43 protein-coding genes, 1 pseudogene and 1 riboswitch (1 of these 45 running past the window's edge) are annotated in these 52,820 nt (G+C 64.3%); of the genes and pseudogenes, 25 read left to right on the forward strand and 19 right to left on the reverse strand.

Annotation, left to right across the window (positions count from 1 at the left end; translation table 11 throughout):
* Both ACVOMB_RS05460 and ACVOMB_RS05465 read left to right on the forward strand, forming a co-directional pair.
* On the forward strand, positions 1-490 hold the final stretch of the coding sequence (locus tag ACVOMB_RS05460; RefSeq protein WP_481530248.1) for a glycosyltransferase family 2 protein. It extends 533 nt beyond the left edge of the window; 490 of the gene's 1,023 nt are visible here — the last part of the coding sequence; the start codon falls outside the window, past its left edge; it ends in the stop codon at positions 488-490.
* Positions 450-881: a CBS domain-containing protein gene (locus ACVOMB_RS05465; protein ID WP_481530249.1), complete on the forward strand. Its 432-nt coding sequence runs from the start codon at positions 450-452 to the stop codon at positions 879-881. The genes ACVOMB_RS05460 and ACVOMB_RS05465 overlap by 41 nt, the downstream gene beginning before the upstream one ends.
* Positions 882-1,046: 165 nt before the next feature.
* Here the strand turns inward: ACVOMB_RS05465 and trhA are convergent, their stop codons facing one another.
* From trhA to ACVOMB_RS05480, 3 genes are all read right to left on the reverse strand, one after another.
* Entirely contained in the window at positions 1,047-1,682 is a 636-nt protein-coding gene (gene trhA / locus ACVOMB_RS05470; RefSeq protein WP_481511036.1) for a PAQR family membrane homeostasis protein TrhA, read from the reverse strand.
* 84 nt (positions 1,683-1,766) lie between these two features.
* A complete protein-coding gene (locus tag ACVOMB_RS05475) occupies positions 1,767-3,371 on the reverse strand; it encodes a peptide chain release factor 3 (protein WP_481530250.1) in 1,605 nt (534 codons plus the stop codon).
* Between the two features lie 219 nt (positions 3,372-3,590).
* Complete coding sequence (locus tag ACVOMB_RS05480; protein WP_481530251.1) at positions 3,591-4,400, reverse strand: M23 family metallopeptidase; 810 nt, start codon at positions 4,398-4,400, stop codon at positions 3,591-3,593.
* A 117-nt stretch (positions 4,401-4,517) separates the two neighbouring features.
* A riboswitch (SAM riboswitch) is annotated at positions 4,518-4,638 on the forward strand.
* Between the two features lie 70 nt (positions 4,639-4,708).
* On the opposite strand from ACVOMB_RS05480, the gene metX reads away from it, so the two are divergent.
* The 4 genes from metX to rarD all read left to right on the forward strand — a co-directional run bounded on the left by metX (position 4,709) and on the right by rarD (position 9,180).
* Positions 4,709-5,737 (forward strand): homoserine O-succinyltransferase MetX, encoded by a 1,029-nt coding sequence (gene metX, locus ACVOMB_RS05485; RefSeq protein ID WP_481530252.1) that lies wholly within the window; start codon positions 4,709-4,711, stop codon positions 5,735-5,737.
* Positions 5,734-6,984 carry an O-succinylhomoserine (thiol)-lyase gene (locus ACVOMB_RS05490; RefSeq protein ID WP_481530253.1) on the forward strand — a complete coding sequence of 417 codons (1,251 nt, stop codon included), beginning with the start codon at positions 5,734-5,736 and terminating at the stop codon, positions 6,982-6,984. Before metX ends, ACVOMB_RS05490 begins: the two co-directional genes overlap by 4 nt.
* Positions 6,981-8,048 carry a homoserine dehydrogenase family protein gene (locus ACVOMB_RS05495; RefSeq protein WP_481530254.1) on the forward strand — a complete coding sequence of 356 codons (1,068 nt, stop codon included), beginning with the start codon at positions 6,981-6,983 and terminating at the stop codon, positions 8,046-8,048. The genes ACVOMB_RS05490 and ACVOMB_RS05495 overlap by 4 nt, the downstream gene beginning before the upstream one ends.
* A 250-nt stretch (positions 8,049-8,298) precedes the next feature.
* Positions 8,299-9,180 carry an EamA family transporter RarD gene (gene rarD, locus ACVOMB_RS05500; protein ID WP_481530255.1) on the forward strand — a complete coding sequence of 294 codons (882 nt, stop codon included), beginning with the start codon at positions 8,299-8,301 and terminating at the stop codon, positions 9,178-9,180.
* A gap of 4 nt (positions 9,181-9,184) precedes the next feature.
* Here the strand turns inward: rarD and ACVOMB_RS05505 are convergent, their stop codons facing one another.
* The 3 genes from ACVOMB_RS05505 to ACVOMB_RS05515 form a co-directional block, all read right to left on the reverse strand.
* Positions 9,185-10,063, reverse strand: a complete 879-nt coding sequence (locus ACVOMB_RS05505; RefSeq protein WP_481530256.1) for a hypothetical protein — start codon at positions 10,061-10,063, stop codon at positions 9,185-9,187.
* A gap of 76 nt (positions 10,064-10,139) precedes the next feature.
* Positions 10,140-10,763, reverse strand: a complete 624-nt coding sequence (locus tag ACVOMB_RS05510) for a hypothetical protein (RefSeq protein WP_481530257.1) — start codon at positions 10,761-10,763, stop codon at positions 10,140-10,142.
* 55 nt (positions 10,764-10,818) lie between these two features.
* Positions 10,819-12,201, reverse strand: coding sequence for an L-serine ammonia-lyase (locus tag ACVOMB_RS05515; RefSeq protein ID WP_481530258.1), 1,383 nt, complete (start codon positions 12,199-12,201; stop codon positions 10,819-10,821).
* 95 nt (positions 12,202-12,296) lie between these two features.
* Between ACVOMB_RS05515 and ACVOMB_RS05520 the strand changes: the two genes are divergently transcribed.
* A complete protein-coding gene (locus ACVOMB_RS05520) occupies positions 12,297-12,527 on the forward strand; it encodes a glutaredoxin family protein (protein ID WP_481530259.1) in 231 nt (76 codons plus the stop codon).
* A gap of 190 nt (positions 12,528-12,717) precedes the next feature.
* On the opposite strand, the gene ACVOMB_RS05525 is transcribed toward ACVOMB_RS05520, so the two are convergent.
* From ACVOMB_RS05525 to ACVOMB_RS05535, 3 genes are read right to left on the reverse strand one after another with little or no spacing between them, the layout of a single operon-like run.
* Positions 12,718-13,290, reverse strand: a complete 573-nt coding sequence (locus ACVOMB_RS05525) for a YceI family protein (protein WP_481530260.1) — start codon at positions 13,288-13,290, stop codon at positions 12,718-12,720.
* Positions 13,287-13,865, reverse strand: a complete 579-nt coding sequence (locus ACVOMB_RS05530; RefSeq protein WP_481530261.1) for a cytochrome b — start codon at positions 13,863-13,865, stop codon at positions 13,287-13,289. Before ACVOMB_RS05530 ends, ACVOMB_RS05525 begins: the two co-directional genes overlap by 4 nt.
* Complete coding sequence (locus tag ACVOMB_RS05535) at positions 13,862-14,548, reverse strand: YceI family protein (protein ID WP_481530262.1); 687 nt, start codon at positions 14,546-14,548, stop codon at positions 13,862-13,864. Before ACVOMB_RS05535 ends, ACVOMB_RS05530 begins: the two co-directional genes overlap by 4 nt.
* A gap of 183 nt (positions 14,549-14,731) precedes the next feature.
* Here ACVOMB_RS05535 and ACVOMB_RS05540 point away from each other — a divergent pair, with 183 nt between their 5' ends.
* Together ACVOMB_RS05540 and ACVOMB_RS05545 are read left to right on the forward strand one after the other, a co-directional pair.
* Positions 14,732-18,262: a hybrid sensor histidine kinase/response regulator gene (locus ACVOMB_RS05540; protein WP_481530263.1), complete on the forward strand. Its 3,531-nt coding sequence runs from the start codon at positions 14,732-14,734 to the stop codon at positions 18,260-18,262.
* A 46-nt stretch (positions 18,263-18,308) separates the two neighbouring features.
* Complete coding sequence (locus ACVOMB_RS05545) at positions 18,309-21,866, forward strand: hybrid sensor histidine kinase/response regulator (RefSeq protein WP_481530264.1); 3,558 nt, start codon at positions 18,309-18,311, stop codon at positions 21,864-21,866.
* Between the two features lie 9 nt (positions 21,867-21,875).
* Here ACVOMB_RS05545 and mdtD read toward each other — a convergent pair whose 3' ends face one another.
* From mdtD to ACVOMB_RS05570, 5 genes and pseudogenes are all read right to left on the reverse strand, one after another.
* Positions 21,876-23,297, reverse strand: coding sequence for a multidrug transporter subunit MdtD (gene mdtD / locus ACVOMB_RS05550; protein ID WP_481530265.1), 1,422 nt, complete (start codon positions 23,295-23,297; stop codon positions 21,876-21,878).
* Positions 23,298-23,615: 318 nt separating this feature from the next.
* Complete coding sequence (gene hemE, locus ACVOMB_RS05555; RefSeq protein ID WP_481530266.1) at positions 23,616-24,689, reverse strand: uroporphyrinogen decarboxylase; 1,074 nt, start codon at positions 24,687-24,689, stop codon at positions 23,616-23,618.
* Positions 24,690-24,751: 62 nt separating this feature from the next.
* Positions 24,752-25,003: a WGR domain-containing protein gene (locus ACVOMB_RS05560; protein WP_481530267.1), complete on the reverse strand. Its 252-nt coding sequence runs from the start codon at positions 25,001-25,003 to the stop codon at positions 24,752-24,754.
* A 222-nt stretch (positions 25,004-25,225) separates the two neighbouring features.
* Positions 25,226-26,335, reverse strand: coding sequence for a 3-dehydroquinate synthase (gene aroB / locus ACVOMB_RS05565; protein WP_481530288.1), 1,110 nt, complete (start codon positions 26,333-26,335; stop codon positions 25,226-25,228).
* A 15-nt stretch (positions 26,336-26,350) separates the two neighbouring features.
* Positions 26,351-26,875, reverse strand: a pseudogene (locus tag ACVOMB_RS05570) (shikimate kinase); the annotation flags it as partial.
* Positions 26,876-26,974: 99 nt separating this feature from the next.
* On the opposite strand from ACVOMB_RS05570, the gene ACVOMB_RS05575 reads away from it, so the two are divergent.
* Positions 26,975-27,178, forward strand: a complete 204-nt coding sequence (locus ACVOMB_RS05575; protein WP_481517051.1) for a dodecin family protein — start codon at positions 26,975-26,977, stop codon at positions 27,176-27,178.
* A gap of 128 nt (positions 27,179-27,306) precedes the next feature.
* Here the strand turns inward: ACVOMB_RS05575 and ACVOMB_RS05580 are convergent, their stop codons facing one another.
* Positions 27,307-28,140 carry a kinase gene (locus ACVOMB_RS05580; protein ID WP_481530268.1) on the reverse strand — a complete coding sequence of 278 codons (834 nt, stop codon included), beginning with the start codon at positions 28,138-28,140 and terminating at the stop codon, positions 27,307-27,309.
* A gap of 42 nt (positions 28,141-28,182) precedes the next feature.
* On the opposite strand from ACVOMB_RS05580, the gene pdxH reads away from it, so the two are divergent.
* The 4 genes from pdxH to ACVOMB_RS05600 are packed head-to-tail and all read left to right on the forward strand — an operon-like array spanning position 28,183 to position 30,384.
* A complete protein-coding gene (gene pdxH, locus ACVOMB_RS05585) occupies positions 28,183-28,782 on the forward strand; it encodes a pyridoxamine 5'-phosphate oxidase (RefSeq protein ID WP_481530269.1) in 600 nt (199 codons plus the stop codon).
* Entirely contained in the window at positions 28,779-29,240 is a 462-nt protein-coding gene (gene aac(6'), locus ACVOMB_RS05590) for an aminoglycoside 6'-N-acetyltransferase (RefSeq protein ID WP_481530270.1), read from the forward strand. Before pdxH ends, aac(6') begins: the two co-directional genes overlap by 4 nt.
* Entirely contained in the window at positions 29,240-29,584 is a 345-nt protein-coding gene (locus ACVOMB_RS05595) for a YqfO family protein (RefSeq protein WP_481530271.1), read from the forward strand. Before aac(6') ends, ACVOMB_RS05595 begins: the two co-directional genes overlap by 1 nt.
* Positions 29,584-30,384, forward strand: a complete 801-nt coding sequence (locus tag ACVOMB_RS05600) for an ABC transporter substrate-binding protein (protein ID WP_481530289.1) — start codon at positions 29,584-29,586, stop codon at positions 30,382-30,384. Before ACVOMB_RS05595 ends, ACVOMB_RS05600 begins: the two co-directional genes overlap by 1 nt.
* A 180-nt stretch (positions 30,385-30,564) precedes the next feature.
* On the opposite strand, the gene ACVOMB_RS05605 is transcribed toward ACVOMB_RS05600, so the two are convergent.
* Positions 30,565-31,788 carry a citrate/2-methylcitrate synthase gene (locus ACVOMB_RS05605; protein ID WP_481530272.1) on the reverse strand — a complete coding sequence of 408 codons (1,224 nt, stop codon included), beginning with the start codon at positions 31,786-31,788 and terminating at the stop codon, positions 30,565-30,567.
* 121 nt (positions 31,789-31,909) lie between these two features.
* On the opposite strand from ACVOMB_RS05605, the gene prpB reads away from it, so the two are divergent.
* The 7 genes from prpB (at position 31,910) to pbpC (ending at position 46,515) form a co-directional block, all read left to right on the forward strand.
* Positions 31,910-32,797: a methylisocitrate lyase gene (prpB, locus tag ACVOMB_RS05610; RefSeq protein WP_481530273.1), complete on the forward strand. Its 888-nt coding sequence runs from the start codon at positions 31,910-31,912 to the stop codon at positions 32,795-32,797.
* Between the two features lie 30 nt (positions 32,798-32,827).
* The gene (locus ACVOMB_RS05615) at positions 32,828-33,418 is read left to right on the forward strand and encodes a DUF1003 domain-containing protein (RefSeq protein WP_481530274.1); all 591 of its coding nucleotides are present in this window, start codon (positions 32,828-32,830) and stop codon (positions 33,416-33,418) included.
* 30 nt (positions 33,419-33,448) lie between these two features.
* A complete protein-coding gene (gene prpC / locus ACVOMB_RS05620) occupies positions 33,449-34,609 on the forward strand; it encodes a bifunctional 2-methylcitrate synthase/citrate synthase (RefSeq protein ID WP_481530275.1) in 1,161 nt (386 codons plus the stop codon).
* Between the two features lie 359 nt (positions 34,610-34,968).
* Entirely contained in the window at positions 34,969-37,584 is a 2,616-nt protein-coding gene (gene acnD / locus ACVOMB_RS05625; RefSeq protein WP_481530276.1) for a Fe/S-dependent 2-methylisocitrate dehydratase AcnD, read from the forward strand.
* Positions 37,585-37,692: 108 nt separating this feature from the next.
* Entirely contained in the window at positions 37,693-38,886 is a 1,194-nt protein-coding gene (prpF, locus tag ACVOMB_RS05630; RefSeq protein ID WP_481530277.1) for a 2-methylaconitate cis-trans isomerase PrpF, read from the forward strand.
* A gap of 206 nt (positions 38,887-39,092) precedes the next feature.
* Positions 39,093-44,012 carry an alpha-2-macroglobulin family protein gene (locus ACVOMB_RS05635; RefSeq protein WP_481530278.1) on the forward strand — a complete coding sequence of 1,640 codons (4,920 nt, stop codon included), beginning with the start codon at positions 39,093-39,095 and terminating at the stop codon, positions 44,010-44,012.
* Between the two features lie 160 nt (positions 44,013-44,172).
* On the forward strand, positions 44,173-46,515 hold the full coding sequence (gene pbpC, locus ACVOMB_RS05640; protein ID WP_481530290.1) for a penicillin-binding protein 1C: 2,343 nt from the start codon (positions 44,173-44,175) through the stop codon (positions 46,513-46,515).
* A 76-nt stretch (positions 46,516-46,591) separates the two neighbouring features.
* Here pbpC and ACVOMB_RS05645 read toward each other — a convergent pair whose 3' ends face one another.
* Positions 46,592-47,074, reverse strand: a complete 483-nt coding sequence (locus ACVOMB_RS05645) for a redoxin family protein (protein ID WP_481530279.1) — start codon at positions 47,072-47,074, stop codon at positions 46,592-46,594.
* Positions 47,075-47,226: 152 nt separating this feature from the next.
* Here ACVOMB_RS05645 and ACVOMB_RS05650 point away from each other — a divergent pair, with 152 nt between their 5' ends.
* Complete coding sequence (locus ACVOMB_RS05650; RefSeq protein ID WP_481530280.1) at positions 47,227-47,664, forward strand: Hsp20/alpha crystallin family protein; 438 nt, start codon at positions 47,227-47,229, stop codon at positions 47,662-47,664.
* Positions 47,665-47,790: 126 nt separating this feature from the next.
* A complete protein-coding gene (locus ACVOMB_RS05655) occupies positions 47,791-48,690 on the forward strand; it encodes a DnaJ C-terminal domain-containing protein (RefSeq protein ID WP_481530281.1) in 900 nt (299 codons plus the stop codon).
* A 294-nt stretch (positions 48,691-48,984) separates the two neighbouring features.
* Here ACVOMB_RS05655 and pilH read toward each other — a convergent pair whose 3' ends face one another.
* Entirely contained in the window at positions 48,985-49,368 is a 384-nt protein-coding gene (gene pilH, locus ACVOMB_RS05660; RefSeq protein WP_481511073.1) for a twitching motility response regulator PilH, read from the reverse strand.
* 90 nt (positions 49,369-49,458) lie between these two features.
* The gene (locus ACVOMB_RS05665; RefSeq protein WP_481530282.1) at positions 49,459-50,454 is read right to left on the reverse strand and encodes an oxidoreductase; all 996 of its coding nucleotides are present in this window, start codon (positions 50,452-50,454) and stop codon (positions 49,459-49,461) included.
* Positions 50,455-50,751: 297 nt separating this feature from the next.
* On the opposite strand from ACVOMB_RS05665, the gene hflK reads away from it, so the two are divergent.
* Both hflK and hflC read left to right on the forward strand, forming a co-directional pair.
* Positions 50,752-51,858, forward strand: a complete 1,107-nt coding sequence (gene hflK / locus ACVOMB_RS05670; RefSeq protein WP_481530283.1) for an FtsH protease activity modulator HflK — start codon at positions 50,752-50,754, stop codon at positions 51,856-51,858.
* On the forward strand, positions 51,855-52,718 hold the full coding sequence (hflC, locus tag ACVOMB_RS05675; protein ID WP_481530284.1) for a protease modulator HflC: 864 nt from the start codon (positions 51,855-51,857) through the stop codon (positions 52,716-52,718). The genes hflK and hflC overlap by 4 nt, the downstream gene beginning before the upstream one ends.
* Positions 52,719-52,820: the final 102 nt, after the last annotated feature.

Below are 52,820 nucleotides of genomic sequence, written 5' to 3' on the forward strand. Positions count from 1 at the left end.
GCGCCATCGTTTCATGAAAGGTCTGTTTGGCTGGGTTGGCTATAACCGGGCCGCACTGCCTTATCGACGTGAGCCGCGTTTGGCCGGCAACAGCAAGTTCGGCTTCTGGAAGCTGTGGAACTTCGCGTTGGAGGGCATCACCAGCTTCTCGACTGCGCCATTGCGGGTGGCGACTTATATGGGTCTGTTCACCGCCGCTGGCGCTTTTGGGTTTGCGATATGGGTGATCGGCAAGGCCGCGCTGTATGGCGACCGGGTCGCAGGCTGGCCGACGATGATGGCGGTGATCCTGTTCCTGGGCGGGGTGCAGCTGATCGCGCTGGGCCTGATCGGCGAATACCTGGGGCGGATGTACATGGAAGCCAAGCAGCGGCCTTTGTATCTGATCGATACCTGGCAGCCGGCGAACGTGGCAGTATCTGCCCAATTCGCCAGCGCAGGAGAACGCCATGCAGACCGTTCGACAGTTGCTAGGGGCCAAGTCCCCTGAGATCCACGCGGTGCCGCCGGATGTGGCGGTGGTGCAGGCGATCCGGCTGATGGCCGAGAAAGGCATCGGCGCGGTACTGGTGATGGACGGCCGCAGGCTTGTCGGCATCCTTTCCGAGCGCGACTACGCACGCAAGATCGTGCTGATGGACCGATCTTCGGCAACCACGCCGGTGCGCGAGATCATGACCGCCGAGCTGGTGACCGTGGCGCCCACGGTGACGGTGGAACAGTGCCTGGAGCTGGTGACCAATCGCCGCATCCGCCATTTGCCGGTGGTGGAGGGTGATGAGGTGGTGGGCGTGATCTCGATTGGCGACCTGGTCAAATCGGTGATCGAGGCGCAGCGCCGCGAGCTGGGCCAGCTGCAGCAGTACATCACCGGCACGTAAGGTCGTTGGCGCTGGCGGGCGTGGCGCTCGCCACGCTCTGTATCCTGCCGCGGCTGGGTTCCCGCACTGCTGCGGGTAGCGTGCAAGGATAAGTTGGCACCCGGTTCAAGTATCCGTGCGCTGTGACAGCTTTGCGATGTGCGGCTGCCGCCGCACTCGCCGTTGCTACAAAATCTGCGCTGTGACCGAAACGAAGTGACAGACACTGCCAGCAATGACGAACAGGTGCCAGATCGCATGTGAATAGGGCAGTTGCTCGCGGTGATAGAACACCGTGCCCAGCGTGTAGAAGATGCCGCCGGCAAACAGCCAACCCAGCGTCCAGCCGTCCAATGAGTTCCACATCGGCTTGATCGCGACCACCACCAGCCAGCCCATCGCGATGTAGATGGCGGTGGAGAGTTTCTTGAAGCGGCCGGTGTAGAACAGCTTGAACACCACGCCAAACAGGGCCAGTGCCCAGATCGCGGTGAACATTCCCCAGCCCCAGGGGCCACGCAGGCCGATCAGGGTGAATGGGGTATAGGTGCCGGCGATCAGTACGTAGATCGCGCAGTGGTCGAAGATCTTCAGCCGGCCCTTGGCCACCGGGTGCTGGATGGCGTGGTACAGGGTGGAGGCGGTGTACAGCAGCAATAGCGCTACGCCAAAAACAATGGCGCTGGCCAGTTGCCAGCCATCGCCGTAGATCGCAGCGAGGGTGATGAGTACGGCGCCGCCAGCCAGTGCACTGACTGCGCCCAGACCATGGGTGAGGGCGCTGGCGACTTCTTCGCGGATCGATGCAACGGTTGCGGTCATGGGCAATGAGGGCGCGGGCTGGGGGGAGGCCCGGTGCCCGCTATCATCACCCCGAACGGCGGCGTATGCACGCCGCCATCAGACTCAGGAAACCGAAACTGTGTGCGCGGCTTCGCGCGTGGCAGAGAAACGCACGTCCGGCGCGCGTTCCTGGGCCAGCTGCAGGTTGACCCGGGTCGGGGCCAGATAGACCAGATGACCAGCCGCATCGATGCTGAGATTGCTGGCGTTCTTCTCGCGGAACTCTTCCAGCTTCTTGGCATTGCTGCAGCTTACCCAGCGCGCGGTGATTACCGAGACCGGCTCGAACACCGCTTCCACGCCGTACTCGTCCTTCAGCCGGTAAGCGGCCACGTCGAACTGCAGCACGCCAACCGCGCCGAGGATGAGGTCGTTGCTCATCAGCGGGCGGAAGAACTGGGTAGCGCCTTCCTCAGACAGCTGGGCCAGGCCCTTCTGCAGCTGCTTGAGCTTGAGCGGGTCCTTGAGGCGGGCGCGGCGGAACAGTTCCGGGGCGAAGTTGGGGATACCGGTGAAGGTGATCGCTTCGCCTTCGGTGAAGGTGTCACCGATGGAGATGGTGCCGTGGTTATGGATGCCGATCACATCGCCCGGCCATGCCTCGGCGGCGATCTCACGGTCGCTGGCCATGAAGGTCAGCGCGTTGGCCAGCTTCATTTCCTTGCCGGTACGCACGTGGAAGGTCTTCATGCCAGCGGTGAACTTGCCCGAGCACACGCGCATGAATGCCACGCGGTCACGGTGCTGCGGGTCCATGTTGGCCTGGATCTTGAACACGAAGCCGGTCAGCTTGTTTTCCTGCGGGGCGATGTCGCGGCCGGTGGTGGAGCGGGTCTGCGGCGCCGGTGCATGCTCGACGAAGAAGTCCAGCAGCGGCTGCACACCAAAGTTGTTGACGCCCGAGCCGAAGAATACCGGGGTCTGCTTGCCGGCCAGGTAGGCCTCGACGTCGAACGGGTGGCTGGCGCCCTGCACCAGCTCCAGTTCGTCGCGCAGGTCGGCCAGCATCTTCTCGCCGATTTTCTCGGCCAGGCCGGGTGCATCCAGCGACGGGAAGATGGTCGAATCCTGACGGGTGAAGTTGCGGCCCTGTTCGTACAGGTGCACTTCGCCGGTGAGCAGGTGCACCACGCCCTTCAGGCGCGTGCCCATGCCGATCGGCCAGGTGACCGGGGCGCACTGGATGCCGAGCACGGTTTCCACTTCATCCAGCAGGTCGATCGGCTCCTTGCCTTCGCGATCGAGCTTGTTGATGAAGGTCATGATCGGGGTGTCGCGCAGGCGGCAGACTTCCATCAGCTTGATGGTCCGCTCTTCCACGCCCTTGGCCACGTCGATCACCATCAGTGCCGAATCCACCGCGGTCAATACGCGGTAGGTGTCCTCGCCGAAGTCGGCATGGCCGGGGGTGTCGAGCAGGTTGATGATCTTGTCTTCGTACGGGAACTGCATCACCGACGAGGTGACCGAGATGCCGCGTTCTTTTTCCAGCGCCATCCAGTCCGAGGTGGCGTGGCGCGCGGCCTTGCGGCCCTTGACCGAGCCGGCCATCTGGATCGCGCCCCCGAACAGCAACAGCTTTTCGGTCAGCGTGGTCTTACCCGCGTCAGGGTGGGAAATGATGGCGAAGGTGCGGCGGCGCGCGGCTTCGGTGACGACTTCGGACATGGCAGGGGGCGCCCGCCCGGGCGCATCAGAAACGAATGAACCGGCGATTATACCTGCCGCCAGCCCACCCATGCTGACCAGCACCGGTAGTGCCGAGCCATGCTCGGCAGGAGCGTTCCCGGCAATACCTCAGATGTAGTGCCGAGCCATGCTCGGCAGAGGCTTTACCGGGAACGCCCCTGCCGAGCGTGGCTCGGCACTACAGGTGGAGCTGCCTGTTCAGGGAACCTGCCTGGGGAACTGCAGCTCGCCGTGCTCACTGCCCATGCGGAACGGAATCGAGCGCAGCGCCAGCCCGGTATTGGCCTGCACCACGAAATGCAGGTGCGGGCCGCTGCTGTGGCCGGTGTTGCCGGACCGAGCGATCGCTTGCCCGGCAGCTACGCTCTGCCCGGGGCGGACGTTGGCGCTACCGGCCTGCAGGTGCGCGTACAGGGCCATGCTGCCGTCGCTGTGCAGAATGCGCAGCAAGCTGCCTTGCTCGCGGCTGTCCACCACCTGCATCACCCGGCCGGCACGCGCGGCCAGCACCGGGGTGCCTTCGGGCACGGGGAAATCCACCGCGTACAGGTTCTGCGCATCGCGATGGCTGTAGTGGCCGGCGAAGGCTTGGCTGACCCGAACGGCTGCATTGTGCAGCGGCAATAGGTAAAGGTGATCCTCCGGTTGCGCTGCCGGGTCGCCAGGAAACGCGTCCAAAGACAAGCGCAGCGGATTGCCATCATCTGCCAGCCATAACAGGCTGCGCTTCTCGCCTGCGATGAGCACCGTGGCTGCCGGTACCCGGCTGTCGCCCTGCAGGCGGACCTGCACCGGGCCAGCGATCAGATTGCTGACGACGGCGTTGCGTCCGCCTGCACGCGCCTGCAGCTGCAGGCTGGCGAAGGCGTCCGAGCTGGATGCCGCAACGGCAGGCGTCGACGCAGCGGGGAGCCCCCAGGCTTCACGCCAGCGGCTGCTTGGACTGGCTTCGGCGCCGCTGGCGCATAGCAGCGCCAGTGAAAGCAGTGCAGGAGTAGTGCGGGGCACAGTGTGGTGTCCTTGGGGCAGGGCCTGATTGTGCCTGTTTGGTTGCCCTGGAAACTTATTCATCTCTTTATGCGAATAAAGCGATTGACAGTCGGAATGAGGGCTGGCACTGTAGCGCCACCATCGAGACCGGCAGAGGGACAGGCCCTTTGAAGCCGGGGCAACCAGCGGACGCGCAAGCGGCTGCGTTTGGTGCCAAATCCTGCGGTGACCTCAGTGTCCGCCGAAAAGATGGTTCGTTCCGTACCGCGTGTACGGCGAACACGAGCCCGCGAAAGCTCGATGGCCGCTCCTTATCGGATATCGCCATGAGTTTCGCCACCGCTACCGCAGTCCAGCTTGCCCCCATTGCTCTCCTTGACCGTGCCGACAGCAGCGTTGCCGCTGTGCGTGGCGAGATTGCGGTGCAGCTGCGCATGCGTCACGCAGGTCAGCGTGCGCTGCGCCTGCGTTATGAGCTGGTCGGTGCGGCAGGTGCACCGGTGGTGCTGGTGGCCGGTGGTATTTCCGCGCACCGTCATCTCGCTGCCAATGCGGGCTACGGCGAAAAGGGCTGGGCCGAAGGCCTGGTCGGCGCTGGCCGTGCGCTGGATCCGGCGTGTCGTCGCTTGCTTGGTTTTGATTTCATCGGCGCTGATGGCGAGCTGGATGCGCCCATCGATACCGCCGATCAGGCCGATGCCATTGCCGCGTTGTTGGACGCGCTGCATATAGACCAGTTGCATGGTTTCGTCGGTTATTCCTATGGCGCCTTGGTTGGCCTGCAACTGGCCATCCGCCATCCGCGTCGCCTGCAAAAGCTGATCGCGGTCAGTGGTGCCCATCGCCCGCACCCGTATGCGTCGGCCTGGCGCGCGCTGCAGCGCCGCGCCGTCGCGCTGGGGCAGCTGCAGTGTGCAGAGAGCCATGGTTTGGCGCTGGCACGTCAGTTCGCCATGCTCAGCTACCGCACCCCGGAAGAATTTGGCGAGCGCTTCGATGCGCCGCCGGAAGTGGTCAATGGCCGTGTACGCGTCGCCGCCGAGGACTACCTCGACGCTGCCGGCGCGCAGTACGTGGCCCGCACCCGCGTCAATGCTTACCTGCGCCTGTCCGAATCCATCGATCTGCACCGGGTTGATCCGGCTGCCGTCAGCGTGCCGACCTTGGTGGTCGCGGTTGAAGGTGATCGGCTGGTGCCGCTGTCGGACCTGGTTGCGCTGGTTGAAGGCTTGGGCCAGCGCGGCAGCCTGCGTGTGCTGCGCTCGCCATACGGCCACGACGCCTTCCTCAAAGAAACCGATCGCATTGACGCGATCCTCGCCACTGCCCTACGCCTGCCCGGAGAAACCGCATGAGCCTGTCCCACACTTCCGATATCTCCTGCAGCCGGGCCACCGCCGCTGTGCGTGCGGGCATCGACCGCGATACCGCCTACGGTGCGGTGACGCCGCCGATCGTGTTGTCGTCGAACTTCAGCTTTGATGGCTTCGGCAACAAGCGTCAGTACGACTACACCCGCAGTGGCAATCCGACCCGCGACCTGCTTGGCGAAGCATTGGCCGAGCTGGAAGGTGGCGCTGGCGGGGTGATCACCGCGACCGGCATGGGCGCGATCAATCTGGTGTTGAATGCCTTGTTGGAGCCGGGTGATCACCTGGTGGTGCCGCATGATGCTTACGGCGGCAGCTGGCGCTTGTTCAATGCACTGGCCAAGAAGGGCCACTTCGAGCTGATCACCGCCGACCTCACCGATCCGCGCTCGCTGGCCGATGCGCTGGCGCAGTCGCCCAAGCTGGTGCTGATCGAAACCCCGTCCAACCCGCTGCTGCGCATCACCGATCTGCGCTTCGTCATCGATGCCGCACACAAGGCCGGTGCCAAGGTAGTCGTGGACAACACCTTCCTGTCGCCGGCGTTGCAGACGCCGATCGCCTTCGGCGCCGATGTAGTGCTGCATTCGACCACCAAGTACGTCAATGGTCACAGTGACGTGGTCGGCGGTGCGGTGATTGCGCGTGATGCCGAGGTGCACCAGCAACTGGTGTGGTGGGCCAATGCGCTGGGCCTGACCGGTTCGCCGTTCGATGCCTTCCTGACCCTGCGTGGCCTGCGTACCCTGGATGCGCGTCTGCGCGTGCATCAGGAAAACACCAGTGCCGTGGTTGAGCTGCTGGCCGCCAGCAATGCGGTGTCCAATGTGTATTACCCGGGGCTGGAATCGCATCCGGGCCATGCGGTGGCGGCGCGTCAGCAGAAGGGTTTCGGCGCCATGCTGTCGTTCGAACTGGCTGCCTGCGTGGGTGACGATCCGTATGCAGCGGTGCGTGCTTTCCTGGATGGCCTGCATTACTTCACCCTGGCCGAGTCGCTGGGCGGCGTGGAAAGTCTGGTTGCCCATCCGGCAACCATGACCCACGCTGCGATGAGCGCCGATGCGCGTGCAGCGGCCGGCATCAGTGAGTGCCTGCTGCGCCTGTCGGTGGGCATCGAGTCCAGCGAGGACCTGGTCGCCGACCTGCAGGCCGGTCTTGAGCGTGCTGCCAAGGTGATTGCCGAAGCGCAGTTGACCGCTGGCAACTGTAAAAAAACGGTGGATGCATGAGCGCGGTACTGCGTCCGCTGGAGCAGCCGCAGGCGCGGCTGGTGTTGTTGGGAACCGGTACGGTCGGTTCGGCCTTTGTTGCGCGCTACCAAGCGTTGCAGCAACGTCAGTTGAGCCTGCCATCGCTGCATGTGGTGGCCAACTCGCGCATCGCGCTGGCCTGTGACGATGCGCCGGAAGCAGCCCTGTCACGTGCGCGTGATGCGCAACGGCAGGGTGATGAGCCGGTGCATCGCGAGGAAGTAGGGCGCCTGCGTGTTGGCGATATCGTGGTTGATGCCACCGCCAGTGAAGCCGTCGCTGCCGACCATGCGCTGTGGTTGGCGCAGGGCATCCATGTGGTGACGGCCAACAAGCTGGGTAATGGCACGGGCCTGGCGCGCGCGCAGCAGATTGGTGCATCGGTTGCGACCGGCAACGCTCGCTACGGCGACGCGGCAACGGTGGGTGCGGGCTTGCCGCTGTTGCGCAGCATCCGCGCACTGGTTGCAGGTGGTGATCACGTGCATGCCATTGAAGGCGTGCTATCCGGGTCGCTGGCCTGGTTGTTCGATCGTTACGACGGCAGCCAGCCGTTCTCAGCCTGCGTGCGCGAAGCCGCGGTTGCCGGCTATACCGAACCGGACCCGCGCATCGACCTGTCCGGCGAAGACGTGCGCCGCAAGCTGCTGATACTCGCGCGTGCTGCTGGTGTGCCGCTGGAAGCTGATCAGATCAAGGTTGATTCGCTGGTGCCGGCAGCGTTGGCTGCACTGCCCGCCGAGAAGGTGGAAGGAGCCCTTTCGTTGCTGGACGCGCCGCTGGCCGCACAGTTGCAGCAGGCTCGGGCACAAGGTTTGAAGCTGTGCTTCGTCGGCCGTCTGGATGCACAGGGTGCAAGCGTTGGTCTGCGCGCGCTGCCGCAAGGCCATGCGCTGGCTGGCGGCAGTGGCACCGACAACCGCGTGGCGATCCACAGTGACCGCTACAACAGCCAGCCGCTGCTGATCCAGGGGCCGGGCGCGGGTGCCGAGGTCACAGCGGCAGCGTTGCTGGATGACGTGCTGAACATCGTCAATCGCTGAGTACCGATGCAGCACCAGTGGTGTGCTGCATCGCGGATTCGTCGTGGGTCCAGCAAGGAACCTGCGGAGCATTTGCGGCTCAGTATCGGCTTGGGCGTGCGGATATATCCGGCGGAAGAGGACGGTCGCCATTTGGCGGTAGCGGCGCAGCTCCAAGGCTTTATGATGCCGATGCGTCGGCACCATGAAGCCTGCGCTGACACTCCGCGCGGGCTGCAGGCTTGCGGCTTCTTCCTCTGACAGGTGTGCTGTGTCCAAAGGTATTCTGGTTTCGCTGGCAGCCTCCCTGCTGTTCGGTTTGATGTATTACGCCAGCCCGCAGCTGGCGCCAATGCAAGGCGCCGAGATCTTTGGCTGGCGTGTGTTGTTCGCGGTACCGTTGATAGCGCTGATGCTGCATGTGAGCGGTGAGAAGACCCTGATCGCCGATACCCTGCGACGCCTGCGGGTCGAGCGCCGGTTGTGGTGGGCGTTGCCGCTATGCGCGGGCATGGTCGGGGTGCAGCTGTGGCTGTTTCTGTGGGCGCCATTGCATGGCCGCGCGCTGCAGGTATCGATGGGCTACTTCCTGCTGCCTTTGGTGATGGTGCTGCTGGGGCGCATGGTCTACGGCGAGCGCCTGTCCGTCCTGCAGAAGCTGGCCGTGGCCAGTGCCGCGCTCGGCGTGGGCTGGGCCTTGCTGCGCAATCACGGACTATCGTGGGAAATGCTGGTGGTGGCCTTGGGCTATCCGGCCTATTTCCTGTTGCGGCGGCATCTGCGTATCGGTCACCTCGGGGGATTCTGGGTGGAACTGGTGCTGTTGCTGCCGGTGGCCTGGTGGGCGGCGATTGGTGATGGGCATCAGCTGCTGGCAGCGTTGGCGCAGAAGCCGGCCTTGTACGCGTTGATACCGCTGCTCGGGGCGATCAGCGCGGTGGCACTGATGTGCTACATGCTGGCCTCGAAGATGCTGTCGTTCAGCCTGTTTGGCCTGCTTACTTATGTGGAACCGGTGCTGCTGATGCTGGCGGCCTTGCTGCTGGGTGAGAGCGTCGGCCACGGGCAGTGGCCGACCTATATGGCGATCTGGCTGGCGGTGGCGCTGTTGGCCCTGGAGGGTGTGCTGAAGCTGGGCAGGCGCGTCGCCTGAGTGCTCAGCCGCGCTTGGCTCTGGCGGCAAGATGCTGCAGGACTGCTTCACGGCTCATGCGCGCGCCATTGCTGTCGACGGCAGTGAAGTCCACCCCGTTTTCCCATAGCTGCGGGGCGAGCAGCACCGCCATGTCTTCGGAGGCGGTCTGTGTCTGCAGGTTCAACAAGCGCTGGTTGAAACCGGCCGCGCGCAGCCACGCGTTGTAGCTGGAGTTGTGCTCGGTAGCGAACTGGACCTGGTAGTGGCACTCCTTGCGCTCCGCCTCTTCAGGGCGCGCATCACACTGCGGGTTCCATTGGTGCAGGCCGATCACTGCATCGGCTTCCATCTGCCGTTGATTGGCGGCAGCCCAAAGTGCCACGCACATGCTGGCGCAGTGCGAGCGAACCCGCACGGTAAGGTTGTTACGGTTGATCAGTCGCGCTGCTTCCAGGCCTGGATTGGCATAGCCACCACCGCTGGTGATATCGATGCGACGCACGCTTGGATGGGCATCCAGTTGCGCCTTCATGTCAGTGGCGAAGTTCCTGCCGACGCTGCCTTCGATGCGTAATACGCTGCCGCCTTCCTGCACCGACATCTGCGCCTCGTCGATGTTCGCCATCGTCGTGGACTTCTCGCCCTGGATGACCATTGCTGCAGCGCCCGAGCCGGGTGCTGCAGCGGAGGTCGCTGCGACATCAGATGCTGTGGCGGCGGTGTCAGCAGCTGGCGGTGCCGGCTTTCGGTTGCCAAAGTAGTACGCCAGCAACAGCAGCGCTACTGCGGCAAGTACCAGCTTGGTCAGGGTTGCCAGGCCGTTGCCGGGCGCTGCGGTGCGTGCGGCCGAGCGCGGACGTCGTGCCGGTGCCTGTTCGCCAGATTCCTTTTCGCCGTGCATCCGCTCCCCCTGAAGCTGCATTGTGATGGGCGATTCTGGTGTAAGCGCCCGAGGCATTGCAATACGTGTGTACTGCCTATCGGTAGCGTTTGTTCTGCGTTTGCGGGTGCTTGCTTGCGGCTATCAAGGGAAGCTGCGACGAGGCCATCGTGTGGGCAAGCAGTACCAGCAGCAGGAGGGCGCTCAAGGGCAGGAACAACAGCTGGTTGAGCAGCATCGCCCACCAGGCCAGGTCAAGCTGCCAGCTGTTCCATGCTTTGCCATTGGCGGCTCTGACTGCCACGGTCATGTCCATACCTGTGGCTGCAGGTGGTGGTGCGCTCAGCTGGCCTGCCAGCCGGTAACGTCCGGGTGGGATTGACGGCAGGGGCTGAGTGCAGCTGACGGTGTGGCTCGACCAGCTGTCCACGCGATGGAACGGGGTGGCACCGGCGGCGAGCTGTTGCCCGTCGTCTGACAGTAATCGCCACTGCAGCGTGACTGTGCTGGTGTCTGGCGTTCCTTGTTTCCATGGGGCGGTACGGTACGCGAACTCCTCATCGCTCAAGCTGCCTGGATGGAAATCCAGATTCAACGCCCAGTGCTCCTGCAGGCGGATGGTGATGGGAATGTCGAAACTGCCATCGGTGGCGATGGCGCCTTGGCCGGGTGCGGCCGTCCAGTAACTGCTCCACAGCCAACTTGCACCCAGCCAAAGCAACAGAAAAACCAGCAGGCGCCAGCCCCAACGGGGCCAGCGCCGGTTTACCCGCGGATCAGCACTCGATGACGTTGACGGCAAGGCCGCCACGGCTGGTTTCCTTGTACTTGTCCTGCATGTCGCGGCCGGTGTCGCGCATGGTCTTGATCACCTTGTCCAGCGAGACTTTATGCTTGCCGTCGCCGCGCATGGCCATGCGGCTGGCATTGATTGCCTTCACCGCACCCATCGCATTGCGCTCGATGCAGGGAATCTGCACCAGCCCGCCGATCGGGTCGCAGGTCAGGCCGAGGTTGTGCTCCATGCCGATCTCGGCGGCGTTCTCGATCTGGCCGGGGTTGCCGCCCAGTGCAGCCATCAAGCCACCGGCCGCCATCGAACAGGCCACGCCCACTTCGCCCTGGCAGCCGACTTCGGCGCCGCTGATCGAAGCGTTTTCCTTGTACAGGATGCCGATGGCGGCAGCGGTCAGCAGGAAGTTGAACACGCCCTGCTCGTTGCTGCCCGGGCAGAAACGGTCGTAGTAATGCAGCACCGAGGGAATGATGCCGGCCGCACCATTGGTGGGCGCGGTAACCACGCGGCCACCGGCAGCGTTTTCTTCGTTGACGGCGAGCGCGTACAGATTGACCCAGTCCAGCGTGGTCAGTGGATCGCGCATTGCCGCTTCCGGGCGCGATGACAGTTCGCGGTACAACGCGGGCGCGCGGCGGCTGACGTTGAGCCCGCCGGGCAGGGTGCCTTCGGAACGGATGCCGCGGGTCACGCAGGACTGCATCGCGTCCCAGATCTCGCGCAGGCTGGCACGGATCTCTTCCTCGCTGCGCCAGCACTTTTCGTTCTCGTACATCATCTGGGCGATGCTCAGGCCACTGCGTGCAGCCTGTGCCAGCAATTCGTCACCGCTCTTGAACGGGTACGGGATCGGCGTCTGGTCCGGCACGATGCGGTCATCGGCCGCATCATCTTCATTGACCACGAAGCCACCGCCGACCGAGTAGTAATCGCGGGTGGCGATGATCTGGTCGTCGGCATCGTAGGCGGTGAAGCGCATGCCATTGGTGTGGTACGGCAGTTTCTGGCGCTTGTTCATGGCCAGGTCGCGCTTCTCGTCGAAGGCGATCTCGCGCTGGCCCATCAGGTTGATGCGCTTGCTGCTGCGGATGCGTTCCAGCGTGGCCGGGATGATGTCCGGGTCGATTTCGTTGGGGCGATGGCCTTCCAGGCCCAGCAGCACAGCCTTGTCGGTACCGTGGCCGCGCCCGGTAAGGGCCAGCGAGCCGAATACCTCGGCGCGGATGCGCACGGTGTTGTGCAATTGGCCCGGGTCCAGCAGCCAGCGGTGGACGAAGCGCTCGGCCGCGCGCATCGGGCCGACGGTGTGTGACGAACTCGGGCCGATGCCGATCTTGAACAGGTCGAACGTACTGACGGACATGCTGATTCTGCGTACTGCGTTGAGATGGTCGCTATTCTACGGGTTCATTGCTGCAGGCCATGTCTGCAGCGCAGCATTCCTTGCGCAGGTGACGAGTGGGATTGACCCTGTATCAACGTGATGATTGCCATCTCTGCGACCTGGCGCTGGCGGTGCTGGCGCAGGCACGGGTGCCGGAATTCGATAGTGTGTTCATCGATGACGATGAGGCACTGGAGGCGGCGTATGGGGTGCGCGTGCCGGTATTGCGGGATGCAGCCGGCAGGGAGCTGGAGTGGCCGTTTGATGCGGCCACGCTGGCGGCATGGTTGCTGCCACACCTGTAGTGCCGAGCCATGCTCGGCTGGGGCGTTGCCGGGAAGGCTTCTGCCGAGCATGGCTCGGCATCACATGCCCCTCTCCCGCCTGCGGGGTGAGAGGGGCAGCTTGCGAACCACCGGTTCGCTGCCCATCGAACGCCTTTGCGCCAGCGCAAGAGGCGGGGCGCGGAGCGGGGGTTGGGGTGAGGGCAGCTTTTTACTTGGCGTTTAGCTTGACGATGGTGCTGATCGCGGTTTCGTTGGGGATGGTCTTGGTGTCGGCCCAGTCGCCGCCGCCCACGCCAAAGTCCAGGCGCTTGACCGTGGCCTTGCCGGTCAGCACCGGCTGTGTGCCTGCTGCCCAGGTGAAGGTCAAGGTGACCGGCTTGCTGACACCGCGCAGCTCCAGCGTGCCGTCGGCGGCGTACTGGTTGTTGCCCAGTGCGCGGAAGCCATGGGCGGTGTAACGGGCCTGGGCGAACTGTGCGACGTTGAAGAAATCCGCGCCTTGCAGGGTGGAATCGCGGTCGGTATTGCCGCTCTTGGCGCCGACCAGCGGGATGGTCACGTCCAGCTTGCCCGCAGCCGGATTGGCCGGGTCAAAGCTGACCTGGGTCTGGAAGCCGGGGAAGCTGCCGGTGAATACTTCACCGTCGTATTTGGTGGCAAACACCAGAATGGAGCCGGGGCCGGGAGCCTGTTGGTAGTCGGCGGCCATTGCCGGGGCGACGGCGAGCATGCCGGCCAGGGCGGCGGCTACAGCGGCGGGGGAGCTGAGCTTGATGTTCATGCGGAATCCTTTTGCGGAAGGTTGAGCCAGCCTTGCGGCAGCATGCGTGCCAGCGTGGCATCGCGTAGATGAATGTGGTGATAGAACGCGGCAGCGGCATGCGCCAGCACCAACAGGATCAATGCCCAGAAGCCCCATTCGTGGATGGCGTGGGAGAACTGGCTGGCCTGCTCGCTGGGGGCAACCAGCTTGGGCATTTCGACCAGTCCGAACAGCTTGAAAGGGCGCAGGCCACTGGCCGAGTCGTACAGCCAGCCCGAAAGTGGGATGGCGAACATCAGCACGTACAGCAGCCAATGCGTGGCCGAGGCAATCCGTTCCTGCCAGCTCGGGGTGCCGGGCACCGGTTCCGGCGCGCCGGCATACAGGCGCCACCCCAGGCGCACCACCACCAGCACCAGTACGGTGATGCCGATCGACTTGTGCATCGTGTAGATCCAGAAGTACTTGGGCGTCTTCGGGAACTCGCCCATGACCAGGCCGACGATGCCGAGGGCCAGAATCAGCACGGCGATCAGCCAGTGCAGGCTTTTGCTGAGGCTGCCCCAGCGTTGCGCAGTGTTTTCAAGGCTCATGGGTGATTTTCCGTTTCTGTTGCTGATTTCAGGGCCGCGTCGGCGGCGTCTTCTAGGCTGGTGTCTGGCGCGGGCGCCGGTTCTGTAGCGGCTGGAGGTGCCTCGGCGCCGGCGTCGCGTACCGCTTCGGCCTCGATGCGCAGCTCGACCTTGTCGCCGATCACCGATGGCCAGGCGCTGATGCCAAAGTCTGCGCGACTGAGGGTGGTGGTTGCCGAGAACCCGGCGGTACGCCGGAACGGCGGCAGCGGGTGGCGTTTGAGTGCATTTAGGGTGACTTCCAGCGCAACTTCGCGGCTGACCCCGCGTAAGGTCAATTGGCCGAATACGCGGGCGTGGCTGGCATCAATCGGCTCGATGCGGCTGGAAACGAAGCGCGCTTGCGGGAAGCGCTCGCCATCAAGCAGGTTGCGCGCCAGCGTGGCCTGGTTCCATTTGTCGTCACCCAGATCCAGCCGGGTGATCGGCACCGCCACCTCCAACCGTGCCGTAGCCCAGTCCTGCGGATCGAAATCCAGCACGCCTTCGCTGCCGGATACCGTACCCAGCGCATGCGAGAAGCCAGCATGCTCGATGGCGAACAGCACCCGGGTATGCACCGGGTCGAGCCGGTAGCGCTCGTTGGCGGCATTGGCGGCAAAGGCCAGCAGGCCGCAGATCAGCAATAGCAGGCGTGGCAGCAAGGTCCGGCTCCAGGTCGGGATAGGGGATTCTAGGCGGATGCAGGTGATGGTTTGTGCGCATATTGCGCAACGGTTTGTTACGTAGTCGGTTCGGGTGACTTTGCCCGGGGCCGGGGGCGGCGCTAAAGTCGCGACGGTTGGAGATCGATGCAAGCGGGTTGCGATGGGGAGTGTCGGGCGTTGATGAAAGGGATTTTTCGAGGTGTACCGCTGGCCGTGCTGGCGCTGCTGCTGTTGTGGCCGTGCTGGGCGGCAGCGCTGGATCTGGCTGAAACACCACGCATGCGGCGTCTGGGTGTGGCCGAAGGATTGCCGTCGCGGACCGTGCTTGCGCTGGGCCAGGATCGTCACGGTTACGTCTGGGCAGCCACCGATGATGGCCTTGCGCGCTACGACGGCACCCAATTGCGGGTATGGCGGCACGATCCGCAGGTGTCGGGCTCGTTGCCGGGCAACACGCTGGAAACCCTGCTGATCGATGCGCAGGACCGGGTATGGGTCGGTGCCAACGGCGCCGGACTGGCGATGCTGGATGCCAACCGCCAGCGCTTCACCCGCTTCGCCGAGCTGGAGGCAATCTGCAAGCATCAGGTATGGGCGCTGGCCATGCAGGGCAGTGACCTGTGGGTGGGAACCAGCGGCAGTGGCATCTGCCTGCTGCACAGCGATGGCCGGATAAGCCGGTACCACAATCAGCCTGAGGACCCGCGCAGCCTGCCCGACGACACCATCTACGCCATGCTGCCCGGCAAGGACGGCAGCATGTGGGTGGGCACCACCAGCGGTCTTGTGCGCTGGAAGCCGGGTGCCGGCTTTGCGGCCGTGCACTCGCCGCTGTTGGAGGACAAGGACGTGATCCGCCTGAGTGGCGACCGCGACGGTGGCATCTGGGTGGGCACCGAGTCCGGCTTGTACCGGGTACTTGACGACGGCGCGGTGTCGGCCGCGCCATGGCCACAGGCGGCGCAGGCGCGCGCGGCCATGGTCCTGCACGACCGCGATGGTCGCTATTGGATGGGTAGTTCCGCTGGCCTGTATCGCGGCGATGGGCAGAGCCTGCAATTGCTGGAAGGTGATGGCGGCAGCGGCTTCCTGACCGCCAACAGCGGTGTGCTGGATCTGTTGCAGGATCATGAAGGCGGCATCTGGACGGCCATGCTGACCCAGGGCATGGCCTATCTGCGTCCGGACTGGTCGCGCTTTTCCAGCCACTATCAGCTCGACGGTAAATCGCTGGAGAGCCTGTACCTGATCAATTCCGCCGCCGACGGCAATGGCTTTCTGGTGGTCGGCGGGCACGGGCTGTACCAGCTGAATGCGGCCGGTAAGCTGTCACAGCTGGCCAACGACACCCAGCTCGGTCACGGCAGCATCTGGTCGGTGCAGCGCGGTAGTGATGGGGTGATCTGGCTGGGGCGTGCGGGCGGGGTCACGCTGTATCGGGCTTCGGATGGTCAGGTGCGTCGGATCGATCTTGGGATCGGCGACGATCCGACCAATCGCGCCGATCTGATGCGGCTGGCGGCCGATGGCAGCATGTGGTTGTCCATCATCAATTACGGTTTGCAGCACCGTGCGGCCGATGGTCGCCTGTTGGCGGCTTATCCGCAGGGCACGGCCTCCGGCTTGCCGGACAAGCTGGTGGAGCAGCTGCGGCTAGGCACCGATGGCAACCTGTGGCTGGTTGGCGGCGCCGGCGTGCAGCGCTTCGACGGCAAGCGCTTCGTCACCGTGCCAGGTGTATCGGCGGGGATGGTCTATGACCTGGTGTTCCTTGCCGATGGCAGCGCCTGGTTGGCGCGTGATGGCGCGCTGGAGCATTACGGTCATGACGCGAATGGATTTTCCCTGCTGCAGCGGCTGAGTGCCGATGAAGGGGTGCCGGCGGTAGCGATGGGAGGGCTGGTAGTTGGCTGCAGTGGCCAGTTGTGGGCGACTACGACACGCGGACTGCTGTGGTGGCAGCCGGGCGCGGCACGGGTGCGTGTGCTGGAAGAAGGTGATGGCCTGACCGATACCGAGTTCACCGCGCGGCCGCCGTCGCATGCTGGCTGCGGCCGCGCGCTGGCGGTGTCTGCCACCGGCCTGCTTAGTTTCAATCCCGATGCCAAGGTCACTGCGCCGGTGGGCTCACAGCTGGTGATCGAGTCGATTGGCGTGCGTCGCGACGATGCTGCACGCGAGCAGCGGCTGAAGGGGGCGTCGATTCACCTTGGTCCACAGGACCGCGATCTGCGGGTGACCGGACGCCTGCTGTCCTATGTCGATCCTGCGCGGCATCGTTTCCGTGTCCAGATTGAAGGTTACGACCAGAACTGGGTGGATCTGGGCAGTGATGGTGAGCGCCTGGTATCGCGCCTGCCTGCCGGTAGCTACCGGATGCAGGTGCAGGGTGCAGCAGCTGACGGTCCATGGACTCCAGCGCAGACATTGCAGATCGAGGTCGCACCACCGTGGTGGCGCAGCAACTGGGCACTGGCGGCATGGGCGTTGTTGCTCGGTTTGCTGGCGGCGGCGGCGGTGTTTGGTTACCAGCGGCGTGAGCGGCGCCGCAACGAATGGCAGTTGGCGCTGCACAAGCAGGAGTTGGCCGAACAGGCCTCACAGGCAAAAACACGTTTCCTGGCAACCCTGGGTCACGAAGTGCGCACGCCGCTGACCGGTGTATTGGGCATGAGCGAGTTGTTGCTGGGCACCGATCTTGATGAGCGCCAACAACGCTTTGCAGGTGCAATCCAGCAGGCCGGTACGCATCTGCTGGCCTTGGTCAATGACGCACTGGACCTGGCTCGTATCGAGGCCGGCAAGCTGGAGCTCGATAACCGCCCGTTCGACCTGGGGCGCCTGCTGCAGGAAGTCAGCGCCTTGATGGCACCGATGGCCGAGCGCCGCGGGTTGGTGTTCGAGGCTGCCGCGCCGTTTGCAACGCCGGTGATGGTGGTCGGCGATGCCATGCGCCTGCGGCAGATCCTGATGAACCTGCTGGGCAATGCAATCAAGTTCACCGAGCGCGGCAAGGTTGCGATGAGTGTGCAGCTGCTGCCGGGGCAGGGCGGTATCTGCCTGAGCGTCAGCGACACCGGGCCGGGTATCAGCGCCGAGCAGCAGAGCCGCTTGTTCCAGCGTTTTGAGCAGGCTGATGGCAATCGCACCGCATCGCGTTACGGCGGTAGTGGTTTGGGCCTGGCGATCTGCCAGGAACTGGCAATGGCGATGGGCGGGAGCATCCGCGTCGAGAGCCGCCTGGGCGAGGGCGCGTGCTTCGTGCTTGAAGTGCCGTTGCCATGGGAGCATTCGATCAGCGCCGGGGCTGCGGCTGCCGAGCCAGCGATGGCGTTACGGTCACTGAAAATATTGCTGGTTGAAGACGATCCAACCGTGGCCCAGGTGATCAGCGGCCTGCTGACCGCGCGCGGCCATCAGGTGATACATGCTGCGCATGGCTTGGCCGCCTTGGCCGAGGTGGGCGAGCAGGCATTCGATGTGGGTCTGCTGGACCTGGATCTGCCAGCCTTGGATGGCATTGCGCTGGCCGATCAGCTGCGCGGATCCGGGCACAGATTCCCGTTGATCGCGGTCACCGCACGCGCCGATGCGCAGGCCGAGCAGTTGGCGCGCGCGGCCGGCATGGTGGGGTTCCTGCGCAAGCCGGTAACCGGGCAGATGCTGGTCGATGCGCTCGCTGATGCGGTGGCGCCGGGACAGGCACAATAGGCGCCATCACAAACGCGCCGGACGGCGTGGCAGGAGGCTGGGTTTGATGAAATGGCTCGCAGGGATGTTGCTGAGCGCACTGCTGCTGGTGTCGCCGCTGGCGCTGGCCGAGGTGCCTGCAACGCCGCAACCACGACAGTTGACCGTGGCCGATGGCCTGCCGTCCAGCAACATCAATGCCTTTGCCGAAGACCTCACCGGTTACCTGTGGTTGGCAAGCCGTGACGGTCTTGCCCGCTATGACGGTCGCAATTACCGTATCTGGCGCGCGGAGAATGGACTGCGCGACAACGTGGTGTGGAGTTTGCACGCGGACAAGAGCAATCGGCTGTGGATAGGTACACAGAACGCCGGGCTGGTGATGCTGTCGCCAGACCGGCTCAAGTTCAAATTCTTCGATCAGCAGACCTATCCGCAGATCGGCAGCAATACGATCTGGGCCATCACCTCCACACCCGATGGCAGCGTGTGGTTTGGTACCGCCACCGGTGGCCTGCACCGGTTGGATCCGGACGGCAATATCCGCCGCTTCATGCCGATAGATGGAGACGAGCATAGTTTGCCGGCGGCGGCGGTCACCTACATGGCTGTCACCCCCGATGGCAGTCTCTGGGTGGGCACCAAGGGCGGCCTGGCGCGTTGGAATGGCGCAGGCTTCGACCGGGTCAGCAATGCGCTGCTGCCGTCGCCACGCATCAATGGTTTGAAGGTGGATAAACAAGGCCGGCTATGGGTGGCCACCAACGAAGGCGTGGTCCAGCGCCATGCTGATGGCCGCTTCGAGGCGGCCAGCTGGGCAGGTGCGGCGCCCGGCGATGTGTTCAACATGTTGCAGTACTCCGCTGACGGCAGCTACTGGCTGGATACCCGTTCCGGATTGGGGCGCATCCGCAGCAGCGTGGTGCGCAACGTGCCCTTGTACAGCTCGCAGGAGCGCGGGATCGTAAAGCCCAACTGGTCCAGCGCCTACGAAGACCGTGAAGGCGGACTGTGGTTTGCCAGCACCAACGCCGGTTTATGGCATCTACCGCCCAGCTGGCGGCAGTTTTCGGTGTTGTCGCGGCATCTGGATGATCCATCCTCGCTGCGCAATCCGTATGCGTTGGCTTTGGCGCCATCTGCCTCCGGCGGTATCTGGGTGGTGGGTACGCGCGGTGCCTTGGACCGGCTCGACCCCGGTACAGGTGAAGTGCAACACCATCTGGAGGCGATCGACGGCAAGAACTGGCCGCAGTCGCTGGTCGAGGATGCACACGGCAAGGTCTGGATCGGCAGCCTGGATACCTTGGTTCGCTATGACCCGAGTGACCGCAGCGTGCAGCGCTGGCATAGCGACGATGGCAAGGATGCGGCGATGTTCGGTGATGCCGACATCGTGCGCAGTTGTGATGGAGGCCGGATCTGGATTTATTCCGAAGATGGCGGCATGCAGCAGCGCGACGCTGATGGCCACGTGTTGCTGCAGCTGAAAGTGGGTCAGGCAGGCATGCCCGAAGCATTGATCGAAGACATGCAATGCGGCCCGGGCGATCAGCTGTGGTTGGCGTCCGGCACCGGCTTGCATGCCTGGCAATCGCAGGGCAGGCGTTTCTCGCCGGTGCCGGGCGGGCCGGCCGGGCGCGTCTCCACCTTCCACGTCAGCGATACCGGTGTGGCCTGGATTGCCGGCCTCGGGCGCATGGATCGCTACCTCTGGGATGGGCAGCGCATGAGCTTGCTTGATCGCGTTGGCGTCGAACAGGGCTTCCCGATGCTGGCGGCGACCGGCTTGCTGGTGGACGCTGAAGGCGTGGCGTGGGCGATCAGTGCGCGCGGCCTGATCCGCATTGATCCGGCCAATCGTTCGGTGCGTATGTATGGCGTGCACGATGGCCTGCCGGGGCAGGAGTTCCGCCGCCGCTCGCTGGTACAGGCGCGTACCGGCCAGCTTGCCGGTGGCACGCCCGATGGTGTGGTGTTGTTCGATCCCGCCCGGGTGAAACCTTCGACCCGCCGACCACCGCTGATCATCGAGCGGGTCAGCGTGCGTCGTGGTGACAAGGAGCGCGACATCACCCTCGAGTCGCCCTTGCAGATTCTTGATGGTGACCGTGATCTGCGCATTGCTGCGCGCCTGCTGTCCTTTGCCGATTCGGCAACCAATACCTATCGCTTCCGTCTGGCCGGCTATGACCCGGACTGGGTGGACGTGGGCGCGTCCGGCGACCGCGTGTTCTCGCGGCTGCCACCGGGGCGCTATCAGCTGGAAATACAGGCCGCCACCTCGGACAACGTCTGGTCGCCGGTGCAGACCCTGGCCTTCCGTGTGCAGCCGCCATGGGCACGCAGCCCGGCCGGGGTGATGACCTTCATCGTGCTCGCCGTTGCGCTGATCCTGGGCGGTGCCTGGTTGTACCAGCGGCGTCTGCGCCGCCGCAATGAATGGCAGCTGGCCCGCCACAAGCAGGAGCTGGCCGAACAGGCGTCTCTGGCCAAGACCCGCTTCCTGGCCACCCTGGGCCACGAAGTTCGCACGCCGATGACCGGTGTATTGGGTATGAGCGAACTGTTGTTGGCCACGCCGCTGGATGAACGTCAACGTGGCTATACGCAGGCGATCCGGCGTGCCGGCGAGCATCTGTTGCGACTGGTCAACGATGCGCTGGATCTTGCCCGTATCGAAGCCGGCCGGCTGGAGTTGCAGAACCAGCCTTTGGAACTGCGCCAGCTGCTGGAAGACGTGCGTGGCATGGCGGAGCCGCTGGCGAAACGGCGTGGACTGGCATTCGAATTCGACAATGCGGCCGCGCCGCGCACGCGCCTGACCGGCGATGTGATGCGGTTGCGACAGATACTGCTCAACCTGCTGGGCAACGCGATCAAATTCACCAGTCATGGCTCGGTGAGTCTGCGCGTGCGCTTGCAGGAGGGTGGCAAGGGTGTGCGCTTCGAAGTCAGCGACACCGGCCCGGGTATCAGTGCGGAGCAACAGCAACGGCTGTTCCGCCGCTTTGAACAGGCCGATGGTGCCCGCACCGCTGCGCGCTACGGCGGTAGCGGGCTTGGCTTGGCGATCTGCAATGAGCTGAGCGTTGCGATGGGCGGCAGTATCGACGTGGAGAGCAGCCTGGGCGAGGGCACGTGTTTCATTGTCGAGCTGCCGTTGGCCTGGGAAGTACCGCAGGCATCGATGGACGATGAGGCCGATAGCGGTGCCTGGATGAATCTGTCACCGCAGCGGGTGTTGCTGGTGGAGGACGACCCTACCATCGCTGCGGTGATCCGTGGCTTGCTGGAAGTGCACGGACATAGCGCGGTGCATGCCGCGCACGGCCTGGCGGCACTGGCGGAACTGTCCAACCATGAGTTCGATGTGGCCCTGCTGGATCTGGATCTGCCCGGTATCGATGGCTTCGGGCTCGCGCGGCAATTGAAGGCAATGGGCTACGACATGCCGTTGATCGCGGTGACCGCACGCTCCGACGCCGAGGCCGAACCGCTGGCGCGCGAGGCCGGCTTTGCCGATTTCCTGCGCAAGCCGGTGACCGCGCAGATGTTGCTGGAGGCTATCGCCGGCGTATTGGAGGCGCAGCGCCGGCAGCAGGCGCAGGCCGCGCAAGATTGAAGGGCGCGTTTATTCGGCAACTTCTTCCACCGCCCGCGGGTGCGGGCGGTTGTCGGGCAGCTGCCAGAACACCAGTGTCGAGCTGAGTGTGATTGCTCCGACGCAGATGAAGGTGGCATGCAGCGCCGCAGTCGCGCCGTGGCCACTCAAGTGGTCGCCAAAGGCCGCCAGCAGGCTGCCGGCGGTGGCGGCGCCAAAACCGGTGGCGAGCATCATCACCATCGACAGCAGACTGTTGCCGCTGCTGGCCTGCTGCATATCCAGGTCGCGCAGGGTGACAGTGTTCATGACGGTGAACTGCATTGAGTTGACCGCGCCGAAGATCGCCAGCTGAGTCAGTTGCAGCCACAACGGCTGGTCGGCGTTGATCAGGGCGAAGCTGGCCATCGCCAAGCCCACGCAGACGGTGTTGATCATCAGGATGCGGCGGTAGCCAAAGCGCTCCACCAGGCTGACAGCCGCACGTTTGGCCGCCATGCCCGACAGCGCCACCGGAATCATCATCATGCCGGCGGTCATCGGGCTCAGGCCCATGCCCACCTGCAGCAGCAGTGGAATCAACAGCGGCATCGCACCGCTGCCAATGCGCGAGAACAGATTGCCGAGGATGCCGATGCGGAAGCTGATCACCTTGAACAGGCTCAGCGGAAATAGTGCATAGGGCGTGCTGGCCGCATGCAGCCAGTAGCCGGCCAGCGCGGCGATGCCGACCACCGCCAGCAGCAGTACCAGAGCGTGCGCCGAACTGATCGCCGAGACGCCATCCAGCGCCAACGACAAGGCAATCATGCCGAACGCGAGCATCAGGTAGCCGGCCAGATCGAAGCGCTGTTTCCGCTGGCCGTAGTGGTCGGGCATGATCTTCAGCGCGGCGACGAAGCCGGCTACACCGATCGGCAGATTGATCAGGAAGATCCAATGCCAGGAGGAAACTTCCACCAGCCAGCCGCCCAGGGTCGGGCCCAGCAGCGGGCCGATCAGGGCCGGGATGGCGATGAAGCTCATCGCCGACAGGAACTGCTCGCGCGGCACCGAGCGCATCACCGCCAACCGGCCCACCGGCAGCAACATCGCGCCGCCTATGCCCTGCAGTACGCGCGAGGCGACCAGCCATTGCAGTGTCGGCGACAGCGCGCAGGCCAGCGAGCCCAGGGTGAACAACACGATCGCGGCGAGGAAGGTGCGGCGCGTGCCGAAGCGATCGGCGATCCAGCCAGAGGCGGGAATGAAGGTGGCCACCGCCAGCGCGTAACTGAACACCACTGACTGCATCTGCAGCGGGCTTTCACCCAGGCTGCGGGCCATCGCCGGCAAGGCCGTGTTGACGATGGTCGAGTCCAGCATCTGCATGAAGATGGCCAGTGACACCAGCCATAGCAGTGGTTTCTGGGAGGAACTGGCAGGCAGCGGGCTGGGGGGAGCAGGGGACATCAAGACGACTCGCGCTGAGGCAGGGGCTTATTGTCCTCCGATGCGTGTGCAGATGCTGCGCATGCGGTGCCGGTAGCGACGGGCCGTCTGTAGTGCCGAGCCATGCTCGGCAGGGGCTTTACCAGTAGCAGCCACTCGCCTGTAGTGCCGAGCCATGCTCGGCAAGGGCTTTACCAGTAGCAGCCGCTCGCCTGTAGTGCCGAGCCATGCTCGGCAAGGGCTTTACCCGTAGCGGATGGGTTACGTGTAATGCCGCTGCCGAGCATGGCTCGGCACTACGGGCAAAGAAAAAGCCCGGGTCGCCCCGGGCCTTCAGCTTCAGCGGCGGCTGAGGCGATGTACTGCATCCACCAGCACCGCGACGTGCTCGGGGTTCATGTCCGGCGACATGCCGTGGCCAAGGTTGAACACATGGCCTTCGCGCGAACCACCGTTGCCGGCGGCATAGCTTTCCAGCACCTTGCCGACTTCGCGGGTGATCGCGTCGGGCGAGCCGTACAGCGTGGTCGGGTCCAGGTTGCCCTGCAGCGCGACCTTGCCGCCGACTGCGCGGGCGGCGTCTTCCAGCGAGATGGTCCAATCCACGCCAACGCCTTCAGCGCCGCTGGCGGCCAGCTCGGCCACGTACTGGCCGGTGCCCTTGCCGAACAGGATCAGTGGGGTGCGCTCGGCGCCGTCGCCGCGCTTGAGCTCGCTGGCGATGCGGTTGAGGTAGCGCAGCGAGAACTCGCGGTACATCGCCGGGCCGAGCACGCCGCCCCAGGTGTCGAACACCTGCAACGCCTGTGCACCGGCCGCGCGCTGTGCCGACAGGTAGGCGATGACCGCGTCGGTCACTACTTCCAACAGCTGGTGCAAGGCCTTGGGTTCGTTCAGCGCCATCGCCTTGATGCGGGCGAAATCCTTGCTGCCGCCACCTTCGATCATGTAGCAGGCCAGCGTCCACGGGCTGCCGGAGAAGCCGATCAATGGCACCTTGCCGTCCAGCTCGCGGCGGATCAGGCGCACCGCGTCCATCACGTAGCGCAGCTCGGTTTCCATGTCCGGCACAGCCAGCTTGGCGACCGCGGCAACATCACGTACCGGGTGCTTGAACTTGGGGCCTTCGCCATCGACGAAGTACAGTTCCAGGCCCATTGCGTCCGGCACGGTGAGGATGTCGGAGAACAGGATGGCGGCATCCAGGTCGAAGCGCTGCAGCGGCTGCAGGGTCACTTCGCAGGCGACTTCCGGGTTCTTGGCCATGCCCAGGAAACTGCCGGCGCGGGCGCGGGTGGCACGGTATTCTGGCAGGTAGCGGCCGGCCTGGCGCATCAGCCAGACGGGGGTGTAGTCCACGGGCTCGCGGCGCAGGGCGCGCAGGAAGCGGTCATTGCGAAGTGGGCTGGTCACATGGAACTCCTGGAGGTAAGAACCGCAGGCGCGCTGCGGCGCACCTGCAGGGAATGCGGGATTCAGGGCGCGGGCTGGCCGGCGGTGAACATCACCTGGAAGCCTTTCTTGATCTGGCCATCGCGGGCCTTTTCGAAGGCGTGGATGGCCTCGTCATGCTGCAGGAACAGCTCGCGGCGCAGTTGGATGCGGCCGCCAGTCTGGCCGCTTTCGCGCAACAGCTCCCAGCCGCCGAGCAGATCCGGCACCAGGGACAGTTGAACGTAGCGGGGGGCTTCTTTGCCGCTGGGCGGCTGTTGCAGTAGGACGCGCATGGCGGCGATTGTAGCCGGTGTGCGGGTTTTGGGCTGGTTTTGGGGGAACGAGCGGATAAGGCCTGCGCCATCCTTCTCCCCTCGGGAGAAGGTGCCCGAAGGGCGGATGAGGGTACGGGCGAAGCCTCGTGCTCTTTCGACGCCACCGGGCTTCGCCCGTACCCTCACCCCAGCCCCTCTCCCGCAGGGAGAGGGGCTTCAAAGCGCTGCTCGGCTTCTTGCTCAGCCCGCCCGCAGCACAGCCAACACCGCCGCCTCATCCACATCCGGCACAACCTCGGCCTTGCCGATGCCGCGCCACAGCACCAGCCGTAGGCGCCCGGCGATGTTCTTCTTGTCCAGCCGCATATGCCCGAGCAGCGCCTCAGCGTCCAAGCCCGCGGGGATCGCGGTCGGCAGGCCGTAAGCCTCCAGCAGCTCCTGCAGCGTCTCGGTATCGGCTGCATCGGCCATACCCAGCGCCGCCGACAGCTTGGCGGCCAGCACCATGCCAACCGCTACCGCCTCACCGTGATTGAGGTTGTCATTGCCCGGTGCGCCATAGCCCTGCGCGGTCTCGATCGCATGGCCGAAGGTGTGGCCGAGGTTGAGCAGGGCGCGCTCGCCCTTCTCCAGCGGGTCACGTTCGACGATCTCGGCCTTGTGCTCGCAGCTGCGGGCGATGGCCTGGGCCAGCGCGCCGTCTTCGCCAGCCAACAGTGCTTCGCGCTCGGCCTGCAGCCATTGGAAGAACAGCGGGTCGCGGATGGCACCGTATTTGATGACTTCCGCCAGCCCTGCACGCAGCTCGCGCAGCGGCAGGGTGCGCAGTGCGCTGGTATCAGCGACCACCGCACGTGGCGGATGGAAGGCGCCGACCAGGTTCTTGCCCTGTGGGATATCCACCGCGGTCTTGCCGCCAACCGAGGAGTCCACCATCGACAGCAGGGTGGTCGGCAACTGCACGCAGTCGACGCCGCGCATCCAGCAGGCCGCGGCAAAGCCGGCCAGGTCGCCGACTACGCCGCCGCCCAAGGCGAGCACGCAGGCATCGCGGGTGGCGCCCAGGCTTGCCAGTGCATTGATCGCACCGGCGAAATTGTCCAGGGTCTTGGAAGCCTCGCCGGCCGGGATGATGTGCTGGCCGATCTTCAGATCGGGGCGGGCGGCCAGCAGCGCGGCCTGTACCTGGGCCAGGTACAGCGTTGCAACGGTGTCGTCGCTGACCAACAGGACGTGACGGCCGCGGATGGCGCTGATCAGCGTTTCGGCCTGCGACAGCAGGCCCGGGCCGATATGGATCTGGTAGGGGTGTTCGCCGCCGACGGCGACGGTGCGGGTGGGGGCGGTCATGCGGGTCGGTTCCAGGATCTTCCATTGCGCGGCAAGCCGGGTGACGGTGTGCGCGGTGGCGTCGGCGGGGGTGTAAAGGTCGGTATCGATGATCAGGTCGGCTACGTCGCGGTACAGCGGGTCGCGGAGCTCGGCCATGGCGTGCAGCACCTGCTCGCGGTCCTCGCGCTGCAGCAGCGGCCGGGTTTTGTCGCGGTGCAGGCGGGCCAGCTGTGAGGCCACGCTGACCCGCAGGTAGACCACGAAACCACGGGCGCGGATGCGCTCACGGTTCTCAGGGTCGAGCACGCTGCCGCCGCCGGTGGAGATCAGCTGGCCGCTGCCGTCCAGCAGGCAGGACAGGACCCGTTTTTCATGGGCACGGAAGCCGGCTTCGCCGACGTTCTCGAAAATGGCCGGGATGCTGGATCCGACGTCGTCGACGATGGCTTGGTCGGCATCCACGAATACCAGCCCGAAACGCTCGGCCAGGCGACGGCCGATGCTGGTTTTGCCGGCGCCCATGGGGCCGACCAGGATGAGATTGGGGGCGGGATTCATTACTGGAAGATGCTAGCACCTCGTGTCAGTGCCTTAACACGGTAGCAGCCAAGCTCGGCAGTTCCACGAATGGTTCGTGGTGCAACCAAGGAGTTGGACATGTCAGTGGCGAAAATCATTGAAGTCAACGCGTCCTCCAAGACCAGCATCGAGGATGCGGTGCGTAGCGGCATCAAGAAGGTGGCCGAGACGGTCAAAGGCATCCAGGGCGCGTGGATCAACGAAACCAAGGTTGTCACCGACAGTGACGGCAATGTCACCGAGTGGCGGGTCAACCTGCGGATCACATTCCTGGTGCAGTAATGCGGTTGCAGTAATCGTGCGGTGGGCGCCCAGCGATCAAGCAGGGCGCGCATCTGCAAGGACTCGGCGGCGGCAGCGCCGTCGAGTCGTTCATGCAATGCCGTTGTCGTGCAGCTCGGTGGACGGCTTCAGCCCTGTGGGTCGGCCAGCGGTTGCCGTTGTGCATCCAGTGCAATGACCCGGTCAGCGATGTCGGGCAGGGTGCGCAATGCCTGCCGGCTGATGCGCTCGTAGAACTGCACGAAGCGCTCCAGTTGCGGCCGGGTCATGCTGCTGCGGCCGGGCGAGGCCTGCTGCAGTGCCTGCTCCTGCTGCCAACGCCAATGCGGTACCACCGCAAAGCTTGGCGGCTGCAGCATCCACAGCCGGTCAAAGCGTTGCCACAAGGCCGGGTAGTGCTCGGCCAGGGCCTGGTTGCACCAGCGCCGCCAAGTGCCGTCGGCATCAGCGTCGCGTTCCAATGCGTTCAAGGGTGCTTGGAGCGCGTCATCGGTTTCGGCCGGTGTGCCCAGAAACCAGCCTTCGAACACCAGCAGATCAAGCGGTTGCTCGATCTTTTTCCACTGTGCTTCCGGCACGCGTTCGTCGGCGAGTTTGTCGAAGCGCGGCAAGGGGAACGCTTGTCCGGTTTTGGCCGCATCCAGCGTAGCCAGCGCCAGCGGCAGATCATGCGTGCCCGGCGGCCCGCGTGTGGCCAGCAAGGGATGCACGCGATCGGCCAGGCGCTGCCGCTGCGCGCGGGTCAGGTAGGTGTCATCGATGGACACTGCCGCAGCGCACAGGCCGCGGCTGCGGGCCAGATCCACGATCTGTGCCGCCAACGTGGACTTGCCGCTGCCTTGCACGCCGCTGATCGCCAGTACTGGCGTGCGGTCGGCACTGCTCAGTGCATCATCCAATGCCTGTGCAACCAGTGCCGGCGCAAAGCGGCGTTGGGAAAAACTGTGCGGAACGGGGGACATGCCGCCACAATAGCCCAAACACGTGCCCTACGAAGCAGGACCATGACCAATCTTTACGCAGAAGCGCTTTTGACTTTCGCCGCATTGTTTGAAGAGGCCAAGGCTGGCAAGGAAATCGATGCCACCGCGATGACGGTTGCCACCGCCGACATCGACGGCCGCCCGTCGGCGCGCACGGTGTTGCTGAAGGCCTTCGACGAACGCGGCTTCGTGTTCTACACCCATCTGGACAGCCGCAAGGGCCGCGAGCTGCACGATAACCGGGCCACGGCGCTGTTGTTCCTGTGGCGCAGCCTGCGCGAGGCCGGTATCCAGGTGCGGATTGAAGGTGATGCGCAGCTGGTATCGGCTACCGAATCTGATGCCTACTTCGCCAGCCGTCCACGCATGAGCCAGATTGGTGCCTGGGCCTCGGCGCAGTCGCAGCCGCTGGCCTCGCGCGAAGAGTTTGAACAGCGCCTTGTCAACTTCGAGGCGCGCTTTGAAGGCCGTGATGTGCCACGCCCGGATGGCTGGGGCGGTGTGCGTGTGGTGCCGCGACGGATCGAGTTCTGGTACGGCGCTGACTTCCGCCTGCATGAGCGTTGGTGCTATGAGGCCGATGCGGCGGGTGAGTGGAGCAAGCGGATGCTGTTCCCGTGATCAGCACTGGCTGCAGTGTGCGGCTGGCTCAGGCCGATGATTGGCGGGACTGGGCCGAGCTGCGCGTTGAACTGTGGCCAGACAGTGAAACCGACATGGTTGACCTGTTGGAGTTGATCGAAGCGGAAGGTCACACTTGCCTGCTAGCCTGCAACGCCGATGGGCGGGTGCTGGGCATGGCAGAGGCCAGTGTCCGCCATGAATATGTCAACGGTACTGACAGTTCTCCGGTGGGCTTTCTGGAAGGGTGGGTCGTACGCGCGTCGGTACGGGGTGGTGGTCTTGGGCGTCTGTTGATTGATGCCGTGGCGCAATGGGCGCGTGAGCAGGGCTGCACGGAGCTGGCGTCGGATTCTGGATTGGAGAACACGTCGGCGCAGGCCGCACATGAGGCTTGCGGCTTCACTGAAACCGAGCGCGTGGTCTATTACCGCATGCCGCTGACGGTGGCCGGCTGATGCAGCTGTATCCGGTCTATCGGATCACTGTGTTCGTGCCGCCAGCACAGTTGGAGGCGTTGAAGCAGGGCATTCTAGCGGTGGATGATCTGGCCGCTGGCGGCTACGCCCACGGCATGTGGGAATCCGCGCCCGGGCTGGAGCAGTTCCGCGTGCTCGAAGGCACGCAAAGCGCCGTTGGTCAGGGCGGGGAGCTGGTGCGTGCATCTACGGTGCGACTGGAGTTCTGCATCCCGCGCGATCCACAACGCTTGCAGCGGTTGTTGGATGACGGCATCGCTGCGCATCATCCTTGGAACAATCCTGCCGTATTCGTCGATACAACGGAGTTCGCTGCACCATGATTGGCCCGCGTCGCATTGTCTGCCTCACCGAGGAACCGACCGAAACCCTGTACGCACTGGGCGAACAAGACCGCATCGTCGGCATCAGTGGCTTCACCGTGCGGCCGCCCGAGGCACGCCGCGACAAACCCAAGGTCAGTGCTTTCACCAGCGCCAAGGTAGGCGAGATACTCAAGCTCAAGCCTGATCTGGCGATTGGGTTCTCCGACATCCAGGCCGATATCGCCGCCGAGTTGATACGCAACGGTGTGGAAGTGTGGATTGCCAATCATCGCAGTGTCGCCGGCATCCTCGATTACATCCGTCGGTTGGGCGGGCTGGTGGGTGTGGCCGAGCGTGCCAATGCCTATGCGGACGAGTTGCAGCGTGGCCTGGATGCGATTGCAGAGCTGGCAGTGAAATTGCCACAGCGGCCGCGGGTGTATGTCGAAGAGTGGGACGAGCCCATCATCACCGGCATCCAATGGGGCGCCGAGCTGGTGGAGATTGCTGGCGGCATCGATGTGTTTCCGGAGTTGTCGTGTGAACCGCTGGCCAAGGCGCGCATCCTCGCCAATGGTGACCCGGTGATCGCACGTAATCCGGACATCATCATCGGCTCATGGTGCGGCAAGAAGTTTCGCCCCGAGCGGGTGGCTGCACGTTCCGGCTGGGAGGCAATCAATGCCGTGCGCGATGGCGAACTGCACGAGATCAAGTCACCGCTGATCCTGCAGCCTGGCCCGGCGGCATTGACCGATGGCGTGCAGGCAATCGCGCAGATCATCAACCAATGGTCGAAGCGGGTGGAAGCGTTGTAGGAGCGGCGTAAACCGCGAAGCCATCAACAGCGAAACCGCCGAACAATCTGCAATCACGATGCATCTTCCGGCTGTGGGAGCGGCGTAAGCCGCGAAGCTGGCAAGGCAAGAATGGCCGCAAAAGCGAACCCCTCCCCAACCCTCCCCTTTGCTGCGCAAAAGGGAGGGAGCAGCAGCGTATCACCCTCTCGGCGCCAGCCCTGTATACCGCGCACGCGGCCGTATCAAGGTACCCAGTGCCTGCTGTTCCAGCGCATGCGCCAACCAGCCGGTAAGCCGTGCAGTAGCGAACATCACCAGCGCATGCGCGCCCGGCAGTTCATGGACATAGCAGATAGCCCCCAGCATCCCATCAATATTCGGCCGCTGGCCGCTGACTTCTTCGGTAGCCGCCAGGACTGCTTCCACATGTCGCATGCGCGGCGAATCACCGCTTAGCTCATGCAACTGACGTAGTACCTCGGCACCGCGCGGATCACCATCGGGGTAGAGCAGGTGATTGAAGCCGGGCAGTTCGTCACCGCGCCGCCAACGTTCGGCAATGAAGGCGGCAGGCGATCCGCTGGCTTCAGCATCCACCAGCAAGGCATGTGCCCGCGCGGTCGCACCGCCGTGGCGTGGGCCGGACAGGGCCGCCAATCCAGCACTCACCGTGGCATGCAGGTGCGCACCGGTAGAGGCAACCACGCGCGCTGCGAACGCGGAAACATTCAATTCGTGATCGGCGCACAACACCAGCGCCGAGCGCACCAGCTCAGCGAAGGCTGCATTGCCAGGCATCCATGCGTCGGCCAATAAACGATGTACTGGACGCGCATCGGGCTCGGTGCCGACCAGCAAGGCCGCGTTCTGGCGCAACAGCATCGCCGCGACCTCGCGCCGCACCGAGGCGGCGGCGTTGAGCGATTGGCGTTGTTCCAGTGCCAGCAGCGGGATGCAGGCCATCGCGCGCTCGACCGCCGGCAGGCTGGTATCCAATGCCAGGCTGGCGATGCGCGGCGGCCACGAGGGCAGGGCGGTCGCCGCGAACGGATCCTGCTCCTCGCACTCCCATAGCAGGCGCGCGATGTCTTCCAGCGTGGCACCGGCCTGTGCTGCGGCTACGGCTGAGCGGCCACGGTAATAGGGCGCATCCGGACGGATCAGCGAGATGCGGGTTTCCAACACCGGCAGACCACGGTCCAGGCTCTGCGCAGCTCCCCGTTCGGCGCCCCGGCCGGCCTGCTTGCGCTGTGCCAGGCGTTCAACTTCCGCGCGCAGGTACACCCGGCTGCGTGCAGATGTGCCCGGACGTGAAGTGAGCTGGCCGCGGCTGACATAGGCATACAAGGTGGCCGCGCTGATGCCGAGCAGGGCACAGGCTTCGTTGGCGGGGATCAATTCGGGATCGAGGGTGTCGGACATGGCGTATTCAATAGGTTGATTTATTGAATCAAGATTGATCAATGCATCCGATGGTGACAGATTAACCGTGACAGCGGAATGGCATGCTCGCCTCCGCCCAGCCACAAGCCAGGAGTCACTCATGAGTCTTTCTTCCGCCGGCGCTGCATTCCGCGCCGCACTGGCCGCCGAATCCCCCTTGCAGGTGGTCGGTGCGATCAATGCCAATCACGCGCTGCTGGCCAAGCGCGCCGGTTACCGCGCCATCTACCTGTCCGGCGGCGGCGTTGCCGCTGGCTCGCTGGGCCTGCCGGACCTGGGCATCAATACGATGGAAGACGTGTTGATCGACGTGCGCCGCATCAGCGACGTCTGCGACCTGCCGTTGATGGTCGATATCGACACCGGTTTCGGCCCGAGCGCGTTCAATATCGCGCGCACGGTGAAGTCGCTGATCAAGGCCGGCGCCGCCGCCTGCCATATCGAAGACCAGGTTGGCGCCAAGCGCTGCGGCCACCGCCCCGGCAAGGAAATCGTCTCGCAGGGTGAAATGGTTGATCGGGTAAAGGCTGCGGCTGACGCCAAGACCGACCCGGATTTCTTCCTGATCGCCCGCACCGACGCCATCCAGATGGAAGGCGTGGACGCTGCCATCGAGCGCGCCCTGGCCTGCGTGGAAGCCGGCGCCGACGGCATCTTTGCCGAGGCGGCCTACGATCTGGAGACCTATAAGCGTTTCGCCGACGCAGTGAAGGTGCCGTTGCTGGCCAACATCACTGAATTTGGCGCCACCCCGCTGTTCAGTCGCGATGAACTGGCCTCGGCCGGCGTGGCGATGCAGCTGTTCCCGCTGTCGGCGTTCCGTGCAGCCAACAAGGCGGCAGAGAACGTATACGAGGCAATCCGCCGTGACGGCCACCAGCGCAACGTGGTGGAGACCATGCAGACCCGCGAGGAGCTGTACGACCGCATCGGTTACCACGCCTTCGAAGGCCAGCTGGACAAAGTGTTCGCAGGCAAGGGCGCATGATGGCGGTCCAACCCGCCTACTGAAAACACCATGGCAAGCACTTCATCCCGCACCACCCGTGTCGATCGCCGTGAAACGGCGCGGCAGCTGTTGCAGAAAGAGCTGGAGCAGTTGCCGCCGGAAGAGCGTGAGGTGGTTGAGCGCTTCATCTCACGGCGGCAGGTAGCGCGCAATGTCGGGCGAGAGTTCCATCAGACCCGCACCTTGGGTGAACGGATTGCTGATCGGGTAGCGCAGGTAGGCGGCAGCTGGCGCTTCATCCTGTGCTTCTTTTTCCTGTTGGTGCTGTGGATGGCGCTCAACAGTTTCATGTTGGCCAAGGCATTCGACCCCTATCCCTACATCCTGCTCAACCTGGTGCTGTCCTGCCTGGCTGCGGTGCAGGCGCCGATCATCATGATGAGCCAGAACCGCCAGGCAGTGGTGGACCGGATGAATGCTGAAAACGACTACCAAGTAAATGTGAAGTCGGAGTTGGAAGTACTGCAGATCCACGGAAAGCTGGATCTGCTGCGCTCACAGGATTGGGCGCTGCTGGTGGAACAGCAGAATCGCCAGATCGACATGCTGCAGCGGTTGCTGGAGAGCCATCAGGCCCCGCCCAGCCAGAACAATAGCTGAAACCAAAATTCGCCCCCGGAGGTAAAGACCATGTCAGAGCAAGCCACCGTCGCACCGGCTTTCAAGCCGAAGAAGTCCGTTGCACTGTCCGGCACCGCAGCCGGCAACACCGCCCTGTGTACCGTTGGCCGCAGTGGCAACGATCTGCACTACCGTGGCTACGACATCCTGGACCTGGCCAACACCAGTGAGTTCGAGGAAATCGCCCACCTGCTGGTGCACGGCAAGCTGCCGAACAAGGCCGAGCTGCGCGCCTACAAGGCCAAGCTGAAGGCGCTGCGTGGCATCCCGGCATCGGTGAAGGCCGCATTGGAAGAACTGCCGCCGTCGGCACACCCGATGGACGTGATGCGCACCGGCGTTTCCGTGCTGGGTTGTGTGTCGCCGGAGAAGGACGACCACAACCACCCGGGCGCACGCGACATCGCCGACAAACTGATGGCTTCGCTAGGTTCAATGCTGCTGTACTGGTACCACTGGAGCCACAACGGGAAGGTCATCGACGTGGAGACCGACGATGATTCGATCGGCGGCCATTTCCTGCACCTGCTGCACGGCGAGCAGCCGCGCGAGTCCTGGGTCAAGGCGATGCACACCAGCCTGATCCTGTACGCAGAGCACGAATTCAACGCCTCGACCTTCGCCTGTCGCGTCATCGCCGGTACCGGCAGCGACATGTACAGCGCCATCACCGGCGGTATCGGCGCGCTGCGTGGTCCGAAGCACGGCGGTGCCAATGAAGTCGCCTTCGAAGTGCAGAAGCGCTACGAGACGCCGGACGAAGCCGAGGCTGACATCAAGGCCCGCGTTGAGCGCAAGGAAGTGGTGATTGGTTTCGGTCACCCGGTCTACACCGTGTCCGATCCGCGCAACAAGGTGATCAAGGACGTCTCGCGCGAGCTGTCGGCCGAGCAGGAAAACATGAAGATGTACGACATCGCCGAGCGTCTGGAGTCGGTTATGTGGGACATCAAGAAGATGTTCCCGAACCTGGATTGGTTCAGTGCCGTCAGCTACCACATGATGGGCGTGCCGACGGCGATGTTCACTCCCCTGTTCGTGATTGCACGTACTGCAGGTTGGAGCGCGCACATCATCGAGCAGCGCATCGACGGCAAGATCATCCGCCCGAGCGCGAATTACACCGGGCCGGAGGATCAGACCTTCGTGCCGTTGGATAAGCGCGCTTAATGAAACCAAAGCCATCTCTGCCACAAGCGAGATGACGCCTGCACCATCTTCGCCACAAGCGAGATAAAGCCCCTCTCCCGCCTGCGGGAGAGGGGTTGGGGTGAGGGGAAGCTTCCAGCACGTGGAGCAAGCTTCAAGCCCATAAACAAAGCGGAGCAAAGATGGAGCTCAAGCAAGAGCAAGAGCAAGAGCAAGAGCAAGAGCAAGAGCTCCCCCCATCCGCCCTCCGGGCACCTTCCCCCGCAGGCGGGAGAAGGGAGCCGCCAGATTCCAGGTGTTGCTGTGGGATTGCTGCAATTGCATGCATCCGCGAGCAATCCACCCCAACACCAGCAAGCCCAGACCCTCACAGGCCAGCCATGAATACCGATTACCGCAAAAACCTCGCAGGCAGCACGCTCGACTATTTCGACGCACGCGCCGCAGTCGATGCCATCCAGCCCGGCGCCTACGCCACGCTGCCCTATACCTCGCGCGTGCTGGCCGAAAACCTGGTGCGCCGCTGCAACCCGGTTACGCTCACTGATTCGCTCACCCAGCTGATCGAGCGTAAGCGCGATCTGGATTTTCCCTGGTTCCCGGCTCGTGTGGTCTGCCACGACATCCTCGGCCAGACTGCATTGGTCGATCTGGCTGGCCTGCGTGATGCCATCGCTGACAAGGGCGGTGATCCGGCCAAGGTCAACCCGGTGGTGCCAGTGCAGCTGATCGTCGATCACTCGCTGGCCGTTGAATGCGGTGGCTACGATCCGGACGCGTTCAACAAGAACCGAGCGATCGAAGACCGCCGCAACGAAGACCGCTTCCACTTCATCGACTGGACCAAGCTGGCCTTCGAGAACGTCGATGTGATTCCACCGGGCAACGGCATCATGCATCAGATCAATCTGGAGAAGATGTCGCCGGTGATCTACCAGCAGGGCGGGGTGGCTTTCCCGGATACCTGCGTCGGCACCGACAGCCACACCCCGCACGTGGATGCGCTGGGCGTGATTGCTATCGGTGTTGGCGGTCTGGAAGCCGAGAACGTGATGCTGGGCCGCGCCTCGTGGATGCGCCTGCCCGATATCATCGGCGTCAAGCTGACCGGCAAGCCGCAGCCGAACATCACCGCCACCGACGTGGTGCTGGCGATCACCGAGTTCCTGCGCAAGGAACGCGTGGTCGGCGCCTGGCTGGAGTTCTTCGGTGAAGGCGCCGCAGCACTGACCATCGGTGACCGCGCCACCATCTCCAATATGTGCCCGGAGTACGGTGCAACCGCGGCAATGTTCTACATCGACCAGCAGACCATCGACTACCTGCGCCTGACCGGCCGCGAGGAGGCGCAGATCGCGCTGGTCGAGAACTATGCCAGGACCACCGGTCTGTGGGCAGACGCGCTGGAAACCGCGCAGTACGAACGTGTACTGGAATTCGACCTGTCCAGCGTCGTGCGCAACATGGCCGGTCCCAGCAATCCGCACAAGCGCCTGCCGGTGTCCGACCTTGCCGAGCGCGGCATCGCTGACGAAGCCAAGCTGCTCAGCGGCAAGGGCGAGGAAGCCGAAGGCCTGATGCCGGATGGCGCGGTGATCATCGCCGCCATCACCAGCTGCACCAATACCTCCAACCCGCGCAACGTGATCGCCGCCGCGCTGCTGGCGCGCAACGCCAACGCGCGCGGTTTGACCCGCAAGCCGTGGGTGAAGTCGTCGCTGGCACCGGGCTCCAAGGCCGTGCAGCTGTATCTGGAAGAAGCCGGCTTGTTGCCGGACCTGGAGAAGCTGGGCTTCGGCATCGTCGCCTTCGCCTGCACTACCTGCAATGGCATGAGCGGCGCGCTCGACCCGAAGATCCAGCAGGAAATCATCGACCGCGATCTGTACTCGACCGCAGTGTTGTCGGGCAACCGCAACTTCGACGGGCGCATCCACCCGTATGCCAAGCAGGCCTTCCTGGCCTCGCCGCCATTGGTGATCGCCTATGCCATCGCCGGCACTGTGCGCTTTGATATCGAAAAAGATGTGCTGGGTGTTGATGCCGACGGCAACGAAGTTCGCCTGAAGGACATCTGGCCGAGCGATGCCGAGATCGACGCGGTGGTGAAGGCGTCGGTGAAGCCGGAGCAGTTCCGCAAGGTCTACAACCCGATGTTCAACGTACGCGTCGAGCACGGCGAGAAGGTCAGCCCGCTGTACGACTGGCGCCCGCAGAGCACCTATATCCGCCGCCCGCCGTACTGGGAGGGTGCATTGGCCGGTGAGCGCACGCTGCGCGGCATGCTGCCGCTGGCGGTGCTGCCGGACAACATCACCACCGACCACCTGTCGCCGTCCAACGCCATCCTGCTGTCCAGCGCCGCCGGTGAATATCTGGCCAAGATGGGCTTGCCGGAAGAGGACTTCAATTCCTACGCCACCCACCGCGGCGACCACCTCACCGCGCAGCGCGCCACGTTCGCCAATCCCAAGCTGTTCAACGAGATGGTGCGCAACGAAGACGGCAGCGTGAAGCAGGGCTCGCTGGCGCGGGTGGAGCCGGAAGGCAAAGTGATGCGCATGTGGGAAGCGATTGAAACCTACATGGAGCGCAAGCAGCCGCTGATCATCATCGCCGGTGCCGACTACGGCCAGGGCAGCTCGCGTGACTGGGCCGCCAAGGGCGTGCGTCTGGCCGGCGTGGAAGCGATTGCCGCCGAGGGCTTCGAGCGGATTCACCGTACCAACCTGATCGGCATGGGCGTGCTGCCGCTGGAGTTCAAGCCGGGCACGGATCGCAATACGTTGGGCATCGATGGCACCGAGAGCTATGACGTGATCGGCCTGCGCACCCCGCGCACCGATCTGACCCTGGTCATCACCCGTCGCAACGGTGAAGTGCTGAAGGTGCCGATGACCTGTCGTCTGGACTCGGATGAAGAAGTTGCGATCTACGAGGCCGGTGGCGTATTGCAGCGCTTCGCGCAGGACTTCCTGGAATCGGCAAACGCATGACGCCAAAGCCCCTCTCCCGCTCGCGGGAGAGGGGTTGGGGTGAGGGCAGGGAAGGCACGTGTTACGTCGGAACCTCCATTTCAAGATCGAAGCAAGGAAACCCGCACCATGTCCCACACCCCCCAGATCAGAATCCCAGCCACCTACATGCGCGGCGGTACCTCCAAGGGCGTGTTTTTTCGTCTGGAAGACCTGCCGGTCAGCGCCCAACAGCCGGGCCTGGCACGTGACCATCTGCTGCAGCGGGTAATCGGCTCGCCCGATCCGTATGCCAAGCACACCGATGGCATGGGCGGCGCCACCTCCAGCACCAGCAAATGCGTGATCATCTCGCCCAGCAGCAAGCCCGATCACGATGTGGACTATCTATACGGGCAGGTGTCGATCGATACCGATTTCGTTGACTGGTCCGGCAACTGCGGCAACCTGTCCACCGGTGCTGGTGCATTCGCGCTGCATGCGGGCTACGTCGATCCCGCACGCGTGCCGGAGAACGGCGTCTGCGTGGTGCGCATATGGCAGGCAAACATCAACAAGACCATCATCGCCCACGTGCCTGTCAGCAACGGCCAGGTGCAGGAAACCGGTGATTTTGAAACGGATGGCGTCACCTTCCCAGCCGCCGAGATCGTGTTGGAGTTCATCGATCCGGCAGATGAGGGCGAAGGCGAGGGTGGTGGCGCGATGTTTCCCACCGGCAACCTGATCGACGAGCTCGATGTGCCCGGCATCGGCAAGCTGCAGGCGACCATGATCACCGCTGGTATTCCCACGGTCTTCATCAATGCGGCGGACATCGGCTACACAGGAGCCGAGTTGCAGTCCGCCATCAATGAGGACAAGGCAGCACTGGCAAAGCTCGAAGCGATCCGCGTCGCCGGCGCACTGCGCATGGGTCTGATCAAGACACCGGAAGAAGCGCTCAAGCGCCAGCACACGCCCAAGGTCGCCTTCGTGGCGTCGCCGCTCGACTACGTCTCCAGTGGCAACAAGCAGATCCATGCCGCTGACATCGAGCTCAATGCACGTGCCATGTCGATGGGCAAGCTGCACCACGCGATGATGGGCACCGCCTCGGTGGCCATCGCCACGGCAGCGGCAGTGCCGGGCACGCTGGTCAACCTGGCCGCCGGTGGTGGTCAGCGTGATGCGGTGCGTTTCGGCCACCCCTCCGGCACGCTGCGCGTTGGTGCCGTGGTCGCGCTGGTCGATGGCCAATGGACCGTCACCAAGGCGGTGATGAGCCGTAGCGCCCGCATCCTGATGGAAGGCTGGGTACGTGTGCCGGGTGATGCGTTCTGAGTTTCCTCGTCTTACCGGTACAAACGTAAAAACTGTGAGGGCCGCTGAAATCAGCGGCCCTTTTCTTTTCGCGGTATTGGAAACTCGAAGGGAGCAGGTAGCGCACAGCGGACCACCTTCCAGACAAATCGTCTGCAAAAAGCACATCGCTACACAAGCCCTTACACACCGGCTGGTTATACTCCGCCGATCTGCGGGAGGACACCATGGGTAACAGGATGTTGAAGCGTATGCGTTGGGCTGCGGCCGCCTTGGTGGCGCTGGCCTTGGTTGCAGGATGCAGCAGGAACGAAACCGGGCAACTGCCAGGGGCCAGCGGTGAGGCGATCCAGACCAAGCAAGAAGAGGTCAAGGGCTTCGCCATGCTGCGCGCCTACCCGGACCAGAAGAGCGGCGATGGCCTCGCACTGGCGGTGGAGTTCTCGCGCCCGCTGGTCGGTACCCAGGATTTCGACAAGCTGCTGCGCTTTGAGGAGAAGGTCGGTAACGATGACAGCAGCTGGTCGCTGTCCGACGATGGCAAGACCCTGCGCTATCCCTATGTGGAGGCGGCCAAGGAGTACACGCTGATCATCTCGGCTGACCTGCTGGCGGCTGACGGCAACCGGCTCGGCACCGAGGTCAAGCAGAAGGTCTTCACCGGAGAGCTCGACCCTGCGGTCGGCTTTGCCTCGCAGGGCAGCGTACTGCCGGCCCGCGAGAGCCGCGGCCTGCCGGTGGTATCGGTGAACGTGCCGGAGGTGGACGTTGAGTTCCTGCGCGTGCGCGAAAAGGACCTGCCCACCTTCTTCAGCCAGTACCAGCGCGGCGGTCGTCGCGGCAGCTGGGAGCTGGACAGCGAGTACAGCGACAGGACGCCGCTGTCGAAGCTGGCCGAGCCGGTCTACGTCAACCGCTTCATCCTTGGCGGCAAGCAGAACGAACGGGTGCTGACCTATCTGCCGATCCAGGACGTGAAGGAACTGCAGCAGCCCGGCCTGTACTTCGCGGTGATGAAGCGCACCGGCAGTTTCGACAGCGAGTTCGATACCTCGTTCTTCACCGTCAGCGATATCGGCCTGCATACCCGCGCCTACAAGGACAAGCTGTTCGTCCATACCGCATCGCTGGCTGACGGCGCGCCGGCCAAGAAGGTCGAGCTGAAGGTCATCGATGGCAAGGGTGAGGTCATCCTCAAGGGCCAGACCGATGGCAACGGCAATGCCTTGCTGAACTACACGCTGGATGCCGCCCATGTGCTGGTCGCCAGCAGCGGCAGCGACACCACCATGCTGCCGTTCAACCAGCCGGCGCTGGACCTGAGCGAGTTCGCCGTGGCCGGGCGCCAGAACGCCAACTTCGATGTATTCGCCTGGTCCGGGCGTGATCTGTACCGCCCCGGCGAGACCGTGCGCATCTCGGCGCTGCTGCGTGACAACGACGGCAAGACCCTGGCCGGGCCGGCTACCGGCGGTCAGCCGGTGTTCCTGCGGCTCAAGCAGCCGGACGGCAAGACTTTCCGCGAAACCCGCCTGCAGCCGGGCGAGCAGGGCTATTTCGCATTCGAGCAGACCATTCCGGTGGAGGCGCCCACCGGGCGCTGGACCGTGGAGTTCCGTACCGATCCGGCCAGCAAGGAAGCCGTGCAGGGCATGACCCTGCGCATCGAGGAGTTTCTGCCCGAGCGCATGAAGCTGGACCTGGACAGCGCGCAGAAGACGCTGAAGCCGGGCGAGGCACTGAAGCTGCAGGCCGATGCGGCCTATCTTTATGGCGCGCCGGCCGACGGCAACCGCTTCACCGCGCGTCTGGCCGTGGCGGTGGAACAGCATCCGGTGGAGTCGATGCCAGGTTGGTTCTTCGGTGACCCGACGGTACAGCTGCCGCGCGAAGCCAATGACGTGATCGATACCACCTTGCCCAAGGACGGCAAGCTGCGCGAAGACGTCGCGCTGCCGGCTGAGGCAGGCAAGGCCACCACCGTGGCCGCGTTGCTGTCTGGCAGCGTCTATGAAACCGGTGGCCGCACCGTTACCCGCACCTTGAAGCGGGTGATGTGGCCGGCACCGGCGCTGGTTGCGGTGCGCCCCTTGTTCAACGACGCCGATGGCGCCGACGCCAATGCCAACGCCCGCTTCGAGCTGATGCGGGTGGACGCCGATGGCAAGCCGCAGCCGGCCAAGGGTTTGAAGATCACCCTGGTGCGCGAGCTGCGCGATTACCACTGGACCTATACCGACAACCGTTGGGATTACGACTTCACCCGTCGCTTCGAGAACAAGGAAACCCGCACCGTCGATGCTGGCGCGACCTCGGCCAAATTCGACTTCCCGGTGGAGTGGGGCGAATACCGCGTCGACGTGTTCGACCCGGCCACCGGCCTGACCATGCGCTATCCGTTCCGCGCCGGTTGGAGCTGGAACGACGACAACCGTGGCCTCGATGCGCGCCCGGACAAGGTCAAGCTGTCGCTGGACAAGACCGGCTACCGCGCCGGTGACACCGTCAAGGTCACGCTGACCCCGCCGCATGCCGGCCGTGGCGTGTTGATGGTGGAAAGCGACCGCATGCTGTACGTGCAGGACATTGACGCCAAGCCGGGCAGCACCTTTGAAATTCCGGTCAGCAAGGACTGGGAGCGGCACGATGTCTACATCACCGCGCTGGTGTTCCGTGGTGGCAGTGCGCCCAGCAAGGTCACCCCGGCGCGTGCCGTCGGCGTGGTGCATGTGCCGATGGACCGCCGTGACCGCCGCGTCGCGGTGGGCCTGATCGCGCCCAAACAGATGCGCCCGGAACAGCCGATGACGGTCACCGTCAGCGCGCCCGAGCTGGCCGGCAAGCCGGCGCACGTCACCGTCTCGGCGGTGGACGTGGGCATTCTCAACATCACCCGTTTCCCGGTACCCGATGCGCCAGGGCATTTCTTCGCGCAGCGTCGTCTCGGTGTGGATGCCTACGATATTTACGGCCGCGTCATCGAGAGCTTCGAGGGCAATAGCGGCAAGCTGAAGTTCGGTGGCGACATGGCATTGGCGGCCTTGCCGCAGGCCAAGCGGCCGACCGCACGCGTGCAGACCGTGGACCTGTTCTCCGGGCCGGTGGCGCTGGATGCCAAGGGTAATGCGCGGGTGCAGCTGCAGGTGCCGGATTTCAACGGCACCCTGCGCGTGTCGACCATGGTTTACTCCGCTGACCGCTACGGCAACCGCGATGTGGAAACGCTGGTGCGCGCGCCGATCCTGGCCGAAGCCAGCATGCCGCGGGTGATGGCGCCGGGTGACCGCAGCACCATTACCCTGGACGTGCAGAACTTCACCGGCAAGCCCGGCGAGTTCAACGTGCGTGTGGATGGTGAAGGTCCGCTTGGGATCGCCGAATCGACCCGGACGGTGCAACTGGCTGGTGACGCCAAGAGCACACTGAGCTTCCCGCTGACCGCGCAGGAAGGCTATAGCGTGGCCAAGGTGCGGGTGCGGGTGGACGGCAATGGCTTCAAGGTGGATCGCCGCTACGACCTGCCGGTACGTGCGGCATGGCCGTCGGTGCTGCGTTCGCAGACCCGCACCTTGGATCCGCTGGCGCCGATCAACCTGGACAGCGGCTTCGCCAATGGTTTGATGAGTGGCTCGGTCAATGCGCGCATGCTGGTCAGCGCCTTGCCGCCAATCCCGTTTGCCTCGGCCCTGCAGGGCGCCTTGAACTACCCCTACGGCTGCGCCGAGCAGACCACCAGCAAGGGCTATGCAGCGCTGATGCTGGATGAGGCGACCTCGGCCATGCTCGGTGCCGATGGTCTGGACGCCAAGGTGCGCCGCGAGCGTATGGAAGGCGCGTTCGGGCGCTTGGCCTCGATGCAGGTATCCAACGGCAACTTCTCGATGTGGGGCGATGACGACTACATCAATCCGGCACTGACGCCGTATGTCGCCGAGTTCCTGCTCGACGCCAAGGATGCAGGCTTTGCGGTCCCCGACAACGTGCTGCAGAAGGCCTTGAACCGGATCAGCGAAGACCTGCTCAGTGGTGGCAACCAGTTCTACGGCAGTGATAGCCGCGATGGGCTGAAGTTCGCCAACCAGGCCTATTCCGGCTATGTGCTGGCACGCGTCAACCGCGCGCCGTTGGGTACGCTACGCACGCTGTGGGACAACGAGCGCAGCAAGGCGGTGACCGGCCTGTCGCTGGTGCATCTGGGTGCGGCCTTGGCAATCCAGGGCGACAGCAAGCGTGGTCAGGCAGCGATTGCCGCAGGCTTCGCCAAGTCCACAGCGAGCCGTCCGGAGTACTTCGGCGATTACGGCACCCGCTTGCGTGACGAAGCCTTGATGATCGCATTGCTGCACGAGCGCGGCCTGTCCAAGCCGGAATACGACGCGCGCGTGATCGACCTCGGACGCACCCTGGATCTGCGCCGCGGCAATGGTCTGATGTGGCTGAGCACGCAGGAGCAGGTGGCGCTGGCGCGACTGGGCAAGGCCTTGATGGCCAACCAGAAGAAGCTGGTGTCCGGCGAGCTGGCGGTGGGGGACAAGGTCGAGAGCATCAGTGCACGCAAGGCATTTGGCCGCGTGTTCGATACGGCGCAGCTGGCGCAGGGCGTGCGCTTCTCGCCGCAGGGCGAAGCGCCGATGTTCGCCAGCCTCGACGTTGCCGGCATTCCGCGTCAGCCGCCGGCACCGGACAACAGCGTGATCGGCATCGAGCGCGCCTGGTTCGGCACCGACGGCAAGCCGTGGACGCCACGTCCGTTGAAGGAAGGCGAGGCCTTGATCGTGCGGCTCAGCGTCACCTCCAACTCGAACATGCCCGATGCCTTGCTGACCGACCTGCTGCCGGCCGGTCTGGAGATCGAGAACTTCAACCTCGGCGATGCCAAGCAGTGGGCCGACGTGGTGGTGGGCGAGGTCAGGGTCAGCGATCGTTCCAGCGCCGCCGACGTCAAGCACGAGGAGTTCCGTGACGACCGCTATGTGGCTGCGTTGAAGCTGTCGCGTGGCAGCACCGCACACGTGTTCTATCTGGTGCGTGCGGTCACTCCGGGTACCTACATGGTGCCACCGCCGCTGGCCGAGGATATGTACCGCCCCGACATGCGTGGCGTGGGCCGGTCCAGCCCGAGCACCATCACGGTGGTGCAGCCGTAACCGGCTCCTGCTCCCTCCCTTTGCCAACGGCAAGGGGAGGGCTGGGGAGGGCTAAGCTCTCCCACGGCCAAGCCATTCCGCCCCAGCGCCACAGGCAACGTTTGAAGAACCATCCCCAGTGAACACGCGCGCTCCCCGGCTGAAACACGTTGGCCAACGCCTGCGCGCCGTCCTTACGCTTCGCAACCTGCGCTGGGCGCTTGCCGCCCTGCTGACATTGCTGTTGGTGCTGGACCTTGCATTCCCGCTGCCACTACCGAAGTCACGCGATACCAGCGCCTTGGTGGTCGCGCGTGACGGCACGCCGCTGCGCGCCTTCGCCGATGCAGAAGGCGTGTGGCGTTACCCGGCCGATGCAAAGACGATTTCGCCCCTGTACCTGCAGGCCCTGCTGACCTACGAGGACCGCTGGTTCTGGCGGCACCCGGGCATCAATCCGTGGGCGCTGGCACGCGCTGGCAAGCAGATGCTGCTGGAGCGGCGCATTGTCTCCGGTGGTTCGACCCTGACCATGCAGGTTGCGCGCATCCTCGACCCGCATACGCGCACGCCGTGGGGCAAGCTCAAACAGCTGCTGCGCGCGCTGCAGCTGGAAGTGCATCTGAGCAAGGCGCAGATCCTTGATCTGTATCTGGAGCGCGCGCCCTACGGTGGCACCATTGAAGGTGTGGAAGCGGCCAGCTGGGCCTATCTGGGCAAGTCGGCCACGCGGCTGTCGCAGGCTGAGGCCGCCTTGTTGGCGGTGTTGCCGCAGTCACCCAGCCGGCTGCGCCCTGATCGACATCCCGAGGCCGCACAGCGCGCCCGCGACAAGGTGCTGACGCGCATGGCCGAACTCAAGGTGTGGTCGGCTGACGATGTGGCCGACGCGCGCATCGAGCCGGTAGTTGCACGCTCCCTGCAGCAGCCCCTGCATGCCGCCTTGCTCGCGCAACGCATGCGTAGCACCTATCCGCGTGTGCCGCAGATCGAAACCACCATCGACAGCGGCTTGCAGCGCACACTGGAAGAGCGCGTTTCCTCGTATTTCTCACAACTGCCGGAGCGCACCTCGGCGGCCTTGCTGGTGATGGATAACAGCACGCTGGAAGCGCGTGCCTATGTTGGTTCGGTCACCTTCGCTGACAAGGCGCGTCTCGGCCATGTGGACATGGTGCAGGCGTGGCGCTCGCCCGGTTCAACGCTCAAGCCGTTCCTGTATGGCATGGCGCTGGACGATGGCCTGATCCATTCGGAGAGCCTGATCGTCGATGCGCCGCAGAGCTTTGGCGGCTACCGTCCCGGCAATTTCGATGCGGCATTCAACGGCCCGGTTGGCGCGGCAACGGCGTTGCGGCTGTCCTTGAATGTGCCCTCGGTGGATCTGCTGGACCGCGTTGGGCCATCGCGATTTGCGGCAAGGCTGGGCAATGCCGGCATCAATCTGCGTTTCCCGCGCGGCACCCAGCCCAGCCTTGCGCTGATACTTGGTGGCACCGGTGCACGTCTGGAAGACCTGGTCGGCGCGTTCTCCGCGCTCAACCGTGAGGGCATCGCCGGTCGCGTGCGTTACACGCCGAAAGACCCGCGCATCGAGCGACGACTGATTTCACCCGGTGCGGCATGGATCGTGCGCGATGTGCTCGAATCCAATCCACGTCCTGGCTATGGCGTGGGCACCTTCGATACCGGCAACCGCCCGCGCGTTGCATGGAAGACCGGCACCAGCTACGGCTACCGCGACGCCTGGGCAATAGGCAGCACCCGCTCCTATACCGTCGGTGTCTGGGTTGGGCGTCCGGATGGGACGCCGCTGCCGGGCCAGTACGGCGCAGTGACTGCCTTGCCGCTGATGTTCGAGGTCATCGACAGCCTGCCGCGACAGGCCGGTGACAACGCGGTACGCGCACGCCCGGACAGCGTCAGCGAAGTCGAGATCTGTTGGCCATTGGGGGGTGCCGCCGAGCAGACGCCACCGGCGATGTGCCAGCGCCGATTCCCTGCATGGGTACTGGATGGGGTTGTGCCGCCAAGTTTCCCTGAGCGCGAAGCGCGGCTGTGGCAATCCGGGCGCATGCGCTTCCAGATAGATGCAAAAACCGGCCAGCGCTTGTCGCCCGGTTGCGAAGGGCATCCGCAGGTTGAAGATCGTGAGATAGCACGTTGGCCAGCACTGGCCTCGCCGTGGCTGACGGTAGCGCAGCGGCAGGCGCAGAGCCTGCCGCCATTGGCTGCAGATTGCGCCGACGATGGCAGGCAATCGGATGGCGTGCTGCACATCGAAGGCTTGAATGATCTGGCCACGCTCGCGCGACCGCCCGGCGCACAGCACGGTCCACGCCTGCAACTGCGCGCGCTTGGCAGTGAAGCGACGATTGAATGGTTGCTGGATGGCCGTTGGATTGCACAGACCCAAGGCACCCGCACCTTTACCCGTGATTTCAACGATGCAGGCGAGCACACCCTGACCGCGTTGGCATCCGATGGCACATGGACACGCGTCCGCTTCCGCGTAGTGAACTGAACAGCGCAATGTAGTGCCGAGCCATGCTCGGCAGAGGCTTTTCCGGCGATGCTTGTAGGAGCGGCGTTAGCGCAGGTTATTCCGGCAAGTTGGCCAACACATACTCCGCCCCGGACACCTCGAACTGCCCCGGCTGTTCGATATACGCAGCGCGCACCACACCGTTTTCCACGTACAGCGCAAAACGGCGCGAGCGAATGCCCATGCCCGAAGCGCTGGCATCCATTTCCAAGCCCAATGCACGGGTGAAGTCGCCATTGCCGTCGGACAACATCTGCAAGCCATCCGGCACCGACTGGCTCTTGGCCCAGGCCTGCATCACGAACGGGTCATTGACCGCCATGCAGAACACCTCGATGCCGCGGTTGCGGAAGTCTTCGAAATGCTCGACGTAACCGGGCAGGTGGCGGGCCGAGCAGGTCGGGGTGAACGCCCCAGGCACTGCAAACAGCACGGCCTTGCGGCCATCGAACAATGCATGGGTGTCGATCGTTTCCAGACCTTCGCGCAGGCGCTTGAGGGTTACTTCCGGAATACGGTCGCCGACGTTGATGGGCATTGGGGGGCTCCTAGGCTGAATTTAAGTTTAAAGCGGCAGTGCAGGCACCGCGTCTACAGCTTGAAAAGGCGGTATTCACACAATACGTCCTTGGCATGGGAAAGGCAGTGCCATTCCGGCGTGCCAGTCCCCACATCTTGCAGGAGGACATCATGAGCATCGTACGTTACCGCCAGTGGCCGACCCAGTCCGAGATTCATCAGTTGTTGTCGCCGCTGCTTGAAACCGTCACCAACAGCACCGCATCAGCCTGGGTGCCGGCGGTCGATATCCGCGAGGAAGCCAAGCGTTTCGTCGTTTCGGCCGACCTGCCGGGCGTTGACCCCGCAAGCATCGAAGTGCAGATGGAAAAGGGTGTGTTGACCATCAGCGGTCAGCGCAGCGCGCCGGAACTGGCCGAAGGCCAGCGACTGACCCGCAGCGAACGCGGCCAGGGTGCCTTCAATCGCCGTTTCGTGCTGCCCGACAGCGCCGACGCTGAGGGTATCGTTGCCCACAGCCACAATGGCGTGCTGGAAGTGCGCATTCCCAAGCGTAGTGAGGCGGCACCGCGCCGCATCAAGGTGGTGCAGGGCCAGCCCAGCGCCTGACGGCGTGAGCGAACTTCCACCTGCGCAGGCACCGTGGCCCGGTAGAATGGGGCCACGGTGCCTGCCGATTGCACGATGGCCCGTTGCCGCAAGGTGTCGGGCCAGCTTTTTTTCAGAGGTGTGAGGATGGAATTCAAGGATTACTACGCCACGCTTGGGGTTGAACCCAGCGCCGGTGATGCCGAAATCAAGACGGCCTACCGTCGGCTGGCGCGCAAGTACCACCCGGACGTAAGCAAGGAAGCCGGCGCCGAGGACAAGTTCAAGGCGATCAACGAGGCCTATGAGGCGCTGCGCGATCCGGCCAAGCGCAAGGCCTATGACCAGCTGCGCGCGCAGGGCTATCGCCCCGGCGAGGAATTCAATGCCCCGCCGGGCTTTGGCGGCGGCCAGGGTTTCGATTTCGAGGAAGTGTTCGGCGGCGGCAATGCCAACGGCGGTTTCAGCGATTTCTTCGAAAGCCTGTTTGCCCGTCAGCGCGGCGGCGCGGGTGCGGGCGGACGTCGTCCGGGCGCGGGTTTCGGTGGTGCTGGCCCGCAGCCGATGCGCGACACCCGCGCCAAGCTGTCGGTGCCGCTGGAGGCTGCCTACAACGGTGACAGCCTGCGCATCACCGTGGACGGTCGCCAGCTCGATGTGCGTGTGCCCAAGGGCATCCGTCCGGGCCAGGTGATCCGCCTGAGCGGGCAGGGCAGCGGTGGTGGCAACTTGCTGCTGGAAGTCGAATACGCCTCGCACCCGCAGTTCGAGGTCGACGGCCGCAATATTCTGTACACCTTGCAGGTGACTCCGTGGCAGGCCGCGCTTGGCACCAGCATCAGCGTGCCGACGCTTGGTGGCGCGGTGGAGTTGAAGGTGCCGGCAGATTCGGACAGTGGGCGCAAGCTGCGTTTGCGTGGCCGTGGCTTGCCGGGCAGCCCGGATGGGGACCAGATCGTTGAGCTGGAAGTTGTGGCGCCGGTGGCGGGCAACGAGGCCCAGCGCAAGGCGTACAAGGATCTGGCCAAGGCGTTTGGCGAGGACTGAGTTCGGCTTGGTTTTTGGTGTTGAAGAGAAGCGGGCTTTGCCCGCTTTTCTTTTTTCCGTTGGTTTATATCTTTAGCTAGAAGCTTGCCCTCACCCCAACCCCTCTCCCGCACGCGGGAGAGGGGCTCGGATCACGTCAGCTGCTAGTGCACTAGCCCCTCTCCCGCGTGCGGGAGAGGGGTTGGGGTGAGGGGAGGCTTCTAGCTAAAAACCCAAAGCAAACCCCAACCACCAAAAAGCAAGAAAGGCGGGCAAAGCCCGCCTTTCCAAAAAGCTTTCCCCAAGAAAGCAGCTTTACCCAACCGGCGGCGCCTCGGCACTGAACACCTGCGCGATCACCGCGGACAGATCGTCTTCGGTAAACGGCTTGGTGATGTAAGCCTTCGCCCCTTGGCGCATGCCCCACAAGCGATCAGTGTCCTGATCCTTGGTGGTCACCAGGATCACCGGGATGTGCTGTGTGGTCGCCTCGCGGCGCAGCGTACGGGTGGCCTGGAAACCATTGAGGTTCGGCATCACCACGTCCATCAACACCAGGTCCGGCAGCACCTGCTTGGCAACCTCCACCCCAGAGGCGCCATCAGTTGCGGTGAAAATCTCATGCCCCAGCTTTTCCACAATGCGCTGGATGCCCATCAACTGCGATGGTGAATCGTCGACGATCAGGATACGCGCCATGTTTTTCCCCAAGTAGTGGCGGCAGTGTAGTGCTGGCGCGTCGCCGGCGTGAAGGGACGCGCCTCACGCCAGGGCGACCTGTGGCCGATATCAGTCGATTCTTACGACGGTGCGACCGAAGGATTTGCCATCCAGCATGGTGGCGAACACCTCGGGCAAGCCATCCAGGCCCACTTCGCGGGTACAGATGCGGTCCAGGTGGCGCGGCTTCCAGTCGCTGCCCAGTCGCTGCCAGACCTGCTCGCGGATGTCGCGGGCGGTACCGGCCGAGGCCACGCCCAGCAGGGAAACGCCGCGGATGATGAAGGGCATCACCGTCATGTCCAGCTCGCCGGAGGCGGCCAGACCGGCCGAAGCCACGTTGCCGTAGGGGCTGGTCTGCGCCAGCAGGCTGGTCAGCATGCTGCCACCGACATTGTCCAGACCGCCGCCGAAGCGCGCCGATTCCATTGGCCGGGTGGTGGCCAGTGCATCGCGGCCGAGGATCTGGCTGGCACCGATGGCGGTCAGGTAGTCGGCAGCCTCGGCCTTGCCGCTGATTGCATGCACCTCGTAGCCAGCCTGGCTGAAGATGTCCACCGCCAGCGAGCCGACCCCGCCAGTGGCGCCGGTCACGGCCAGCGGGCCATGGGCCGGCGTCTGCCGGTTGTCGGTCATGCGCAGTAGTGCCAGCGCGGCGGTGAAGCCGGCCGTGCCCAGCACCATGGCCTCGCGCAGGCTGAGCTGGGCCGGCAGCGGAATCACCCACTTGGATTCCAGGCGTACGTACTGGCTGTAACCGCCATCACGGGTCTCGCTCAGGCCGCAGCCGGTGGTCAGTACCTGGTCGCCTTCACGGAAGGCTGGGTCGCTGGAGGCGACAACCTCGCCGGCCACGTCGATACCACCGACCAGCGGGAAGCGGCGCAGGATCTTGCCCTTGCCGGTGCCGGCCAGCGCGTCCTTGTAGTTGGCCGAGGACCAGCGGGCGCGGATCACCACCTCGCCCGGGCTCAGCTGGTCCAGACCCACTTGTTCAGGGCCGCTGCGGTAACCGGCGTCGTCGTTATGGATGCGGAAGGCGGTAAACGGGGCGGTAGCGGACATCGGTAGGCCTGCGTCGGAACGGGGGAGTGCAACCATAACTGTTGTGAAATGGCCGGTCTGCCCTTATTCCTATCCAAGCTGGGTGCCGGCAGCGGTCTGCAGGTACACCGCGGGACCAGTTTCGGCTCGGGCCCGCACCGCTGGATCAGCTACTTGGCTAACTGATCGGCGGGCAAATCTTTCCGTTCAGGTAGCCCCGAACCTGTTCAGAGTCTGCCTTGTTAGAATCGGGATTCGATAGATGGTCAGGTCCTCGGCGGGAGCCCCCGCAGCCTGGCCCATACAGATGGAGCATGCATGGCCTGGAATACACCCGGCGGCAACAGCGGTGGTGGTGCGGACAACAACCGCGCGCCGCGTACGCCACGTGGCGGCAACGGCGGAGGTTGGGGTGGTGGACTGCCCGGACCGCTGCGCGACCTGTTTGATGGTGGTATCTGGCGCTGGGTGCTGGTCGCAGTGGGTCTGCTGTTGTTGTTCTCCAGCTTCCAGCTGATCGGTGAACAGCAGCGCGGCGTGGTCCTGCGCTTCGGCGAGTACTCGCGCATCCTGCAGCCGGGCCCCAACTTCAAGCTGCCGTGGCCGCTGGAATCGGTGGTCAAGGTCAACGCGACCCAGATCAAGACCTTCAGCAGCAACGTGCCGGTGCTGACCCGTGACGAGAACATCGTCAACGTGTCGGTCAACGTGCAGTACCGCGTTGACGACCCGCGCGAGTATCTGTTCGGTACGGTTGATGCCGACCAGATGCTGGAGCAGTCGGCGCAGAGCGCCGTGCGTGAGCAGGTCGGCCGCGCCGATCTGAACACCGTGCTGAACAACCGTGGTCCGCTGGCCGTGGTTGCCGAGCAGCGTCTGCAGGCTTCGCTCAAGGCCTATAAGACCGGCCTCAGCGTGACCGGCCTGACCCTGCCTGACGCGCGTCCGCCGGAAGAAGTGAAGCCGGCCTTCGACGAGGTCAACGGTGCCCAGCAGGTCAAGGAACGCTTGATCAACGAAGCCCAGGCTTACGCCGCCAAAGTGGTGCCGGAAGCGCGCGGCCAGGCCTCGCGTGCCCGTACCACCGCCGAAGGTTACAAGCAGGCCATCGTCGCCCGCGCCGAAGGTGACGCACGCCGTTTCACCCTGTTGCAAGGTGAGTACAAGAACGCGCCGGAAGTCACCCGCAAGCGCCTGTGGCTGGAGACCGTGCAGCAGGTGCTGTCCGAGAACCGCAAGGTCATCGGTGGCGATGGTCGCCAGCTGATCTACGTGCCGATGCCGGCCGATGCCGGCAAGACCTCGGCCGCGCCGCAGCTGACCCCGGAGATGGTGGCACCGGCATTGCCGGCGGCAACCGACAGCATTCGCAACGCGGACCGTTCGGTCTCGCGCTCGGCATCGCGCGAGGAGGCCGGCCGATGAAAAATTCAGTCGTTATCGGCGTAGTCGTCGCAGTGTTGCTGGGCCTGCTGGGCTCGGTCTATGTGGTGCGTGAAGACCAGACCGCGATGGTGCTCAACCTGGGCAAGGTGGTGCGTGCCGACATCAAGCCGGGCCTGCACTTCAAGGTGCCGCTGGTTGAGACCGTGCGCGTGTTCGACCGTCGCTTCCAGGTGTTGGATACCGCTCCGGCGCGTTACTTCACCGCCGAGCAGAAGGACGTCAGCGTCGACTTCTTTGCCATTGGCAAGATCTCCGACGTGCGCGCCTATTACCGTGCCACCGGCGGCGACAGCAAGATCGTCAACGCCCGCCTTGCGCCGATCATCACCGACTCACTGCGTAACCAGATCAACTCGCGCACCTTGCAGGCCTTGGTGTCCGGTGACCGTGGTGAGTTGATTGCTGGCCAGCTGAAGTCGATCAACGAGGCGATTGCCGCCTTGGGCATGGAGATCATCGACCTGCGCATCAAGCAGATCGACCTGCCGACCGACAGCCAGGTGATCGCCGACGTCTACGAGCGTATGCGCGCCCAGCGTAAGCAGGAGGCCGCCAAGTTGCGCGCCGAGGGTGAAGAGCAGTCGCTGACCATCCGCGCCCAGGCCGACCGCGAAAGCACCGTGATCGTGGCCGAAGCCGAGCGTGATGCGCAGCAGCTGCGCGGTGAAGGCGATGCTTCCGCCGCCTCGATCTACGGCAAGGCCGGCTCGGCCGACCCGTCGTTCTACGCCTTCTACCGCAGCCTTGAGGCGTACCGAGCCTCGATGACCGACGGCAACGGCGTGATCGTGCTCGACAAGAACGACCCGTTCCTGCAGTACATGAAGAGCGATCGCTGATCGCCTGACCTTTAGCCCCTCTCCCACCGGGAGAGGGGTTCTGTAGTGCCGAGCCATGCTCGGCAGGGGCTTTCCAGGCATTACTTGGTGGCGGCGTAAGCC

The sequence above is a fragment of the Stenotrophomonas sp. STEN018 genome (assembly GCF_056760235.1).

What these genes read in the sequence shown, in the direction of transcription:
- ACVOMB_RS05465 (WP_481530249.1), top strand. Translation starts at nt 450, where the DNA reads ATGCAGACCGTTCGACAGTTGCTAGGGGCCAAGTCCCCTGAGATCCAC.
- trhA (WP_481511036.1), bottom strand. Translation starts at nt 1,682, where the DNA reads ATGACCGCAACCGTTGCATCGATCCGCGAAGAAGTCGCCAGCGCCCTC.
- ACVOMB_RS05475 (WP_481530250.1), bottom strand. Translation starts at nt 3,371, where the DNA reads ATGTCCGAAGTCGTCACCGAAGCCGCGCGCCGCCGCACCTTCGCCATC.
- metX (WP_481530252.1), top strand. Translation starts at nt 4,709, where the DNA reads ATGAGTTTCGCCACCGCTACCGCAGTCCAGCTTGCCCCCATTGCTCTC.
- ACVOMB_RS05490 (WP_481530253.1), top strand. Translation starts at nt 5,734, where the DNA reads ATGAGCCTGTCCCACACTTCCGATATCTCCTGCAGCCGGGCCACCGCC.
- ACVOMB_RS05495 (WP_481530254.1), top strand. Translation starts at nt 6,981, where the DNA reads ATGAGCGCGGTACTGCGTCCGCTGGAGCAGCCGCAGGCGCGGCTGGTG.
- ACVOMB_RS05505 (WP_481530256.1), bottom strand. Translation starts at nt 10,063, where the DNA reads ATGCACGGCGAAAAGGAATCTGGCGAACAGGCACCGGCACGACGTCCG.
- ACVOMB_RS05515 (WP_481530258.1), bottom strand. Translation starts at nt 12,201, where the DNA reads ATGTCCGTCAGTACGTTCGACCTGTTCAAGATCGGCATCGGCCCGAGT.
- ACVOMB_RS05525 (WP_481530260.1), bottom strand. Translation starts at nt 13,290, where the DNA reads ATGAACATCAAGCTCAGCTCCCCCGCCGCTGTAGCCGCCGCCCTGGCC.
- ACVOMB_RS05530 (WP_481530261.1), bottom strand. Translation starts at nt 13,865, where the DNA reads ATGAGCCTTGAAAACACTGCGCAACGCTGGGGCAGCCTCAGCAAAAGC.
- ACVOMB_RS05540 (WP_481530263.1), top strand. Translation starts at nt 14,732, where the DNA reads ATGAAAGGGATTTTTCGAGGTGTACCGCTGGCCGTGCTGGCGCTGCTG.
- ACVOMB_RS05545 (WP_481530264.1), top strand. Translation starts at nt 18,309, where the DNA reads ATGAAATGGCTCGCAGGGATGTTGCTGAGCGCACTGCTGCTGGTGTCG.
- mdtD (WP_481530265.1), bottom strand. Translation starts at nt 23,297, where the DNA reads ATGTCCCCTGCTCCCCCCAGCCCGCTGCCTGCCAGTTCCTCCCAGAAA.
- ACVOMB_RS05560 (WP_481530267.1), bottom strand. Translation starts at nt 25,003, where the DNA reads ATGCGCGTCCTACTGCAACAGCCGCCCAGCGGCAAAGAAGCCCCCCGC.
- aroB (WP_481530288.1), bottom strand. Translation starts at nt 26,335, where the DNA reads ATGACCGCCCCCACCCGCACCGTCGCCGTCGGCGGCGAACACCCCTAC.
- ACVOMB_RS05575 (WP_481517051.1), top strand. Translation starts at nt 26,975, where the DNA reads ATGTCAGTGGCGAAAATCATTGAAGTCAACGCGTCCTCCAAGACCAGC.
- ACVOMB_RS05580 (WP_481530268.1), bottom strand. Translation starts at nt 28,140, where the DNA reads ATGTCCCCCGTTCCGCACAGTTTTTCCCAACGCCGCTTTGCGCCGGCA.
- pdxH (WP_481530269.1), top strand. Translation starts at nt 28,183, where the DNA reads ATGACCAATCTTTACGCAGAAGCGCTTTTGACTTTCGCCGCATTGTTT.
- ACVOMB_RS05595 (WP_481530271.1), top strand. Translation starts at nt 29,240, where the DNA reads ATGCAGCTGTATCCGGTCTATCGGATCACTGTGTTCGTGCCGCCAGCA.
- ACVOMB_RS05605 (WP_481530272.1), bottom strand. Translation starts at nt 31,788, where the DNA reads ATGTCCGACACCCTCGATCCCGAATTGATCCCCGCCAACGAAGCCTGT.
- prpB (WP_481530273.1), top strand. Translation starts at nt 31,910, where the DNA reads ATGAGTCTTTCTTCCGCCGGCGCTGCATTCCGCGCCGCACTGGCCGCC.
- ACVOMB_RS05615 (WP_481530274.1), top strand. Translation starts at nt 32,828, where the DNA reads ATGGCAAGCACTTCATCCCGCACCACCCGTGTCGATCGCCGTGAAACG.
- prpC (WP_481530275.1), top strand. Translation starts at nt 33,449, where the DNA reads ATGTCAGAGCAAGCCACCGTCGCACCGGCTTTCAAGCCGAAGAAGTCC.
- acnD (WP_481530276.1), top strand. Translation starts at nt 34,969, where the DNA reads ATGAATACCGATTACCGCAAAAACCTCGCAGGCAGCACGCTCGACTAT.
- prpF (WP_481530277.1), top strand. Translation starts at nt 37,693, where the DNA reads ATGTCCCACACCCCCCAGATCAGAATCCCAGCCACCTACATGCGCGGC.
- ACVOMB_RS05635 (WP_481530278.1), top strand. Translation starts at nt 39,093, where the DNA reads ATGGGTAACAGGATGTTGAAGCGTATGCGTTGGGCTGCGGCCGCCTTG.
- ACVOMB_RS05645 (WP_481530279.1), bottom strand. Translation starts at nt 47,074, where the DNA reads ATGCCCATCAACGTCGGCGACCGTATTCCGGAAGTAACCCTCAAGCGC.
- ACVOMB_RS05650 (WP_481530280.1), top strand. Translation starts at nt 47,227, where the DNA reads ATGAGCATCGTACGTTACCGCCAGTGGCCGACCCAGTCCGAGATTCAT.
- ACVOMB_RS05655 (WP_481530281.1), top strand. Translation starts at nt 47,791, where the DNA reads ATGGAATTCAAGGATTACTACGCCACGCTTGGGGTTGAACCCAGCGCC.
- pilH (WP_481511073.1), bottom strand. Translation starts at nt 49,368, where the DNA reads ATGGCGCGTATCCTGATCGTCGACGATTCACCATCGCAGTTGATGGGC.
- ACVOMB_RS05665 (WP_481530282.1), bottom strand. Translation starts at nt 50,454, where the DNA reads ATGTCCGCTACCGCCCCGTTTACCGCCTTCCGCATCCATAACGACGAC.
- hflK (WP_481530283.1), top strand. Translation starts at nt 50,752, where the DNA reads ATGGCCTGGAATACACCCGGCGGCAACAGCGGTGGTGGTGCGGACAAC.
- hflC (WP_481530284.1), top strand. Translation starts at nt 51,855, where the DNA reads ATGAAAAATTCAGTCGTTATCGGCGTAGTCGTCGCAGTGTTGCTGGGC.